This is a genomic window from Streptomyces sp. NPDC048623 (assembly GCF_040650755.1).
Classification (GTDB): domain Bacteria; phylum Actinomycetota; class Actinomycetes; order Streptomycetales; family Streptomycetaceae; genus Streptomyces.
This window is the reverse complement of sequence record NZ_JBEZHV010000008.1, coordinates 230120-287790: the sequence shown is the minus strand read 5'-3', so window position 1 is coordinate 287790 and position 57671 is coordinate 230120. Positions and strand designations below refer to the sequence as shown.

General features: G+C 73.2%; 40 protein-coding genes, 2 pseudogenes and 1 riboswitch (2 of these 43 running past the window's edge). Of the genes and pseudogenes, 25 read left to right on the top strand and 17 right to left on the bottom strand.

Annotated features, from left to right (window positions below; genetic code table 11):
• The 6 genes from AB0C73_RS15060 to AB0C73_RS15035 form a co-directional block, all read right to left on the bottom strand.
• Window positions 1–802, bottom strand: the 5' portion of a protein-coding gene (locus AB0C73_RS15060) for a HAMP domain-containing sensor histidine kinase (protein WP_362529274.1). It extends 569 nt beyond the left edge of the window; the window shows 802 of its 1371 coding nt (coding positions 1–802); it begins with the start codon at window positions 800–802; its stop codon lies off the left edge, out of view.
• Window positions 799–1578, bottom strand: a complete 780-nt coding sequence (locus tag AB0C73_RS15055; RefSeq protein ID WP_362529271.1) for a response regulator transcription factor — start codon at window positions 1576–1578, stop codon at window positions 799–801. The genes AB0C73_RS15060 and AB0C73_RS15055 overlap by 4 nt, the downstream gene beginning before the upstream one ends.
• A gap of 132 nt (window positions 1579–1710) precedes the next feature.
• The gene (locus AB0C73_RS15050) at window positions 1711–2598 is read right to left on the bottom strand and encodes a M24 family metallopeptidase (protein ID WP_362529269.1); all 888 of its coding nucleotides are present in this window, start codon (window positions 2596–2598) and stop codon (window positions 1711–1713) included.
• A gap of 80 nt (window positions 2599–2678) precedes the next feature.
• Window positions 2679–4244 carry a long-chain fatty acid--CoA ligase gene (locus AB0C73_RS15045; RefSeq protein WP_362529267.1) on the bottom strand — a complete coding sequence of 522 codons (1566 nt, stop codon included), beginning with the start codon at window positions 4242–4244 and terminating at the stop codon, window positions 2679–2681.
• Window positions 4245–4330: 86 nt separating this feature from the next.
• The gene (locus tag AB0C73_RS15040) at window positions 4331–5674 is read right to left on the bottom strand and encodes an MFS transporter (protein WP_362529264.1); all 1344 of its coding nucleotides are present in this window, start codon (window positions 5672–5674) and stop codon (window positions 4331–4333) included.
• 54 nt (window positions 5675–5728) lie between these two features.
• Window positions 5729–7084: a DUF1254 domain-containing protein gene (locus AB0C73_RS15035; RefSeq protein ID WP_362529261.1), complete on the bottom strand. Its 1356-nt coding sequence runs from the start codon at window positions 7082–7084 to the stop codon at window positions 5729–5731.
• 271 nt (window positions 7085–7355) lie between these two features.
• Between AB0C73_RS15035 and AB0C73_RS15030 the strand changes: the two genes are divergently transcribed.
• Window positions 7356–8351: an AraC family transcriptional regulator gene (locus AB0C73_RS15030; RefSeq protein WP_362529258.1), complete on the top strand. Its 996-nt coding sequence runs from the start codon at window positions 7356–7358 to the stop codon at window positions 8349–8351.
• 22 nt (window positions 8352–8373) lie between these two features.
• On the opposite strand, the gene AB0C73_RS15025 is transcribed toward AB0C73_RS15030, so the two are convergent.
• Entirely contained in the window at window positions 8374–9924 is a 1551-nt protein-coding gene (locus tag AB0C73_RS15025; RefSeq protein WP_362529256.1) for an alpha/beta hydrolase, read from the bottom strand.
• Between the two features lie 166 nt (window positions 9925–10090).
• On the opposite strand from AB0C73_RS15025, the gene AB0C73_RS15020 reads away from it, so the two are divergent.
• Entirely contained in the window at window positions 10091–11014 is a 924-nt protein-coding gene (locus tag AB0C73_RS15020) for a MerR family transcriptional regulator (RefSeq protein WP_362529253.1), read from the top strand.
• A gap of 35 nt (window positions 11015–11049) precedes the next feature.
• Here the strand turns inward: AB0C73_RS15020 and AB0C73_RS15015 are convergent, their stop codons facing one another.
• Complete coding sequence (locus tag AB0C73_RS15015; protein ID WP_362529251.1) at window positions 11050–14184, bottom strand: transcriptional regulator; 3135 nt, start codon at window positions 14182–14184, stop codon at window positions 11050–11052.
• A 149-nt stretch (window positions 14185–14333) separates the two neighbouring features.
• Complete coding sequence (locus AB0C73_RS15010; protein WP_362529248.1) at window positions 14334–15110, bottom strand: NPP1 family protein; 777 nt, start codon at window positions 15108–15110, stop codon at window positions 14334–14336.
• A 634-nt stretch (window positions 15111–15744) separates the two neighbouring features.
• On the opposite strand from AB0C73_RS15010, the gene AB0C73_RS15005 reads away from it, so the two are divergent.
• The 11 genes and pseudogenes from AB0C73_RS15005 to AB0C73_RS14955 all read left to right on the top strand — a co-directional run bounded on the left by AB0C73_RS15005 (window position 15745) and on the right by AB0C73_RS14955 (window position 33036).
• A complete protein-coding gene (locus tag AB0C73_RS15005; RefSeq protein ID WP_362529247.1) occupies window positions 15745–16401 on the top strand; it encodes a hypothetical protein in 657 nt (218 codons plus the stop codon).
• 200 nt (window positions 16402–16601) lie between these two features.
• The gene (locus AB0C73_RS15000) at window positions 16602–17819 is read left to right on the top strand and encodes an LCP family protein (RefSeq protein ID WP_362529244.1); all 1218 of its coding nucleotides are present in this window, start codon (window positions 16602–16604) and stop codon (window positions 17817–17819) included.
• Window positions 17820–17979: 160 nt separating this feature from the next.
• The gene (locus AB0C73_RS14995; RefSeq protein WP_362529241.1) at window positions 17980–19656 is read left to right on the top strand and encodes a carbohydrate binding domain-containing protein; all 1677 of its coding nucleotides are present in this window, start codon (window positions 17980–17982) and stop codon (window positions 19654–19656) included.
• A 182-nt stretch (window positions 19657–19838) separates the two neighbouring features.
• A complete protein-coding gene (locus AB0C73_RS14990) occupies window positions 19839–21197 on the top strand; it encodes an aldehyde dehydrogenase family protein (protein ID WP_362529239.1) in 1359 nt (452 codons plus the stop codon).
• Between the two features lie 132 nt (window positions 21198–21329).
• On the top strand, window positions 21330–22202 hold the full coding sequence (locus AB0C73_RS14985) for an SDR family oxidoreductase (RefSeq protein WP_362529236.1): 873 nt from the start codon (window positions 21330–21332) through the stop codon (window positions 22200–22202).
• A gap of 81 nt (window positions 22203–22283) precedes the next feature.
• Window positions 22284–23294 carry a LacI family DNA-binding transcriptional regulator gene (locus AB0C73_RS14980; RefSeq protein WP_362529234.1) on the top strand — a complete coding sequence of 337 codons (1011 nt, stop codon included), beginning with the start codon at window positions 22284–22286 and terminating at the stop codon, window positions 23292–23294.
• Between the two features lie 222 nt (window positions 23295–23516).
• A pseudogene (locus AB0C73_RS14975) lies at window positions 23517–27750 on the top strand (discoidin domain-containing protein).
• Between the two features lie 189 nt (window positions 27751–27939).
• The gene (locus AB0C73_RS14970; RefSeq protein ID WP_362529231.1) at window positions 27940–29352 is read left to right on the top strand and encodes an extracellular solute-binding protein; all 1413 of its coding nucleotides are present in this window, start codon (window positions 27940–27942) and stop codon (window positions 29350–29352) included.
• Between the two features lie 89 nt (window positions 29353–29441).
• Window positions 29442–30401 carry a sugar ABC transporter permease gene (locus AB0C73_RS14965; protein ID WP_362529228.1) on the top strand — a complete coding sequence of 320 codons (960 nt, stop codon included), beginning with the start codon at window positions 29442–29444 and terminating at the stop codon, window positions 30399–30401.
• An 18-nt stretch (window positions 30402–30419) separates the two neighbouring features.
• Window positions 30420–31295: a carbohydrate ABC transporter permease gene (locus AB0C73_RS14960; RefSeq protein ID WP_362529225.1), complete on the top strand. Its 876-nt coding sequence runs from the start codon at window positions 30420–30422 to the stop codon at window positions 31293–31295.
• 133 nt (window positions 31296–31428) lie between these two features.
• Complete coding sequence (locus AB0C73_RS14955; protein WP_362529222.1) at window positions 31429–33036, top strand: glycoside hydrolase family 13 protein; 1608 nt, start codon at window positions 31429–31431, stop codon at window positions 33034–33036.
• A 24-nt stretch (window positions 33037–33060) separates the two neighbouring features.
• On the opposite strand, the gene AB0C73_RS14950 is transcribed toward AB0C73_RS14955, so the two are convergent.
• The 5 genes from AB0C73_RS14950 to AB0C73_RS14930 form a co-directional block, all read right to left on the bottom strand.
• The gene (locus AB0C73_RS14950) at window positions 33061–36015 is read right to left on the bottom strand and encodes an NHLP bacteriocin export ABC transporter permease/ATPase subunit (RefSeq protein WP_362529219.1); all 2955 of its coding nucleotides are present in this window, start codon (window positions 36013–36015) and stop codon (window positions 33061–33063) included.
• 1 nt (window position 36016) lies between these two features.
• Window positions 36017–38185: an NHLP family bacteriocin export ABC transporter peptidase/permease/ATPase subunit gene (locus AB0C73_RS14945; RefSeq protein WP_362529379.1), complete on the bottom strand. Its 2169-nt coding sequence runs from the start codon at window positions 38183–38185 to the stop codon at window positions 36017–36019.
• 71 nt (window positions 38186–38256) lie between these two features.
• A complete protein-coding gene (locus AB0C73_RS14940) occupies window positions 38257–39027 on the bottom strand; it encodes an HlyD family efflux transporter periplasmic adaptor subunit (RefSeq protein WP_362529216.1) in 771 nt (256 codons plus the stop codon).
• A gap of 136 nt (window positions 39028–39163) precedes the next feature.
• Complete coding sequence (locus tag AB0C73_RS14935; RefSeq protein ID WP_362529215.1) at window positions 39164–39403, bottom strand: hypothetical protein; 240 nt, start codon at window positions 39401–39403, stop codon at window positions 39164–39166.
• Between the two features lie 379 nt (window positions 39404–39782).
• Window positions 39783–40775 (bottom strand): helix-turn-helix transcriptional regulator, encoded by a 993-nt coding sequence (locus tag AB0C73_RS14930; protein WP_362529212.1) that lies wholly within the window; start codon window positions 40773–40775, stop codon window positions 39783–39785.
• 150 nt (window positions 40776–40925) lie between these two features.
• Between AB0C73_RS14930 and AB0C73_RS14925 the strand changes: the two genes are divergently transcribed.
• The 4 genes from AB0C73_RS14925 to AB0C73_RS14910 all read left to right on the top strand — a co-directional run bounded on the left by AB0C73_RS14925 (window position 40926) and on the right by AB0C73_RS14910 (window position 45781).
• Window positions 40926–42335: an aminopeptidase P family protein gene (locus AB0C73_RS14925; protein WP_362529211.1), complete on the top strand. Its 1410-nt coding sequence runs from the start codon at window positions 40926–40928 to the stop codon at window positions 42333–42335.
• A gap of 195 nt (window positions 42336–42530) precedes the next feature.
• Window positions 42531–43634, top strand: a complete 1104-nt coding sequence (locus AB0C73_RS14920) for a substrate-binding domain-containing protein (protein ID WP_362529209.1) — start codon at window positions 42531–42533, stop codon at window positions 43632–43634.
• Between the two features lie 42 nt (window positions 43635–43676).
• Entirely contained in the window at window positions 43677–44480 is an 804-nt protein-coding gene (locus AB0C73_RS14915) for an ATP-binding cassette domain-containing protein (RefSeq protein ID WP_362529206.1), read from the top strand.
• Window positions 44477–45781 carry a sugar ABC transporter permease gene (locus tag AB0C73_RS14910; protein WP_362529203.1) on the top strand — a complete coding sequence of 435 codons (1305 nt, stop codon included), beginning with the start codon at window positions 44477–44479 and terminating at the stop codon, window positions 45779–45781. Before AB0C73_RS14915 ends, AB0C73_RS14910 begins: the two co-directional genes overlap by 4 nt.
• Before the next feature lie 37 nt (window positions 45782–45818).
• On the opposite strand, the gene AB0C73_RS14905 is transcribed toward AB0C73_RS14910, so the two are convergent.
• Window positions 45819–47039 (bottom strand): alpha/beta hydrolase, encoded by a 1221-nt coding sequence (locus AB0C73_RS14905; RefSeq protein WP_362529201.1) that lies wholly within the window; start codon window positions 47037–47039, stop codon window positions 45819–45821.
• 167 nt (window positions 47040–47206) lie between these two features.
• On the opposite strand from AB0C73_RS14905, the gene AB0C73_RS14900 reads away from it, so the two are divergent.
• From AB0C73_RS14900 to AB0C73_RS14890, 3 genes are all read left to right on the top strand, one after another.
• Window positions 47207–47401 (top strand): antitoxin, encoded by a 195-nt coding sequence (locus tag AB0C73_RS14900; RefSeq protein ID WP_362529198.1) that lies wholly within the window; start codon window positions 47207–47209, stop codon window positions 47399–47401.
• Between the two features lie 208 nt (window positions 47402–47609).
• A complete protein-coding gene (locus tag AB0C73_RS14895) occupies window positions 47610–48542 on the top strand; it encodes a SigB/SigF/SigG family RNA polymerase sigma factor (RefSeq protein WP_362529196.1) in 933 nt (310 codons plus the stop codon).
• 176 nt (window positions 48543–48718) lie between these two features.
• Window positions 48719–49003 (top strand): hypothetical protein, encoded by a 285-nt coding sequence (locus AB0C73_RS14890; RefSeq protein ID WP_362529193.1) that lies wholly within the window; start codon window positions 48719–48721, stop codon window positions 49001–49003.
• 37 nt (window positions 49004–49040) lie between these two features.
• Here the strand turns inward: AB0C73_RS14890 and AB0C73_RS14885 are convergent, their stop codons facing one another.
• Window positions 49041–51899: a hypothetical protein gene (locus AB0C73_RS14885; RefSeq protein ID WP_362529190.1), complete on the bottom strand. Its 2859-nt coding sequence runs from the start codon at window positions 51897–51899 to the stop codon at window positions 49041–49043.
• 486 nt (window positions 51900–52385) lie between these two features.
• Window positions 52386–52538, top strand: a riboswitch (cyclic di-AMP (ydaO/yuaA leader).
• Window positions 52539–52542: 4 nt separating this feature from the next.
• Between AB0C73_RS14885 and AB0C73_RS14880 the strand changes: the two genes are divergently transcribed.
• Window positions 52543–53418, top strand: coding sequence for a transglycosylase SLT domain-containing protein (locus AB0C73_RS14880; protein ID WP_362529187.1), 876 nt, complete (start codon window positions 52543–52545; stop codon window positions 53416–53418).
• Between the two features lie 160 nt (window positions 53419–53578).
• The gene (locus AB0C73_RS14875) at window positions 53579–54391 is read left to right on the top strand and encodes a polysaccharide deacetylase family protein (RefSeq protein ID WP_362529185.1); all 813 of its coding nucleotides are present in this window, start codon (window positions 53579–53581) and stop codon (window positions 54389–54391) included.
• A 103-nt stretch (window positions 54392–54494) separates the two neighbouring features.
• On the opposite strand, the gene modA is transcribed toward AB0C73_RS14875, so the two are convergent.
• On the bottom strand, window positions 54495–55313 hold the full coding sequence (gene modA / locus AB0C73_RS14870) for a molybdate ABC transporter substrate-binding protein (protein ID WP_362529377.1): 819 nt from the start codon (window positions 55311–55313) through the stop codon (window positions 54495–54497).
• 197 nt (window positions 55314–55510) lie between these two features.
• Between modA and AB0C73_RS14865 the strand changes: the two genes are divergently transcribed.
• From AB0C73_RS14865 to AB0C73_RS14855, 3 genes and pseudogenes are all read left to right on the top strand, one after another.
• Window positions 55511–55870, top strand: coding sequence for a zinc ribbon domain-containing protein YjdM (locus AB0C73_RS14865; protein WP_362529182.1), 360 nt, complete (start codon window positions 55511–55513; stop codon window positions 55868–55870).
• A gap of 162 nt (window positions 55871–56032) precedes the next feature.
• Window positions 56033–56356, top strand: a pseudogene (locus AB0C73_RS14860) (metalloregulator ArsR/SmtB family transcription factor); the annotation flags it as partial.
• Between the two features lie 194 nt (window positions 56357–56550).
• A protein-coding gene (locus AB0C73_RS14855; protein ID WP_362529374.1) for a SulP family inorganic anion transporter crosses the window boundary here: on the top strand, window positions 56551–57671 show its 5' portion. Its footprint extends 547 nt past the window's final position; 1121 of the gene's 1668 nt are visible here — the first part of the coding sequence; its start codon is at window positions 56551–56553; its stop codon lies off the right edge, out of view.

Below are 57671 nucleotides of genomic sequence, written 5' to 3'. Positions count from 1 at the left end.
CCGTGTCCGGCTCGGCGCCGGCGGCGAGGACATCGAGGCGCAGCCGCAGTGCGGCCAGCGGGGTGCGCAGCTGATGGGACACGTCCGCGATCACGGCACGGTGGCCGTGGACCAGGGCCTCGGTGCGGGCGGCCATGGTGTTGAAGGTGGCGGCGAGCCGGCGTACCTCCGGCGGACCGGCCCCGACCTCGGCCCGCTCGTCGAGGGTGCCCTCGCCCAGCCGGCGGGCGCTGGCGTCAAGCGTCGACAGCGGACGGCTGACCCAGCGGGCGAGCCGTACGGACAGCAGCGCGGCCGCGGCGAGACCCGCGACGCCGATCGCCCCGGACCAGCCCCAGATCGCCGCGATCCGGGCGTCCAGCGGACCGGCGGAGCGGGCCAGGACGACCGCACCGGCGGGCCGGCGCACCTCACCGGCCGGTTCCGCGGCGAGCAGTCGGCCCTCGTTCTCCGGCGGCTCCGGCTCGTGCCCGGCCAGCACGTCCTCCACCAGCTCCTCCGCCTCCTCGCCCCGGGCCGCCGTACACGGCGTACCGGCCACCAGGCGCCCGGAGGCGTCGTACACCGAGGCGCAGTCCCCGGCCCGGGCCGCGGCGTCGAGTTCCTGGTTCAGGACGGTCGGGGGCTTGTTGTCGGAGAGGTGCTCCTCGGCCGCCGCGGCGATCACCCGGGTGGCCGCCCGCTGGCTGTCGCGGTAGGCGATGCGCTCGCGCGCCGTCAGCGACACCGCGAGCGGGACGACCGCGAGGACGAGGAGCACGGCCGTCAGGACCAGCAGGGTCCAGGTGATCCGGCGGGTCACGACCGCTCCCGCGACCCCTCGACCGCCCCTGGGTCCTGTCCGGAGTCCCTCGGCGGCGTCGCGGCGTCCGCTCCTTCTCCCGCGCTGGAACTCCGGACAGGACCCAGCCGGAACCCCTGCCCGTAGACCGTCTCGACAAGCCCCGGCGCACGGAGCTTGCGGCGCAGCGCCGCCACATGCACGTCCAGCACCTTCGTCGGGCCGTACCAGTGGGCGTCCCAGGCCCGCTCCAGAATCTGCTGCCGGCTCACCACCCGGCCCGGGTCGGCGGCCAGGCACTCCAGGATCGCGAACTCCTTCGGCGTCAGCGCCACCGCCCGTCCCTCGACCGCGACCTGCCGGGTCCGCAGATCCAGCGTGAGCGGCCCGTGCCGCAGGAGCTCCGGCTCGGCCGGGCGCCGGCGGCGCAGCACGGCCCGGATCCGCGCGAGCAGCTCGGCGAGGCCGAAGGGCTTGACCAGGTAGTCGTCGGCGCCTTCGTCCAGGGCCACCACCCGGTCCGCCTCCTCGCCCCGCGCGGTCACGGCGATGATCGCGGTGTCCGACCGGGCCCGCAGGCGCCGGCACACCTCGACCCCGTCGATGTCCGGCAGCCCCAGGTCGAGGAGGACGACATCGGGTGTGGGCGCCGACAGGGCCGCCCGCCCGGTCCGGACCCCCTCGACCCCGTATCCGGCCTGCCGCAGACCGCGCACCAGGGACTCCGCGATGCCCCGGTCGTCCTCCACGACCAGCACCCGCGTCTCCTCGGCGTCGCTCCTGGCCCGCGCGTTCATGCCTGCCACCTGTCCGCCGTCTCCCGTCACCCGTCTCCCGGCCGGGGAGATCGACTACGTACCCCTCCCAGGCTGCGTCGATGCCCGGACAGGCGGTAGGGGCCGTTCGGGTCCCCGTTCCGTGTTTCGTGATCAGCCGCGGTGCCGGTCCCAGTAGCGCGTGTGCGGCAGGTCGTCGTCCAGCCAGTAGGCGTCGTCCTCGGTGACCACGAGCAGCTCCTCCCACTTCACCCCGATCTCGCCCTTGCCGATGTGCGGCTCGACGGCCCACAGACCGGGCTCGCAGGGCCGGTCGGAGCCCTCGTTCCACAGCGGCGTCCGGTTCAGGCGCGGACGGATCGCGGAGGAGAGGAGATGGCCGCTGAGGTACGCGAGGGCCTGCGGGCTGAAGCCGTTGATCCGGAAGGTGGGCAGACGGGTGCCGGGGACCTTGCCGACCCGGTGCGCGATGACCGAGCCGGGGTAGTAGCTGTGGATGTTCTCGAAGCCCTGGTCGGCGATCAGCTCATCCACCTCGCGGTAGATGCGGGCCTGGGTGGCACCGCTCCTGACCAGGTCCAGGATCAGGGCGCGGTGCGGTTCGAGCGCCATGCGCGCCTCGTGGAACTCCTCGCTGTCGTCGCCGCCGAGCGTGCACGAGTAGCCCATGTCGCAGGCGATGTCGCCGACCACCGGACCGACGTCGAGGATGACGGCCTCGCCGTGGCGCAGCGGGCGGTCGGTGGGCTGGAACTGCTTGCCGAAGTGGGCCATCTTCGGGTTGAGGAGGCTGGCGAGCGCGCCGCCCTTGGGCTTGGTGAAGTCCCGGAACCGGGTCCGCTCCCCGAACCACGCGAAGCCGTAGTGGAAGAAGCGGTTCACGCCGTGGTCCCGGAGCCAGTCCTCGACGGCCCGCGCGGCCTGCTTCTCGGTGATCCCCTCGTACAGCTGCGCCTCGACGGCCGCCACCGCGTCGTAGGCGAGGCGTTGGGCCGCCTTGAAGTCGGCGAGTTCCTGCGGGGTGAACTGTTCCTTGGCCATGCGAGGGGAGCCTCTCGGAGTGTGACGAGTGGGTGGGGTGGGTGAGGTGGGGTGGGGGTACGCGGGGAGTGCGGCGGTCGCTACGAAGCGGGGGCGTCCCGGAGCGCACGCTTGAGGATCTTGCCGGTGGCGTTGGTGGGCAGGGCGTCGCGGAACTCCACCAGGCGCGGGTACTTGTAGCTCGCCATGGTCTCCTTGCACCAGGCGACGAGTTCGTCCTCGGTGAGCGTCGCCCCGGGAGCCCGTACGACGCAGGCCTTGACCTCCTCACCGTGCCGGTCGTGAGGGACGCCGATGACCGCGGCCATGCTCACCGCGGGGTGGGTGTGCAGGACCTCCTCGATCTCCCGCGGGTAGACGTTGAACCCGCCACGGATGATCAGGTCCTTGGCGCGGTCGACGATGTAGTACCAGCCGTCGGCGTCCCGCCGGGCCAGGTCGCCGGTGCGGAACCAGCCGTCGCGCATCACCTCGGCGGTCGCGTCGGGCCGGCCGAGGTAGCCCTTCATGACGTTGTGGCCGCGGACGGCGATCTCACCGACCGCGTCGGGACCCTCGACGGGGGACCAGTCCTCGGCGATCAGGGCCACGTCGACACCCCAGACGGGCCGTCCGATGGAGCCGGGGCGGACGGCCTCGCCGCGGGGCGAGAAGGTGGCGACCGGGCTGGTCTCCGACAGGCCGTACCCCTCCCGGATGGTCACGCCGAACCGCTCGCCGAAGCGCCGGTGGATCTCCACCGGAAGGGCGGCGCCGCCGGAGATGGCCGTGCGCAGGTGCGCGGCGATCCGCTCGTCGGCGGTGGCGGTGGCGGTGGCGGTGGCGGTGCCGGAGTCCTCGCCGAGCAGGGCCCAGTACATCGTGGGCACGCCGGCGAAGAAGGTGACCGAGTGGCGCCGCATCAGGGCGAGGGCGTCGGAGGCCTGGAAGCGGGGCAGCAGGACCAGGGTGGCGCGGGCGGACAACCCGGCGTTCATCTGCACGGTCTGGCCGAAGGAGTGGAAGAGCGGCAGCGTGACGAGGTGGACGTCGTGCTCGGCCTCGCCGAAGAGCTTGTGGCAGGCCAGGGCGTTGAACGCCATGTTGGCGTGGCTGAGCTCGGCGCCCTTGGGGCGGCCGGTGGTGCCGGAGGTGTAGAGGATGACGGCGGTGTCGTCGGCCTCGGTGGGGACGGTGTCGAAGTCGCCGCTCCGGCCGGCGAGCGCTTCGGTGAGCGACTCGGCTCCCGGGACGGGGGACTCGGTGGTGGCGGCGTCGGCCGTCATCAGGAAGAAGTGCTCGCAGCCCGGGGTCTGCTCGAAGCCCGAGAACCCCTCCCGCCCGAGGGGCAGTTCGGCGGTGCCCTCGAAGCAGAAGTAGGCCCTGGCCCCGGAGTCGGCCAGGTGGTAGGCGATCTCGCGGCCCTTGAGCAGCACGTTGAGCGGGACGACCACGGCGCCGGCCTTGAGGATCCCGTAGTAGACGATCGGGAACCACGGCAGGTTGGGGCAGGACAGGGCGACCTTGTCGCCGGGCGCGATGCCACGGGCGCGCAGCAGGCCGGCCACCCGGCGGGCCTCGGTGTCCAGTTCGGCGTAACTGAGCCGCTGCTCGCCCAGGACGACGGCGGTACGGTCGGGGACGGCGCGGGCGCTGTCCTCCAGCATGACGGCGAGGTTGTACACAGGAACTCCGTACGGGTGCGAGAGGGTGAGGACAGAGGGGCCGGGAGCCCGGAGTCGGGAGCCGGGGGTCAGAGGGCGGCGGCGGCCTGCGGCGTGGTGGTGACGCTGTCGGTGTCCGTGCGCAGTTCGCTCTCGTAGCTGCGCGAGGCGGTCCACAGCGCGGCGGCGGCGCCGGCGCAGAACAGCGACATCAGGGCGAGCGCGGCGGCGATGCCCAGGGTGTCGGAGAGCCAGCCGGTGAGCAGCGGGCCCACGGCCAGGCCGAAGAGGTTCTGGATCAGCGTGACCATGCCGAGCGCCGTGGCACGGAGCTTCGGATGGACCACGTCCATCACGACCGCGGGGACCGGCCCCACCGCCGCCGTCACCGCGAAGGCACCGGCCACGATCAGGACCAGCTGCACGGGGCCCGCCGGCACCCAGGCGAAGGCGGAGGCCAGCAGGACGAGCGCGAGCAGAGCGAGACCCGCCGGCAGGGTCAGCTTGCGCCGGGCCCGGGCCGCTCCGGCCCGGTCGGCCGCGTAGCCGAGGACGACGGTGCCGGCCGCGCTGGCGACGACCGCCACCGCCGACACCGCACCGGCCTCGGCGCTGGTGTAGGCGTAGGTACGGGTGAGGTAGCTGGGCAGCCAGGCGTAGAGCGTGGAGAGCACCACCAGCTGCAGGGCGCCCCCCAGGTACGCGGCGACCGCGGTACGGCTGCGGAAGAGCTCGGCCAGGGCGCCCCGCGTACGGATCGGCGGTGCGTCGGCCGCGGCGGCCGGGCTCGCCCCCGGTGTGCGCCCCTCCCGTACCCGCAGAAACAGCAGGGCCAGGAGCAAGCCGGGCGCGGCGAACACCGCGAGCGTCGTGCGCCAGCCGAGCGTGGGCACCATCAGTCCGCCCAGGAGGACGCCCAGGACGACACCGAGCGGTCCGGCCGCCTGGAGTGCGCCCACCACGGTCGCCCGCAGCCGCTGCGGGAACAGGCCGGCCATCAGGGCGCCGCCGGCCGGCCCGTAACCGGCCTCGCCGAGCCCGATGGCCGCCCGCGCCGCGAGGAGCTGGGCGTAGTTGCCCACCGTGGCACAGGCCATGGCCGCCAGGCTCCAGACCGTGCCCATCACGGCGATGGACTTCGCCCGGCTCCAGCGGTCGGCGACCAGCGCGAAGGGCAGTGCGCCGAGCGCCACGGTCACGGAGACGACGGAGACCAGTGCCCCGAGCTGGGTGTCCGACAGTCCCCACTCCTCCTTGAGGAGGGGGAAGGTGGCGACGATGATCTGCCGGTCGACGAAGTCCGTGAGCATCAGCGCGAAGGCGAGCGCGAACACGGTCCAGGCGTAGCGCCTGGAGACCGGCGGCTCCGAGGGCGGAGAACCCGGCGCGTCGGGCGCCGGGAGCACCGCGGGAGTGGGCGAGGGGCTGTCCATGGGAGACCTCCGGGGCGGGGGCTGCGGGGGCGGGGGCGGTCTTTTGGGGGAGGGTCAGCCGACGCGGTGGACGGCCGGTGCGTGCCAGGTGCCGCCCAGGACCTCGGGCCGGGGCCAGAAGAGGCGCAGCATGAGGTTGAAGGAACCCTCGGGCGCGGGAAGCCAGTTGGACTCAAGACCCTCGGCCGGTGCCGTGTGCTGGATCAGCAGCGTCAGCGAGCCGTCGGCGTTGAACCGCAGGGCGTCGCGGTCGCCGATGGCGTACCGGTCGATGGGGTTGTCGACGAAGAACTGCCGGTCGTTGTACATCGTCAGCGACCAGAACGCGTTGACCGGCGGGAGGCCGTCGGCGGGGAAGTGCAGCTGGTAGCGGTTGTCGCCGTGCAGCGGCTCGCCGTCGGCGTCGACCCGGCACATCGGGTAGACCGCGTCCTGGGGGAGGTTGGCGCCCAGGCCGACCAGCGTGACCGCGGCCCGCTGCAGGTAGTCCGTCCCGTAGGCGCCGATCTCGAACGCGGTCATCCAGCCGTCGCGTACCCGCGCCCGCGGCTTGCGGCCGGCCGCCTGGATCTGGGCCAGGCCCTCGGCGGCACCCTCGGTGACGGCCTGCTGCGTCTCGGGGCTGAGGGAGTCCCAGTCGAACGGCATGCCGGGGACGACGCCGAGCCGCGCCAGCCCTTCGACCATGGGGGCGTCGTCGGCCTTCGCCGGGTTGGCCGCCATGAGGTGGGCGGTCATCGCGAAGAACGTGGCGGGGTCCAGTGCGGCCACCTGGTCGACCGGAGCGGTCACCAGGTCGACCGGGCCGGAGTCGGCGTTCGCGGCGGCGGTGGCGCCGTCCGTCAGCGGGGTCAGCCGGTAGCCGGCCTGGACGGCGTGCACCACCGGGTAGTCGGACGCGCCGTTGACCTGGGTACGGCCGATGATGGCGACCATGGAGGTGGGGGCGTCGATCCGCTCCACGCCGTCCGGCAGCTCGCCCCTCCAGCCCGGGCCGACCACGGCGAACTCACCGGCGGCGCTTCCTGTGGTACGGCTGCCGGGGCAGGCGAAGACATTGGTCCAGGCGTCGTACAGCGGGAGCAGGAAGTACCGCCCGCGGGTCTCGGGCACGGAGAGCCGCACCGGCCCTGCCGACAGGTCCAGCCAGGCCAGGGAGTACAGCGTGTCCGCGTTCGGGCTGACCACACCCTCGAACGAGGCGTCCGGGGTGACCGGCAGGTGGGCGAAGGTGTTGGGCGCGGCACTGCCGGGGACGGCCGCGCCCGGAGTGGTCATCTGACGTCTGGTCAGCTCCATGGTGACCAGCGGATAGGCGAAGACGTACGCCTCGGCGGCCGGCGCCGCCGGCGCGGGCGGCGTGGGCGGCGTGGCCGGTTCCCCGGTGGCCTGGGTCGCGGTCGTGGTCACGGGATCTCCTCGGGTCGGTGGCGGTGGCGGTGGCGGTGGCGGTGGCAGCGGCGCAGATGCCGGGCCGGGGACGGCGCGGCACGGCACGGCACGATCGGTGCGCCCGGGATCGAGTGCGGCTCGGACGCCGGAGCGCTTGGATCCGGACGCTACCCGGCCGAAAGGCGACGTGCTTTGCGCTGGACGACGAATCATTTAGCATTTCGCGACACACGTCGCCGCCCGGGAGACTCCTCGGGAGACCGCTCGGGAGACCACTGTGGAATTGCGGATGCGCACCACCGGACTGGCCAACTACGTCGACCTCGCCCGCTCCCTGGGGGCGGACCCGTCGGCTCTGATGCGCGGCGTGGGCCTGGACCCGGCCGTGCTCGCCGCCGCCGACCGCTGGCTCCCCGTGGCCGCGGTCGCCCGGCTCCTGGAGGACACCGCCGCCGCCACCGACTGCCCCGACTTCGGCCTTCGGCTCGCCGAGCTCGCCCGCTTCTCGAACCTCGGCCCCATCGGCCTCGTCGCCCGCGAGGAGCCCTCCGTACGCAGCGCCCTGGAGCTGCTGATCCAGCACCTCCACCTCTACAACGAGGCCCTGCGGGCAGAGATCACCCTCAGCAACGGTCTGGCCGGGATCTGGGTGAACCTGGCCCTCGACTCACCGCCCGACAGCCGCCCCCAGGCGACGGACATGCTGGTCGGGGTCTGCCACGGTCTCATCGGCCGACTGCTCGGCGCCGACTGGACGCCGGTCGGCGTCCCGCTCGAACGCACCGCCCCGGCCGACCCCGGTCCCCATCACCGGGTCCTGGGCCCTGACGTCACCTTCGGGCAGCCGCGCTCCGGCATCGTCCTCTACCCCTCGGACCTCGAAGCGCCCAACACCCTCGCCGATCCCCGGCTGCGGCCCTACGCCCGGCAGTTCCTGGAGAACATCGCGCCCTCGCCCGCCAGTGCCTTCACCGACCGCGTGCGGGAGATCGTCGAGGCACTGCTGCCCACCGGCCGCTGCTCCCTGGAACAGGTCGCCCGCACCTTCGACATCGACCCGAGGACCCTCCAGCGACGCCTCACGGAGAGCGGGGAGGGCTACTCGTCGATCGTCGACTCGGTCCGTACGGGCCTGGCGCGCCGCTACGTGGGCGGTTCCCACCGTCCTCTCACCGAGATCGCCGGCCTCCTCGGCTTCTCCTCCCTCGCCACCTTCTCGCGCTGGTTCCGCACCCGCTTCGACACGAGCCCCAGCACGTGGCGCACCCAGGCGATCAGGGGCTGAGCGGCTGGGGCGCCGGCCCGGGTCAGCGGGGCGCCGTCAGGCGGCGTACGACGGAGGCCGCCGCGCGGGCCGCGCCGGCGCGGTTCTCCGGGGTGTGGTCGGTCGCCATCGCCTCGAAGCCGTGGTGGGCGAGCGGCAGGTCGATCAGCTCGACCTCGGCGCCGGTGCGCTCCGCCGCCGCCAGGAACCCGTCGACCGTCTCCTGGAACGGCGGATGCTCCAGACCCGCACGGGTCAGTACGACCGGCGGGCTCGCCGCCGACAGCGCCTCCGCCGGGCGGAAGCGCTCGCCCACCTGGCGCCAGTCGGGCATCGGCGCGAGCACCGGATAGTTCAGGGCCACGCAGCGCAGCCACGGCGGCGGGGCCGCGAGCCAGTCCGCCGCGAGCAGACCGCCGGCGGAGAAGAACCACAGCGCGATCCGGTCGCCGTCGACCCGCGGGTGTGCCCGGAGCAGCTCCACCGCCTCCGCCACGTCCTCGGCGGCGAGCGGATAGTCCGCGAGGCCGTACAGCCGGTGGTCCAGGGTCGCGCCCACGACGCCGAGGCCCGCCGCGTACCGCCCGTACCCGAGGAAGTATGCGGAGTCCCGGGGCGTCGGCCGCTGGTCCGGCCGCACCGGCCCGCCGTGCACGAACAGCACCGCGGGCCGTGGCGCGTCCGCGTCTCCCTCCGGCAGGTGCAGATCGACCCGGCCGTGCCGCTCGCGCGGCCGCTCCTCGACATCGAGCAGGAACGGCGTGCCGCCGCCGGCGAGCGGCTCCGTGTCCGGTACGGAGAGACGCTCGCCCTCGTCGGCCGCCGCCCGCAGCAGCACCTCGGCGAGCGGGCCGGGCGCGGAGAGCATCGGCCAGTGGCCGGTGGCGAGCTCGAAGTACCCCACCGTCGGCGCGGCGAGCACCCGGAAGTGTGCCGGTCCCGCCGTCACCAGCATCTGCACGGTCGCGATGCTCGCGCCGTTCGCCGTGCACAGCACGCCCGTCGTCGGCCGGCCGAAGGGGTCGCCGGTCAGCCGCAGCGGCTGGGTCAGCGTCCGCACCGGCTGCGGCGCGGCCAGCCGGTCGAGCCGCGCCAGATCCGCCGCCGACAGGCCCTCCGTACTGCCCCAGCCCGCCCACTCGTCCCCCGCCGGCGCCGGTACGAGCCCGGTGCCGCCCCCGCTCGCGTCGGCCCGGCCGACGGCTGACGCCTCCGGGACGAACGCGCTTGCCGGGTCGCCGTCCCGCGGCAGCCCCGCGTCCAGGTAGACCACCCGCGCGACCCGTCCGGACCGCCGGTCGGCGGCCCCGAGTACCGGATGGATCCCGTAGTCGTGCCCGACGAGCACCACCTCGTCGGCGAGCGGGATCCGGTCGATCGTCGCCAGGACGTCGGCGATGTGCGTCTCCAGATCCGTGTGCCGGTCCGTCTCCTGGTCCGCGTCCGGGGACGACGCGCCCGTCCCGTCCTCGTCGGCCATCCCGGTGAGCGTCACCGGATACGGCGCGGCCCCGGCCTTCCGCAGCCGCGCCACCACCTCGTCCCAGACCCACCCTCCGGTGAAGGGCCCGGACACCAACACGAAAGCGGTCATCGCTCTCTCCTCGCCTCGTTCCGTCACGCGGAACATAGGAACTCCTCCAGGGGGAGATTCAAGGCGAGGACGTCCGGCCCGCCGCTTCGAGCGCGCGGCGGAGTGCTTCCCGGTCGGGCGCACCCGTGAGGCCGCCGCGGGCGCGCCCGCCCATTACGCTCGAAACGTGGGGACCGAGGACGAGATGTGGAGCATCGGGGAACTGGCCGAGCGGGCGGGCGTCTCGGTCAAGGCCGTGCGGTACTACTCCGAGCAGGGGCTGCTGCCCGAGGGCGGGCGGACCGGCGGTGGGCATCGGCGGTACGGGCCCGGGGCGTTGGAGCGGCTGCGGGCGATCCGGGCGCTGCGGGCCCTTGAGGTGCCGGTCACGGATGTGGGGCCGGTGCTCGACCAGGGCGCGGTGTGGGAGGACGTCGTCGCCCGCCGCCTCGACGAGGTGGAGCGGCGGATGACGGCGCTGCGCTGGCACGAGGCCTCGCTGCGGCTGCTCCAGAGCGCGCCGGCGGCCGAGCGGGCCGAACGGCTGCGGCTGCTCGGCGGGTTGGCCGCGCCGCCGGACACCACGGTGCTGGCCCGCTTCTGGCGGCGCACCCTGCCCGTACGGTTCCCGGCGCGGCTCGCGGCCGCCGTCGTGGACGCCGCGGTCCCGCAGCCGCCCGCCGACCCCACACCGGCCCAGGTCCTCGCCTACGCCCGGCTGCACGCCCTGATCGCCACGGCCCCCGCGCCCACCGTCCACCTCGCGGACGTGCCGCACCGGCCGAGCGCCCTCTACACGGGTCTCGCCGAGGCGTACGAACTGGCGGCGGCGGACCACGACGAGGCCCTGGACCGCTTCGTGGCCGCCTACGCGGACGCGCTCGACACGCGCGACACCCCGTCCTTCCGGCGCCGCCTCGCCGGCCTCCTCGTCCAGGGCGCGGACCCCCTCATCGGCCGCTACTGGCAACTCGTCGGAGAACTCCGCGCCCCGTCGGCCGGCCCGACCATGGGCGCCGTCCACGGCCGTATGTGCCTGGCCCTCAAACGGGACGTCGTACCGTCGGCCCAACTCGCGCCGGACGGGCCGGTCCGGGCCTGGGGCGAGTGAGGCGCCCGCCCCACCCCGCACGTGCCCGCGAGCCCTTATTCGCCCCCCGTCACCACCCGCAGCCGCCGCAGCTCCGCCTCCGCGCGCTGCACCGTTTCCTTGTAGCCGTGGGCCAGGCCCAGTTCGCGGGCGCGGGTCAGGGCCGGTTCGGCGGCGGAGGGGTCGCCCAGGTCGAGGAGGGCGGCGCCCATGGTGGCGGTGAGCATGCTGTGGCGGACGCCCAGGAGGCCGTTGACCGTGTCGCCGTCGAGGGCGAGGCCGCGGCGGGCGCAGGCCAGGGCGGCGGCGGGGTCGCCGGCGGCGAGGAGCTGCTGGGAGCGGTGTTCCAGGGCGAGGAGTTCGGTGATGACGTCGTCGCCGTCCCGTACGAGGGCGATCGCGCGGGCGGTGTGCGCGAGGGACTCGTCCGTGACGCCCGTGGTGTCGAGGGCGACCGCCAGGTTGACCAGGGCGGTCGCCTCGCTCGACGGCTCGCCGGCGCGCGCCGCGAGGCCGGGGGCGAGGCGGAGGTGGACCAGCGCCTCGGGGATCCGGTCGTCCTGGACGAGCAGCCAGCCGAGCAGCGCGCGGGCCCGGGACTCGGCGTCCGGGTCGTCCTCGCGGGCCGTCGAGTCGACCGCCGCCTCCAGGAGTGGCACCCAGCCGTCGTGGCTGTTCCACAGCATGTACGGCCACTGGAGCAGGGCGAGCCGCCAGGCCCGGTCGTGGTGGCCCGCGGCCCGGGCGGCGGCCACCGCGGCGGCGAGGTTGTCGCGTTCGGCCGCGTACCAGAGCAGCGCCGCGTCCCGCCCGGCGAAGTGCGGTGTGGCGGGCGGCCGGTGGGCGTCCGCGGGCAGCGTGCAGCACGGCAGGTCGTCGGGCTCGGCGGTCTTCGTCGCGGCCATCGCCGTGCACATGTAGTGGTCGAGCAGCCGCAGCAGGGTGCCGTCCTCGGCGCGCAGGCCCCGCGCGTAGAGCCGCACCAGGTCGTGCAGGGTGTGCCGGCCGGGCGCGTACTCGGTGAGCAGATGGGCGTCGCAGAGGCGGTCCAGGGCGGTCGCGGCGACCGCCGGCGGGCGGCCGAGCAGCGCCGCCGCCGCGTTGCGGTCCAGGTCCGGGCCCGGCAGCGCCCCGAGCTGCCGGAACAGCAGGGCCGCCTCCTCCGGCAGCCCCTGCACGGTGAGGTGCAGCGCCGCGGCCACGCCCTGTCCGTCGCCGCCCGCGCAGCCGTCCACGGACAGCAGCGCGAGGCGCCGCTGCTCGTCGGCGAGTTCGGCGGCCAGATCGGACAGGCGCCAGTGCGGACGGGCGGCCAGCTGGGCCGCCGTCACCCGCAGGGCGAGCGGCAGCCCGTCGCACAGCGCGGCGAGCCGCCGCGCGGCGGCCGGCTCCGCCGCCACCCGGTCCGCCCCGACCGCCGCCGCGAGCAGCGCCGCCGACTCGTCGAGGCCGAGCACGGCCAGCGGCACCGGTCGGGCCAGCTCGGTGACCACCAGGCCGCCGAGCCGCAGCCGCGAGGTCACCACGGCGGCGCAGCGCGCCCCGGCGGGCAGCAGCGGCCCGGCCCGGTCCGCGCCCCGTACGTTGTCCAGCACGACGAGCAGCGAACGGTCCTCGGTCAGCGACCGGTAGAGCGCGGCGGCGGCCGTCTGCGACTCCGGCACCTGACGGGGCGGCACGCCGAGCGCGAGCAGGAACTCCCGCAGGACGTCCACCACTTCCAGGCCCTCGTCGTGGCTGAAGCCGCGCAGATCGGCGTACAGCACCCCGTCGGGGAACCGGGGCGCCCGGCGGTGCGCCCACTGGAGGGCGAGCGCCGTCTTCCCGACCCCGGCGGGGCCGGTGACGATGGCGACCCGCGCGGCGTCGACGGCCGCGTCGAGCGCTTCGAGCTCCCGCTCCCGCCCGAGGAAGCCGCGCGGGGTACGGGGCAGCAGATCGGGCGCGGGCCAGGCGGCGGGCGCGGCCCCCGGCCCGGCCCCCGGCCCGGCGGCCGGCAGACCCGCGACCTGCCCAGTCGCCGGCCCGGCCCCTGGTCCGGCCGTCGGTCCGGCAGCCGGCCCGCCCGCGACCAGCGACATCGCGCCTTCCGCGGCGTCAGACATCCCGGCCTCACGCATTCCGGCGTCAGGTACCCCAGCACCGGACATCCCGGCGTCAGGCATCCACATCCCGGTCACCGGCCGCGTGAAGGCGCCGTGCCCGGCCGGCGCCTGCGAGACGGCCGCCCCGACCACCCCGGCGGCCTCCGCCCCCGGCACGGTGCCCGCCGCCGGCGCGCCGGCCCCGCCCCGTACCGACGCCACCGAGGGCGCGATTTCGCCGGTCGGGGCCGGATCGTGCTCGAGAAGTGCCGCACGGGGTGCCACCCCGCCCGCCGCCGCACCGCCCACGGCCGGCTCGCCCCGTACCGGCCCCTCCGCGATCGTCACCGCGACCGGGGCCGCCGTCGGCAGGCCGCGCAGGACGGCCTCGTAGGCGGCGCGCAGGGCCGGGCCAGGGTCGACGCCGAGCTCGTCGGCGAGCAGGCCGCGGGTGCGGTGGTAGCAGTCGAGCGCGTCGGACTGGTGGCCCGCGCGGTAGAGCGACAGCATCAGGGCCGCCGTCAGGGACTCCCGCAGCGGGTTGGCCGCGGCCTCGGCGCGCAGCACCGCCGCCGCCCTGGTGTGCTCGCCGAGCCGCCCGTACGCCGCGGCCAGTTGCTCGACCGTGACAAGGCGGGTCTCCTCCAGGGCCTGGGCGGCGACGAGCAGCGGCTCGCTGGCGACCGTGCCGGTCAGCGCCGGGCCGCGCCACAGGGCCAGCGCCTCGCGCAGCATCAGGACCGCGTCGCCCGGGTGCTTCTGGTGCCCGGCGAGCTGGACCAGCTCCTCGAAACGGTGCGTGTCGAGGAGTTCGTCGGGCATGCGCAGCTCGTAGGCCTGGGAACGGGTGGCCAGCTCCACCCCGTAGTCGTCCGCGCCGCCCTGCTCGAAGAGCGCGCGCAGCCGGGAGACATGCCCCTGGACCACGGTGCGGGCCCGGGCCGGAGGGTCTTCCGCCCACACCGTGTCGATCAGCCGGTCCACGGGCACGACGGAGTTGCCGCGCAGCAGCAGCGCCGCGAGCACGCTTCGCCGCTTGGCGGGGCCGAGCGGCAGCTCACCCGCCTCGGCCGTGATGGACACCGTCCCGAGCAGGCGGAACTCCACCCGGCCCTCCCTGTCGCCTCGATCCCGTGGGCCCTCCAGTATCCCCAACGCCGGGACCGGATCGTTCGGCAGGCGTCCGGTTCCGGCCCCGGGGGCCGAAACCGGCTGGGGTTCCGGAGGCCGTGCCGGGCGGCCGTGCCCGGGCCGCCCTAGGCGTACGGGTCGAACGGGATGCCCGCCGGCTTGGCGTTGTTCAGGGTGTACGAGAAGTCGGCATCGTCGATCTTGAGCGTGGCCGAACCGAAGTCCGCGCCCGTCAGCCGGTCCCGCAGACCGGCCGGGTAGCCGTTCCAGCCGACCAGGCGCGGGTAGAACCAGCCGCCGGTGGAGTTCTCGATCTGGTCGTCGGAGGAGTTGGCGAAGCGGTAGCAGTGGGTCGAGAGTCCGTCCTTGTGGTAGACGATCTTGGGGTGGGTGCCGTCGAAGCGGATCACCGAGCGGTCGGCCACCTGGTAGCCGCTGTGCTGCGACGCCGACACGTACTTCACCTCGTTGCCGCTGATCCACACGACCACGTGCTCCCAGTCGTGGGTGTGGCCGATCGCCAGCGGGCCCCACGTCGCCTGGTCCTTCTCGTAGTAGCCGGCGTAGACGACGGCGCACCAGCCGTTGTTGCACTTGGCGCGGGAGTAGCTGTTGGCGGCGGCCAGCTGGGCCGGGTCGTGGCAGTGCCCGTTGACCGTGCCGCCGAGCTTCAGACCGGGATTGAGCGTGCCGTCGGAGCCGATGGCGGCCGTCATGTAGCAGCCGTCGGTGTCGAAGTCGTACGCCGGGGCGAAGGTCTGGTCGAGACCGTCGGCGTTCTGGGGGAGGGGCGGGAGGACGGCGGCGTAGGCCGTGGCGGGGACGCCGAGGACGAGGGCGAGGGCGCACAGCAGGGCGGCGAGCGCCGTCCGGCGGCGCCCCGGCGCGGATGTCGGATGCACATGGGCTCCTTGGATGTGGGGGCTGGCAGACCTTCGCAGCCCTCCGCCTGGACCGTCAACCACCCTGAAGGGAACCGGGAGTTACGACTCCGGGCGGTGGGTGCGGGCGGGGCGCGGACGGCGGTACGGGCGGGGGCGCACCGGCCCCGTACGGCGGGCGCGCGCCGGAGCGCGCGGGCCGTCAAGAGGCGCCCCGCGTTTCGCCGGATCGTGTGGGACAGGGCCGTCGATCACGGAACCGGGCACGTGGACACGGCAGGATCGGAGGCGTCGGGGTCGCTTCCGAACGAGAGCCGTGGGGGCTCCCGGACCCCGTACCCGAGCGTCGTGCGCCGACATCGCCGCTCAACGCCGCCGCCCCCGGACGAGGCTCCGCCCGGGGGCGGCGTCGTGCGTGCGGGGGTGGGGGTGAGGTGCATCCTGCCGGGGTCAGGAGCCCAGCAGGTCAAGCGACCTGCTGAGTCAAGTGGTCCATCGGGCCAACCTTCCTGACAGTCTGTCAGTAGTGGCGGAAAACCCTGCTGTACACCTCTACCGGCCGGTTCTACTCTCAAGTCACTTCGCGTGGCCCCCACTCACCCCACGCGTATCCGCACCTCCTCGCTCCCCACACTCCGAAACCGAGGAGATCCCCATGTCCAAGCTGCTCGTCTCCGCGACCGGCCTCGCCGCGGCCGCCGCCCTCACCTTCGGCGGGGCCGGCACCCAGGCCGCCTCCACCACCCTGGGGCCGGCCGGTCACTCCTTCGCCGCCAAGCTGACCGGCAAGGCCACCTTCGTCGCCGGGTCCACCACCATGACCTGCACGGTCTCCGCGTCCGTGCCGACCACCGGCGCCAACAACCAGATCCCGGCAGCACCCGCCAACCACAACGCCGACGGACCCGTCACCGTCCCCGTCAACCCGCCCACCTTCAGCGGCTGCAGCACCAGCGTCTTCGGCGTCAGCGTGAGCGTCACCGCCAACTCCACCAACGGCGCCTGGACGCTGTCCGCGCAGAACGGTGCCCCGGCCGCCGGCGGCTTCACCATCCCCAAGGGCGGGGTGATCCTCAAGACCAGCGGCTTCGCCTCCTGCACCATCACCGCCTCACCCACGGGCCCCACGGCCGTCAACGGCACCTGGGCCAACGGCGCCCCGTCCACCCTCGCCATCAGCGGCGCGCCCGTCCCCGCCACCGTCACCGGCGGCTTCCTCTGCCCGACCGGCAACCAGTCGGCCGCCTTCAGCGCCACCTACCAGATCACCGACACCACCGACGCCGCCCAGCAGATCACCGTCACGAGCTGACCGGCGGATCGGCGGGACACCCGGACCGGGCCACCCAGGCCCGGCGCCCGGTTCCGCTCCCATCCGCTTCCCGGGACCCGTCGCGCGCCCGGCCGAACTTCGGCATCCTTGTGGCCTGAAGTACGCCCCCCGCGGGGTGCGTCGGGGCTGGGGTGGGGTCGATCCGGGGCGGGGAGGCCGCGGAGGGGGGAGGCGCGGCCATGAGCGCGCACGAGAAGCAGGAACACACGGCTCAAGAGAAGAGAGCCGAGGCGGCGGAAGCGGCCGAGACGGCTGGGACGGGAGGGGCGGCTGAGACGGCTGAGACGGGAGGGACTGCCGAGGGGCGCTCGATCGGGGACGCGCTCTTCGGCGAGCGGCCGGTAGAGCGGGAGGGGTCCGGCGGCGCGGAGGACGAGGGCACGGACGGCGGCGACGAGCCCGGGCCTCCCCGCAAGCGGCGGCGGCCGAAGGGCCGGACGGTGCTCCTGAGCGCCCTCGCGCTGTTCGTCGCCGCGCTGCTGTTCACGGCGGGGGCGGGCTACTGGGCGTACCAGCACTACACCGGCCGGGTGCAGCGCATCCCGCAGACCTTCCCGACCAATGTGCCGGTGCCCGCCGCGTCCAAGGGCGGGCAGAACTTCCTGCTCATGGGCCTGGACTCGCGCTCCGACGTGCCCACGACCGGCAGCGACGCCAAGGGCAGGCTGTGGAAGTACGGCGACCAGCGCAGCGACGCGATGATGCTGGTGCACATCCCGGACGACCACTCCGCCGCCTATGTGGTCTCGCTGCCGCGCGACTCCTGGGTGGACATCCCCGGCCACGGCCGGGCGAAGCTCAACGCGGCCTTCTCCTGGGGCGGTCCGCCGCTGCTCATCGACACCGTCCAGCGGCTCACCGACGTGCGTGTCGACCACTTCGCGGTGATCGACTGGAACGGCTTCCGCAAGCTCACCGACGCCGTCGGCGGCGTCGACATCATCATGTCGGACGGTGAGCGCCGGCACATGAACGGGCAGCAGGCCCTGGCGTACGTGGGAGAGCGCAAGAACCTGCCGAACGGCGACTTCGACCGCACCCACCGGCAGCAGAACTATCTGCGCACCGTCCTGGAGAAGGTGATGGACTCGGCGTCCCTGAAGGACCCGCTGAAGCTGAAGGAGACCCTCGACATCTTCACCGAGACGGTCTCGGTCGACGAGCGTTTCGGCGACGGCGAGATGCGCGACCTGGTGTGGAACATGCGGGAGGTCCGGTCCGGGGACATGACCTTCATGAACGCGCCGGTGAAGGGCACCGGCATGGAGAAGGGCCAGTCGGTGGTCTACCTCGACCGGGCGCGCTGCACCACGCTGTGGCAGGCGTACAAGGACGACAAGCTCGGGCCGTACGTCGAGAGCCACCCGATCGACCGGCTGCGCCCCGCTCCCAACTAGGCGGGGAGAGCCTGGAGTCGTGGCACCGGGCAGGGGCCGGAAGCGGCCAGGGGGTGAGACGGGGGCTTGACGGACGGATTGGTCCAGTCCAATCTGTGACGCGCTTGTCCTCCCGCTCTCCCCTCCTGCTCCAACCCCCACAACTCCCCCTGGAGGTACGGTGCTTGTCCGCAACCGCGTGGTGGCGTCGCTCGGCGCGTCGCTCCTCGGCGCGGCGGCCCTGGTCGCCCTGCCCGCCCCCGCTCAGGCCGCCGAACTGCTGAGCAACCCGGGCTTCGAGTCCGGCACCCTGTCCGGCTGGAGCTGCTCCGGCGGCGCCGGCTCCGTCGTCACCACCCCCGTGCACAGCGGGACCAAGGCGCTGGCCGGCGCGGTGAGCGCGTCCGACATCGCCAAGTGCTCCCAGACCGTAGCCGTGCAGCCCAACACCACCTACACGCTGTCCGGCTGGGTGCGCGGCAACTACGTGTACCTCGGCGTCGACGGCGGCACCTCGACCTGGACCCCGTCCGCCTCCGCGTACCAGCGCCTCTCGCTGAGCTTCACCACCGGCGCGAGCCAGACCAGCGCCACCGTCTACACCCACGGCTGGTACGCGCAGGGCACCTACTACGCCGACGACATCAGCCTCGACGGCCCCGGCGGCGGGGGCGGCGGCACCGACACCCAGGCGCCGAGCGTGCCCACCGGCCTCCAGGTGTCCGCCAAGACCGCCTCCTCGGTGTCCCTCGCCTGGACCGCCGCCACCGACAACGTCGGCGTCACCGGCTACGACGTCTACCAGGGCGCCACCAAGGTCAGCACGGTCACCGGCACCTCCGCCACCGTCGGCGGGCTCGCCGCCGGCACCTCGTACACCTTCACCGTGAAGGCCCGCGACGCCGCGGGCAACGTCTCGGCGGCCTCCAACCAGGCCACCGTCACCACCGAGGCCGGCGGCGGGGGCGGCGGCACCGGCTTCAAGCAGGCCGCGCCCTACCTCTACCTCGGCTGGGGCAACCCGCCGGCGCCCGCGACCGTCATGAACGCCACCGGCATCAAGACCTTCACCATGGCCTTCATCCTCTCCTCCGGCGGCTGCAACCCGGCCTGGGACGGCCAGCGCCCGCTCACCGGCGGCGTCGACCAGTCCACCATCAACGCCGTCAAGGCGGCCGGCGGCGACATCGTGCCCTCCATCGGCGGCTGGTCCGGCAACAAGCTCGGCCCCAACTGCTCGACCCCCGAGGCCCTGGCCGGCGCGTACCAGAAGGTCATCGACGCGTACGGGCTGAAGTCCATCGACATCGACATCGAGAACACCGACGAGTTCGAGAACACGGCCGTCCAGGACCGCATCCTCGGCGCGCTGAAGATCGTCAAGGCCAACAACCCCGGCCTGCGCACCATCCTCACCTTCGGCACCGCGACCACCGGCCCCACCTACTACGGGAACCGGCTCATCGAGCAGTCCAAGGCGCTGAACGCCGGCATCGACGTCTTCACGATCATGCCCTTCGACTTCGGCGGCGGCGCCGACATGTACGGCAACACCGTCAACGCCGCCAACGGCCTGAAGGACAAGCTGAAGTCGGTCTACGGCTGGGACGACGCCACCGCCTACGCCCACGTCGGCATCTCCGGCATGAACGGCCTCTCCGACCAGCAGGAGGTCACCACGCAGCAGATCTGGACGCAGATCCGTGACTGGGCGAACGCCCACCACATCGCCCGGCTCGCCTTCTGGTCCGTCAACCGCGACCGCGGCTGCGCGGGCGGCGGCGTGACCGAGACCTGCTCCGGAATCGCCCAGAGCGACTGGGAGTTCACCCGGATCACCGCCGGCTTCACCGGCTGACCTGGTCGAGACACCGCGTCAGGCCACCGCGTCAGGCCACCGCGCCGGGCCGCTCTCCCCTCAGGGGGAGGGCGGCCCTTGTCGTACGGAGAAGATGGCCCAGCAACTGCGATGTGACCCGTGAAATAGTAATGTGAAATTGCACTGCGCCTCACTCGGACACCGCAGAGAAGGTTCGCCGTATGACCGTCATCTCCCGCAACCCCGCCGACCCGGCCGACATCCTCGTCGAACTCACGGCCCCGGGCGCCTTCGCCGCCGCCGACGCCGTCGAACGGGTCCGCGCCGCACAGCCCGGCTGGGTCCTCGGCGGAGCCGCCGCCCGCTCCGCCGCCCTCGGCGCGGTCGCCGCCGCCGTCGAGGCCGCGAGCGCGGAACTCGCCGCGCTCGCCGTACGGGAGGTGGGCAAGCCGGTCGCCGAGGCCCGCGCCGAACTCGCCCGCACCGTCGCTCTCTGGCGCTACTACGCGCAGGCGCCGTACGAGCCCACCGGCGCCGTCCACGAGACCGCGGCCGGCCCCGGACTGCTGCTCACCCGGCGCCGCCCGCACGGCGTGGCCGGGCTGATCACCCCCTGGAACTTCCCCTTCGCCATCCCGAGCTGGAAGGCCGCCCCGGCGCTCGCCGCGGGCAACACGGTGGTCCTCAAGCCCGCCCCGGAGGCCACCGCCTGCGCCCTGCGTCTCGCCGAGCTGATCCGACAGGCCGTGCCCGAGGGGGTGTTCACGGTCGTTCCCGGCGGGGCCACCGAGGGCGCGGCGCTCGTCTCCGCCGCCGACGTGGTCTCCTTCACCGGATCCGGCGGTGTCGGCCGCGAGGTCGTCCGCACCGCCTCCGCCCGAGGCGTCCCCGTGCAGGCCGAGACCGGCGGCCTCAACGCGGCGATCGTGCTGCCCGACGCCGACATCGAGCGGGCTGCCGCGCACATCGCCGGTGCCGTCGCCGGATACGCCGGCCAGAAGTGCACCGCCACCAGCCGTGTGATCGGCGTCGGCGCCGCACTCGACCCGCTGCGCGAGGCCCTCGCCGAGGCTCTGCGGGCCGTCCCGGTCGGCGAGCCGGCCGACGAGGCCACCGTGTGCGGCCCGCTGATCGGCGAGAACGCCCGCGAGGCCGTCACCGGCGCCTGGCACGGCCTCTCCGTACTCGCCGGCGGCACCGTCCCCGACCGGCCGGGCTGGTACGCGGCGCCCACCCTCGTCGAGAAGGCCGCGCCCGGCCACCGGCTGCTCACCGAGGAGGTCTTCGGCCCGGTCGCCGCCCTGCTGCCCGCCCGCGACCTCGACCACGCCGTACGGATCGTCAACGCCGCCCGGTACGGCCTGGTCACCTCCGTGCACACCGCCGGGCTCGCCGCCGCCCTCGACGGTCTCGACCGGCTCGACACCGGCATGATCCGGATCAACGCGCCCACCACCGGCGTCGACTTCCACCTGCCCTTCGGCGGCACCAAGGACTCCGGCTCCGGCCCGCGCGAACAGGGCAGGGCCGCCCTCGACTTCTACACCTCCTCCCGGACCTACACCCTCACCCCCGGCTGACCGCAGAGTCCGAGGTCCCGGGGGCGCCCGAGGGGGCGCACGGGCGTGCGGCGGACGGCCGCGCGGGGTCGAATGGGGTACGGGCCCCGGTGCGGGGCGCAGGGTGCGGGGCGTACGGCGGAAGGGCAGGACATGAGCGAGCTCATCGCGGTCACCGGGGCCACCGGGCGGATCGGGCGGCGCGTGGTGCGGGGCCTGGCCGAGGCGGGCGCGACGGTGCGGGCCCTGGGGCGCGACCCGGAGAAGCTGGCCGCCCTGGCCACCGGCGACACCCGGGCCGCGTCCTATGCCGACGCCGGGGCGATGCGGGCCGCGCTCGACGGCGCGGCCACCCTGTTCCTGGTCTCCGCCCACGAGGCACCCGGCCGGGTCCGCGTCCACGCCACCGCCGTGGACGCCGCCCTCGCCGCCGGGGTGCGGCGGATCGTCTACCTCTCGTACCTGAACGCGGCGCCCCACGCCACCTTCACCTACGCCCGCGACCACTGGCACACCGAGCAGCACATCCGCTCCACCGGCCTGGCCTTCACCTTCCTGCGCGACAGCACCTACCAGGCCGACCTGGCCGCGATGACCTCGCCCGAGGGCGTGCTGCGCGGACCGGCCGGGGACGGCCGGGTCGGCGCCGTCACCCACGACGACATCGCCGACTCCGCGTGCGCGGTGCTGCTCGGCACCGGAGGCGCGCACGACGGCGCCACCTACGACATGACCGGACCCGAGGCCCTGAGCTTCGCCGAGATCGCCGCCGCGCTCACCCGGGCGAGCGGGCGGCCGGTCGCGTACGTCCCCGAGACCAGGGAGGAGGCGTACGCCTCGCGGGCGGTGTACGAGGCACCCGACTGGGAGGTCGAGGGCTGGGTCACCTCGTACGAGGCGGTGGCGGCGGGGGAGATGGCCGATGTCTCGGACGACGTACGCACCCTGACCGGGCACCCGCCACAGTCCTTCGCGGACTTCCTCGCGACCCATCCGGAGTGCTACCGCCATCTGCTCCCGCACTGAACCGGCAGGCGGGTGCGCCCCCCGCGCATCCGACATCCGCGACGCAATTCTCTTGCGGGACTTGCGCTAGCCTTGCGTGCCATGACGCGACGACTTGCACAGGTTGCCAAGAAGGTGGGGGTCAGCGAGGCCACCGTCAGCCGGGTCCTCAACGGCAAGCCCGGGGTCTCCGAGGCGACGCGGCAGTCCGTCCTCACCGCCCTCGACGTGCTCGGCTACGAGCGGCCCACCCAGCTGCGCGGCGAACGGGCCCGGCTCGTCGGCCTGGTGCTTCCCGAGCTGCAGAACCCGATCTTCCCGGCGTTCGCGGAGGTCATCGGCGGCGCCCTGGCCCAGCAGGGGCTGACCCCGGTGCTGTGCACCCAGACCAAGGGCGGCGTCTCGGAGGCCGACTACGTGGACCTGCTGCTCCAGCAGCAGGTCTCCGGCGTCGTGTTCGCCGGCGGTCTGTTCGCCCAGGCGGACGCCCCGCACGAGCACTACCGGCGGCTCGCCGAGCGCAGGATCCCGGTGGTCCTGGTCAACGCCTCCATCGAAGGGCTCGACTTCCCCTGCGTGTCCTGCGACGACGCGGTGGCCGTCGAGCAGGCCTGGCGTCATCTCGCCTCGCTCGGGCACGAGCGGATCGGCCTCGTGCTCGGCCCGGCCGACCATGTGCCCTCCCGGCGCAAGCTCGAAGCGGCGTACGGCGCGTCGCGGGCGGCGGGCCGTGAGCTGGCCGAGGAGTTCGTGGAGCGCTCCATGTTCTCCCTGGAGGGCGGACAGGCCGCCGCAGGACGCCTGTGGGAGCGCGGGGTGACCGGGATCGTGTGCGCGAGCGACCCGCTCGCGCTCGGCGCCATCCGGGCCGCGCGCCGGCGCGGGCTCGGCGTCCCCGGCGACGTCTCCGTCGTCGGCTTCGACGACTCGGCCTTCATGAACTGCACCGAGCCGCCGCTCTCCACCGTCCGCCAGCCCATCGAGGCCATGGGCCGGGCCGCGGTCGAGCTGCTCTGCGCCCAGATCCAGGGCAGCCAGACCCACTCCGGCGAGCTGCTCTTCGAGCCGGAGCTGGTGGTGCGCGGCTCGACCGCCCCGCCGCCGCTCGGCTGATCCGCTCCGCCCGGCGCCCCGCTCCGACCTGGAGCGGGGCGCTTTTCTTGTCCCGGTCTTGTCCCGGGGCGTAGACGACTCGACAGTCCTCTGGAACTCTCTGAGCGTTCATTGCAAGGAATGAACAGCATTGTGTTTCCCGTAGACGAGATCGAGGAACTGATGAGAATACGCACACTATGGGCCCGGACCACGGGCGCGCTCGTCGCCACCTGCCTCCTGATGCTCGGGGGTTCGCCGACGCCCGCCGGGGCCGCCGGAGGCCCGAACCTCGCCCTCGGCGACCCGGCCGCCGCGAGCGGCTCCCACTCCGGTTACGGCGCCGCGAACATCACCGACGGCGACCAGGGCACGTACTGGGAGAGCGCCCCCGGCAGCTCCCTCCCGCAGTGGGTGCAGACCGACCTCGGCACCACCCAGCGCATCGACGAGGTGGTCCTGAAGCTCCCGGCCGGCTGGGAGAGCCGCAGCCAGACCCTCTCCGTGCAGGGCAGTGCCGACGGCACCGCCTTCACCACCCTCAAGAGCTCCGCCGCCCACACCTTCGGCCCCGGCACCGGGAACACCGTCACCATCGGCTTCCCCGCCGCCCTCACCCGCTTCGTACGGATCGACGTCACCGCCAACACCGGCTGGCAGGCCGCCCAGCTCTCCGAGCTGGAAGTGCACGCCGCCGAGGGCTCCTCCGGCAACCTCGCCGCCGGACGCACCCTCACGGCCAGCAGCCACACCCAGACGTACACCGCCCCCCGGCGCCAACGACGGCAACCGCGCCACCTACTGGGAGAGCGCGGGCGGCGCCTTCCCGCAGTGGCTGAACGCCGACCTCGGCTCCGCCGTCCGCGTCGACCGCGTGGTGCTCGCCCTGCCGGGCGGCTGGGAGTCCCGCAGCCAGACCCTGAAGATCCAGGGCAGCACCGACGGCGGCACCTTCACCGACCTCACTGCCGCACGGGCGTACGGCTTCGACCCGGCCACCGGCAACACGGCCACGATCACCTTCGACGCCGTCACCACCCGCCATGTGCGCGTCCTGGTCACCGCCAACAGCGTCCAGAACGCCGCCCAGATCTCCGAGCTGGAGATCTACGGCCCGGCCGGCGGTGACACCCGGGCTCCCACCGCCCCCACCGGCCTCGCCTACACCGAGCCCGCCGCCGGACAGATCCGGCTCACCTGGAACGCCGCGACCGACGACACCGCCGTGACCGGCTACGACGTCTACGCCAACGGCGCGCTGCTCACCACCGTGGCGGGCGACACCACCACGTACACGGACAACCGGCCCGCCGGGCAGACCGTGTCCTACACCGTCCGCGCCCGCGACGCCGCCGGCAACCAGTCCGGCGACAGCAACACCGTCACCCGGATCGGCGACGCCGGCGACACCCAGGCGCCCACCGCGCCCGCGAACCTCGCCCTGACCGAGCCCGCCTCCGGTCAGATCAAGCTGACCTGGACCGCCGCCACCGACGACACCGGCGTCACCGGCTACGAGGTCTACGCGAACAACACCCTGCGGGCCACCGTCGGCGGCAGCGTCACCACCTACACCGACACCCAGCCCACGACCGCCACTGTCACCTACACCGTCCGCGCCAAGGACGCCGCCGGGAACCGGTCCGCGCCCAGCAACGCCGTGACCCGCGACGGCACCGGCGGCACCGGCTCCGACCTCGCCGTCGGCAAGCCGATCGCCGCCAGCTCCACCGTGCACATCTACGCGGCGGAGAACGCGAACGACAACAACCCCGCCACCTACTGGGAGGGCGCGGGCGGCAGCTACCCGCAGACCCTCACCGTGAAGCTCGGCGCCAACGCCGACCTCTCCCGGCTCGTCCTCCGGCTCAACCCGGACGCCGCCTGGTCCGCCCGTACCCAGACCATCGAGGTCCTCGGCCGCGAGCAGAACGCCACCGGCCACACCAGCCTCGTCGCCGCCAGGAGCTACTCCTTCGACCCGGCGAACGGCGGCAACTCCGTCACCGTCCCGCTGACCGCCCGCGTCGCCGACGTGCAGCTGAAGTTCACCGCCAACTCCGGTGCTCCGGCTGGCCAGTTGGCCGAGTTCCAGGTGATCGGCACCCCCGCCCCCAACCCCGACCTGGAGGTCACCGGACTCACCGTCAGCCCCGCCGCGCCCGTCGAGTCCGACACCCTCACCGTGACCGCGACGGTGCGCAACAGCGGCCCGGTCGCCGCCCCGGCCAGCACGCTCGCCGTCCGCCTCGGCGGCACCAGGGTCGCCACCGCGCAGGTCGGCGCCCTCGCGGCCGGCGCCCAGACCACGGTCGCCGCCGCCATCGGGACCCGCGAGGCCGGCACGTACGCGCTCAGTGCCGTCGCCGACGAGCCCGGCGCCGTCATCGAGCAGAACGAGACCAACAACACCTACAGCAGCCCCACCGGCCTCGTGGTCAAGCCGGTCGCCGGCTCCGACCTGCTCCCCGCCGCCGTCACCACCACCCCGTCCAGCCCCGCCGCCGGCGACACCGTGACCTTCAGGGTCACCGTCCGGAACCAGGGCACCGACGCGAGCGCCTCCGGCAGCCAGGGTGTCACCCTCATCCTCACCGACGACCGCGGCACCGTGGTCAAGACCCTGACCGGCGCCCACTCCGGCACCCTCGCCCCCGGCGCCTCCGCCGACGTCACCCTCGGCCCGTGGACCGCCGTCAACGGCTCGTACACGGTGAAGACCGTGCTGGCCGACGACGCGAACGAACCCGCGGTCAAGCGCGCCAACAACACCGCCGTGCAAGGCCTGTTCGTCGGACGCGGCGCCCACATGCCGTACGACATGTACGAGGCCGAGGACGGCACCACGGGCGGCGGCGCCACCGTCGTCGGCCCCAACCGGACCGTCGGCGACATCGCGGGCGAGGCCTCCGGCCGCAAGGCCGTCAGCCTCGACGCGACCGGCGAGTACGTCGAGTTCACCACCCGCGCCGCGACCAACACCCTCGTCGCGCGCGTCTCCCTGCCCGACGCGCCGGGCGGCGGCGGGCTCGACTCCACGATCGACGTCTACGTGAACGGCACCCTCAAGAAGGCGCTGCCCGTCACCTCGAAGTACGCCTGGCTGTACGGGGCGGAGACCGCGCCCGGCAACTCCCCGGGCTCCGGGGCGCCGCGCCACATCTACGACGAGGCGCACCTGATGTTCGGCGAGACCATCCCCGCCGGCAGCAGGATCCGGCTCCAGAAGGACGCCGCCAACCCGCACCCGTACGCGATCGACTTCGTCAACCTGGAGCAGGTCGCCCCGGTCGCCAACCCCGACCCGGCCACGTACACCGTGCCCGCCGGATTCACCCACCAGGACGTGCAGAACGCGCTCGACAAGGTGCGCATGGACACCACGGGCACGCTCACGGGCGTCTACCTGCCGCCCGGCGACTACCAGACGTCGAGCAAGTTCCAGGTGTACGGCAAGGCCGTCCAGGTCGTGGGCGCAGGCCCCTGGTACACCGTCTTCCACGCCCCGGCCGGCCAGGAGAACACCGACGTCGGCTTCCGGGCCGAGGCGACGGCGAAGGGCTCGCTCTTCAAGGGCTTCGCCTACTTCGGCAACTACACCTCGCGCATCGACGGACCCGGAAAGGTCTTCGACTTCGCCAACGTCTCGGACATCGTCATCGACGACATCTGGAACGAGCACATGGTGTGCCTCTACTGGGGCGCCAACACCGACCGGATGACGATCAGGAACTCCCGGATCCGCGACCTGTTCGCCGACGGCGTCAACATGACCAACGGGTCCACGGACAACCTGGTGACCAACAACGACGCCCGGGCCACCGGCGACGACAGCTTCGCGCTGTTCTCGGCGATCGACGCGGGCGGCGCCGACGAGAAGAACAACGTCTACGAGAACCTGACCACCACCCTGACCTGGCGGGCCGCGGGCGTCGCCGTCTACGGCGGCTACGACAACACCTTCCGCAACATCCACATCGCGGACACCCTGGTCTACTCCGGGATCACCATCTCCTCGCTGGACTTCGGCTATCCCATGAACGGCTTCGGGACCGGGCCGACGACCTTCGAGAACATCTCGGTGGTCCGGGCCGGAGGCCACTTCTGGGGCAGTCAGACCTTCCCCGGGATCTGGCTGTTCTCCGCCTCGAAGGTCTTCCAGGGCATCCGGGTCAACCATGTCGACATCGTCGACCCGACGTACAGCGGAGTGATGTTCCAGACCAACTACGTCGGCGGACAGCCGCAGTTCCCCATCAAGGACACGGTCTTCACCGACGTCTCGGTCACGGGCGCCCGCAAGAGCGGCGACGCCTTCGACGCCAAGTCCGGGTTCGGAGTGTGGGCCAACGAGCAGCCCGAGGCGGGGCAGGGCCCGGCGGTCGGCGAAGTGACCTTCAACGGCCTCGATCTGAGCGGGAACGCCGTCGACATCCGCAACACCACCTCCACCTTCACCATCCACCGCAATGCGTAGCCGAGAGCCCGTCGGGCAAGGCCGGTGCACGCCGCTCGCGCGGCGGGCACCGGCCTTGCCCGCATGGGGAGTTGCGTGGCTCTGTCGAGCATTTACGAAATCAGCGCGATATCTTGCGTTCATCTGTCGGCGGTGGTTGAGTGTGCCGCACCCCGCACGCCACGCTCAGACAGCCCGAAGGGGACCCCCATGAGAGTTGCCCGGTTCCGCCGTACCCGCCGCTCCGGCGCGGCCGTCCTCGTCTCCGCCCTCGCCCTCACCGCGCTCGCCGCCTGCGGCACCAGCAGCAGCGACGACGGCGGCGACTCGGAAGGCAGCGGATCGACCGACCCGTCCGCCCCGCTGGACCCCAAGACGAAGGTGACCCTCACCATCGACTGCATGCCCCCGGCGGCGAAGGCGGCCGAGCTGAAGGAGTGGAAGGAGGACGTCGCCGCGTTCAACAAGATCTACCCGAACGTCACCATCGAGGGCCGCTCCACCCCCGGCCAGTGCCTGGAGCCCCCGCGCTTCACCGCCATGCTCAAGGCCAAGTCCCAGCCGGACGTCTTCTACACCTACTTCACCGACCTGCCGCAGGTCCTCGCCGAGGACGGCGCCGCCGACATCGGTGCCTACGTCAACGACAAGACCGTCCCGGCCCTCGCCGACATCGACACCGACGTCCTCGGCTCGCTCAAGCAGGACGGCAAGCTCTACGGCCTGCCCACCAGCAACTACACGATGGGCCTGCTGATCAACCGCAAGCTCTTCCAGCAGGCCGGCCTCGACCCCGACAACCCGCCGCGCACCTGGGACGAGGTCCGCGCCGCCGCCAAGAAGATCGCCGGCCTCGGGGGCGGCGTCGCCGGCTACGGCGAGTACAGCGCCGGGAACACCGGCGGCTGGCACTTCACCGCCGCGATGTACAGCCTCGGCGGCGACGTCGTCGACGCGAGCGGCAAGAAGGCCGCCTTCGACGACGAGCTCGGCAGGCAGGTCGCGAAGAACCTCCACGCCATGCGCTGGGAGGACGACAGCATGGGCAAGACCCAGCTGCTCAAGTGGGGCGACCTGCAGAAGCAGATCGCCACCGACAAGCTCGGCATGTTCCTCGCCGCACCCGACGACATCGCGTACATGGTCCAGCAACTCGGCGCGAAGTACGAGAACTTCGGCATGGGCCCGATCCCCGGCGGCAGGAGCACCCTGGCCGGCGGCAACAACTACATGATCAAGCAGGGCATCTCCGGCGACAAGATCAAGGCCGCCGTCGCCTGGCTGAACTTCAAGTACCTCACCGTCGGCCAGGGCCAGTTCGACTGGGCCCGCTGGAAGGCCGACGGCCTCCCGGTCGGCGTGCCGCAGCCCAACTTCTGGCGCGGTGAGTCCAAGACGAAGGACGACGCCTCCCGTACCCAGAACGCCACCATGCCGGTCGCCAACTTCAAGACCTTCATGGACAACCCGGTCTCCGCCAAGGCCGAGCCGCCGAAGGCCCAGGAGATCTACAAGGTCCTCGACAACGTGATGTCCGGGATCCTCACCAACAAGGACGCCGACATCGACAAGCTCCTCTCCACCGCCGCGACCCAGGTCGACCAGGTCCTCGCGCACGGGTGACCCGCCCGGGCGGTCCGGCAGCGGCCGGACCGCCCGCCCGCCCCCGTATGACGCCCCGCCCGACCCGTACCCAGGAACAAGGAGCGCCGATGTCGGTCACCGGCCTGACCCCGCGCACCACGGGATCCCCCCGACCCGCCCCGTCGCCCCGCACCGAGGCCGCGCCCGCCGGCCGGTTCGCCCGGAGCCTGCGGCGCAACCTCACCGCCCACGGCTTCCTCATCGGCGCCGTCGTCTGCTTCGCGCTCTTCTCCTGGTACCCGATGGTCCGCGAGGTCCTGCTCGCCTTCCAGAAGACCGAGCACGGCCGCAGCACCTGGAACGGCCTCGACAACCTCTCCACCGTCGCCGCCGACCCCGCCTTCTGGCAGGCCTGGCGCAACACCCTCCTCTTCACCCTCCTCGCCCTGGTCCTCGGCTTCGCCGTCCCCTTCGTCACCGCCCTCGTCATCAACGAGTTCCGGCACGGCCAGGGCTACCTCCGGCTCCTCGTCTACCTGCCCGTGATGCTCCCGCCGGTCGCCTCCGTCCTGCTCTTCAAATACCTCTACGACCCCGGCTACGGACTCCTCAACGAACTCTTCCGCCTGCTCCACCTGCCCGAACAGCAGTGGCTCCAGGACCCCGCCCTCTCCATGCTCTCCGTCGTCATCGCCGCCACGTGGATGAACATGGGCGGCGCCACCCTCGTCTACCTCGCCGCCCTCCAGGGCATCCCCGGCGAGCTGTACGAGGCCGCCGAGCTCGACGGCGCCGGACTGCTCCGCAAGATCTGGCATGTGACGATCCCGCAGACCCGGCTCGTACTCTCCCTGATGCTGCTCATGCAGGTCATCGCCACCATGCAGGTCTTCGTCGAACCCTTCCTGCTCACCGGCGGCGCCGGCCCCGAGGGCTCCACCACGACCGTCGTCTACCTGATCTACCAGTACGCCTTCAACTTCAACGACTACGGCGCGGCGGCCGCCCTCGGCCTGCTCCTGCTCGTACTCCTCGCCGGGTTCTCGGCGGCGTACGTCAAGCTCAGCGCCCGCACCGAGGCCGACTAGCCACCGGGGGAGACCGGCATGTCCACACGCACCCTGATCGCACCGGCCAGGATCGCCCGGCCCCGCGGCAAGGCCCTCTACCGCACCGCCCTCGCCCTCGTCCTCGCCGGCTTCACCCTCGTCTTCCTCGGCCCCCTCTACTGGATGGCGTCCAGCGGCCTCAAGGACACCCAGGAAGCCGTCGCCACCCCGCCCACCCTCGTCCCCGGCAGCTTCGCGCCGGAGAACTACAGCCGCGCCTGGGAGGTCATGGACCTCTCCTCGCTGCTCCTCAACACCCTCTACTACGCGTTCGGCGCGCTGCTCTTCCAGCTCGTCCTGGACGTCGCCGCGGCCTACTCGCTCTCCCGGCTCCGGCCCGTCCTCGGCAAGGCCATCCTCGGCATGATGCTGGCCACCCTGATGATCCCGGCCACCGTCCTCGTCGTCCCGCAGTACCTCACCGTGCTCGACGTGCCGATCGTCGAACGCAACCTGCTCAACACACCCTGGGCGATCTGGCTGCCGTCCGTCACCAACGCCTTCAACATCTTCCTGCTGAAGCGCTTCTTCGACTCGATTCCGAAGGAACTCCTGGACGCCGCGTCCATGGACGGCGCCAGCCCGGTGCGGATCCTGTGGTCGATCGTGCTGCCGATCTCCCGGCCGATCCTCGGCGTCGTGTCGATCTTCGCCGTCGTCGGGGTCTGGAAGGACTTCCTCTGGCCGATGCTCACCCTGCCCGACCCGGCGAAGCAGACCCTCAACGTCGGCATCTACTCGCTGTCCAACGGGGTCCCGGTCAACGTCCTGATCGCCGCGCTCACCATCGCGTCCGTGCCGACGCTGATCCTCTTCCTGATCTTCCAGCGCAACATCATGAGCGGCCTGACCGCGGGCGGCCTCAAGGGCTGACCCCGCCCGCTTCCGGCAGCCGCCCCGCCTCCGATGGCCGCTCCACCACCCGAAGCCTCGCCGCCGGCTCCGTCCGACGCCCCGCAGCATCCGGACCGGCGGCGAGATCCGCCCTGCCCGAAAGGACCGCCCCGTGGCAGCCCCGTACCCGCCCCGCACCGACGACTGGTGGCGCGACGCCGTCATCTACCAGGTGTACCCCCGCAGCTTCGCCGACGGCGACGGCGACGGCACCGGCGACCTCGCGGGCGTCCGGGCGAGACTGCCCTACCTCGCCGAACTCGGCGTCGACGCCGTCTGGTTCACCCCCTGGTACGTCTCACCCCTGGTCGACGGCGGCTACGACGTCGCCGACTACCGCACCGTCGACCCCGCCTTCGGCACCCTCGACGAGGCCGAGAAACTCATCACCGAGGCCGCCGCCCTCGGCCTGGGCGTCATCGTCGACATCGTCCCCAACCACGTCTCCGACCAGCACGCCTGGTTCCGGGCCGCCCTCGCCGCCGGACCCGGCAGCCCCGAACGCGCCCTCTTCCACTTCCGGCCCGGACGCGGCGCCCACGGCGAACTCCCGCCCAACAACTGGCCCTCCCAGTTCGCCGGACCCACCTGGACCAGGGTCCCCGACGGCGAGTGGTACCTCCACCTTTTCACCCCCGAACAGCCCGACCTCAACTGGGCCCACCCCGCCGTCCGCCGCGAACACGAGGACGTGCTGCGCTTCTGGTTCGACCGGGGCGTCGCCGGCGTCCGCATCGACTCCGCCGCCCTGCTCGCCAAGGACCCCGCGCTCGCCGACTTCGAGGAGGGCGTCGACCCCCACCCGTACATCGACCAGGACGAACTCCACGACATCTACCGCTCCTGGCGGGCGCTCGCCGACACCTACGGCGCCGTCTTCGTCGGAGAGGTCTGGCTCCCCGACGCCGAACGCTTCGCCCGCTACCTGCGCCCCGACGAACTCCACACCGCCTTCAACTTCTCCTTCCTCGCCTGCCCCTGGGAACCCGAGCGGCTGCGCGCCACCATCGACGCCACCCTCGCCGAACACGCCCCCGTCGGCGCCCCCGCCACCTGGGTGCTGTGCAACCACGACGTCACCCGCACCGTCACCCGCTACGGCCGCGCCGACACCGCCTTCGACTTCGCCACCAAGACCTACGGCACCCCCACCGACCTCGCCCTCGGCACCCGCCGTGCCCGCGCCGCCGCCCTGCTCACCCTCGCCCTGCCCGGCTCCGTGTACGTGTACCAGGGCGAGGAACTCGGCCTGCCCGAGGCCGACATCCCGGCCGACCGCGTCCAGGACCCCATGCACTTCCGCTCCGGCGGCACCGACCCCGGCCGCGACGGCTGCCGCGTCCCGCTGCCCTGGACCGCCGACGCCCCCTGGGCCGGCTTCGGCTCCACCACCGAACCCTGGCTGCCGCAGCCCGCCGACTGGCCCCGCTACGCCGTCGACCGCCAGTCCGCGGACCCCGGCTCCCTCCTCACCCTCTACCGCACCGCCCTGCACCTGCGCCGCACCGAGCCCGGCTTCGGCGACGGCCCCCTGGACTGGCTGCCGGCCGCCCCCGGCGTACTCGCCTTCCGGCGCCCGTACGGCCTGCTCCATCTGACCAATCTGTCGGCCGAGCCGGTCCCGCTGCCCCCGCACGCGCTCCTGCTCCTGACCAGCGGCCCGCTCACCCCGGACGGGGCACTCCCGCCGGACACCTCGGTCTGGCTCAGGGAGGACTGAGAACGGGGTCTCCCGGGGCCGCGATCAGGTCAGCTGACGTCGGACCAGTTCGTGGAACAGACCCGCCGGGTCCGCGAGCAGCTCGGCGGGCGGGCCGTCCTGGACCACACGGCCGTCCGCCATCGCGATCACCCGGTCCGCGCCCATCACCGTGGAGAGGCGGTGGGCGATCACCACCCGCGTGGCGCGCAGGGCGCGGGTGGACTCGATGACGACGTGCTGGGCCTCGTTGTCGAGGGCGCTGGTGGCCTCGTCGAGGAAGAGGATGCGGGGCTTGCGGATGAGGGCCTGGGCGATCATCAGCCGCTGGCGCTGGCCGCCCGAGATGGTCCCGCCGCCGTCGGAGAGCATCGTGTGCAGGCCCATCGGCATGGCCTGGACGTCCTCGGCGAGCCCGGCCAGGGTGACGGCCTCTGAGACCTCCTCCAGGGTGTACGCCTCCGCGCCGCGCACGCAGTCCAGGATCGAGCCGGTCAGCGGGCGGGCGTGCTGGAGGACCACGCCGCACTGGCGTCGCACGGCCGCCCGGTCGAGCGCCGCCAGGTCCTGGCCGTCGTACAGGACGCTGCCCCCGGTGGGCCGGTCCAAGCCGATGAGGAGACGGAGCAGGGTCGACTTGCCGCTGCCGCTCGCGCCGACGACCGCCACGAACTCCCCGGGCCGTACGCACAGATCGACGCCGTCCAGGACCAGCGGGCCGTCCTCGGTGTACCGGTACGACAGCCCGCGGGCCTCGATCGCCCCGCTCAGCACACCCGGGCGGACCGTGCCGGCCCGCACCTCGGGCTCCGCCGCCAGGATCGGCTCGACCTGCTCGTACACGGGCACCACGGCCGCCACGGAGAGCACCGCACCTGTCAGCTGGGTCACCGAGGACAGCAGCAGCGTGAGCGCGGTGGAGAAGGTGAGGAAGCCGGCGGCCGACATCGCGCCCCGGGCGGGGCCCGCGAGCAGCATGAACATCACCAGGGTGCACAGCGGCAGGCACACCGCGCCGAGCACCGTGACCGTGTTCTGGATGCGGCCCACCCGCTGCTGGAGCACCCGGGTACGGGCGAACTCCCGCGCCCACGCCGCGTACGCGAAGCTCTCCGCCGCCGCGACCCGCAGCTTGGGCAGCCCGCGCAGGGTCTGGAAGGCCTGGTTGTCGAGCCGGTTGCCGAGCTCGACGAGCCGTCGCTGGTGGCGCAGCTGCCACAGACCGAGGCCGAGCAGCACCGCCCCCACGACAAGCAGCATCGCCAGCGCGAGCAGCCCGAGCGGCACACTGTGCACGAGCAGCAGGACGAGGTTCACGGCCGCGACCGCGGTCGACTGGAGACACACCGGCGCGATCCCCGACAGCGTCCGCCGGATCACACCGATGCCGAGCGCCGCGTTGGCGAGCTCGCCGGTGGACCGGCCGCCGAAGAAGGGCGCCGGAAGCCGCAGCAGCCGGTCCCACACGGCCGGTTGCAGGGTGGCCTCGATCCGGCCCTCCATCCGCAGCAGCGCCACGTTCTGCAGCAGCATGAACGCCGCCTGGAGCACCGCCGCCGCGCCGAGCGCCACGGCGGTCTGCACGATCAGACCGCTCTCGCCCGCCGGTACGTACGCGCCGAGGACGCGGCCGGTCGCCAGCGGCACCGTGGCCCCGAGGACGACCGAGACCAGCCCGCCCAGGAACAGGGCGCGCAGCTCGCGCCGGGTGCCGCCGGCGCTGAAGCGCAGCAGCCGCGGCAGGCTCGGCCGGCCCTCCGGCAGCGGCCGGTAGAACATCACCGCCGCCGGCTCGAAGTCCCGCGCGCTGTCCGCGTCGATCCGCTCCGGGCGCCCGCCCGCCGGGTCCACCGCCACATAGCCGCCGCGCCGCCAGAGCAGTGCGACCGGCTCGCCGTCCGCCTCCCACCGCCCCACCAGCGGCCCGCAGTCCTCCCGCCACCAGCGGCCGCGCAGCCCGACCTCCCGGGTGCGGATCCGCGCGGCGAGCGCGATCCGCTCGACCGGGTCGAGCCGCTCGCCGTCCGCGCCCGCGCCCGCCTCGACCGTGGCCACCGACTCCGCGAGCACCACCCCGGCGTCGGCCGCGACGAGCCGGCACACCGCGAGCGTCGCGTCGACCCCGTTCGAGCCGCCGGTGGCCCCGCGCCGGCCGCCGCCCCGCCCGCCGGACCGGCCGAGTGCGGCGAGCAGCGTACGGTCCGCCTCGCTGCCGGCCGCCCGGCCCGCCGCGAGACCGGCGGCCGTACGGTCCTCCTGCGCGCGCTCGCGCTCCTCGATCCAGTCGTCCAGGGCGTGGCGCAGCCGGTACTGCTGCTCCACCATGCCGTGCCACAGGGCCGCGTCGACGAGCAGACCGCCGGCCGCGCCCGCCTCGTACACGGCGCCGTACGCCACGCTGCCCGGCGCGACGTGCATCCACATGACCTCGTCGTCGCCGGCCGCCCGCCCGCCGCCGGGCCGGGCGCCGAGCGGCGCCTCGTACAGGACCCGCAGACCCCGGCCGACGCCGAGCGCGAAGGCGTCCTCCAGGGGGCTCGCGACCGGGGACGCCGGGGTTCCGTACGCCTCCCAGCCGCCCGCGTAGCCGTACCCGTCGCCGTGACCCTCGTACCCCTGCCCCTGGTACCCCTGCCCGTACGTCTCCGGCTCCGGGCGGTGCAGCTCGCTCAGCTCGATCCGGCGCAGCAGGCACTCGCGCGACGGGCGGCCGACCAGGGTGTGCCGGGGGCCCTCGGCAGGGCCCAGGGCAGGCCCCTGCAGCAGCGCGCCCGCGTCCACCCGGCCGAGGAAGTGCCAGGACCCGGTCTGCCCGGTGTCCACCGCGAACAGGTCGAGGCCGCCGTGCACGACCAGCCACAGCACCGAGGGCCCCTCCAGGGACAGGCCGCGCAGGCCCGAGCAGTCCAGCGGCGCGCCGAGGCCGCCCAGCGCGGAGAGCACCGGGTCGGCGGCGCCGGCCGCGGGTGCGGAGGACAGGGACGTGAAGGGGGTGGTCATGTCAGTGCTCCTCGACCAGCCGGGCGTACGGGCCGCCCGCCGCCACCAGTTCGGTGTGCCGTCCGCGTTCCACGACCGTGCCCCGGTCGAGCACGAGGATCTCGTCGCTGTCGCGCACGGTGCTCAGCCGGTGGGCGATCACCACGCACGCGCAGCCGCGGCGCCGCAGATGGTCGATGACCTCCCGCTCGGTGACCGCGTCCAGCGCGCTGGTCACCTCGTCGAGGACGAGGACGCTGGGGTCGCGCACCAGGGCCCGGGCGAGTTCGAGCCGCTGGCGCTGCCCGCCGGAGAAGTTCCGGCCGTCCTGCTCGACCCGGCTGTGGATGCCGCCGGGGCGGCGCGAGACCACGTCGAGGACCGCGGCGTCCGCGAGCGCGGCGACGACCGCCTCGTCCGGCACCGACGGGTCCCACAGCGCCACGTTGTCGCGGACGGTGCCCTCGAAGAGGAAGACGTCCTGGTCGACGAAGGCGACCGAGGCGGCGAGCGCGCCGCGCGGGATGTCCGCGAGCCGCATCCCGTCGATCCGGACCGCGCCCTCCCACGGGGCGTACAGGCCGGCGATCAGGCGCGACACGGTGGACTTGCCGCTGCCCGAGCCGCCGACGAGCGCGACCTGTCGGCCCGGACCGACCGCGAGCGAGAAGTCCGCGAGCAGCGGTGCGTCCAGCGGGTTGTAGCCGAACGTGACGCCGTCGAGCTCGACATGGCCGGTGAGCCGGCGCGCGCCGGTCGCCGGCTCACGCCGGCGATGCACGGGGTCGACGGGGAAGTTCTCCACGTCCTTGAGCCGGGCCACGTCGGCGGTGAGGTCCTGGATCCGGCCCGCGACCCCGCCGAGCCGTGCGACGGGCGCGGTGAACCCGGTCACCAGCGACTGGAAGGCGACGAGCAGACCTACCGTCAGATGCCCTTCCACCGCCCGCAGTCCGCCCACGAGCAGGATCAGCGCGCTGTTCAGGGCGGCCAGGGTCGGGGCCACGATCGCCAGCCACGCGCCCGGCACGCCGAGCCGCTGCTGGACGTCGAGGGTGACCGCGTGCTGCCCCGACCAGCGCCGGAAGAAGCCGTCCTCGCCGCCGGTGGCCTTGATCGTCTCGATCGACTGGAGCCCGCCGTACGAGGTGTTGGTCAGCCGCGCGCTCTCGGCGCGCAGCTTGTGCGCGCCGGTGGCCCGCACCCGTACCGTGATCCGCAGCGCCACCACGTTGAGCAGCGCCACGCCGACACCGACCACGGTCAGCTGCGGGTCGTAGCTCCACAGCAGCACCGCGTAGAGCAGCACCACGATCGCGTCCACGCCCGCCGCCGACAGGTCGCGGGCGAGGGTCTCGGCGACCTGGTCGTTGGAGCGCAGGCGCTGCACCAGGTCGGCCGGGCTGCGCTGGGAGTAGAAGGCCACCGGCAGGCGCAGCAGATGCCGCAGGAACCGGGCCCCGCCCAGGGTCGAGGAGACCACCCGCCCGCGCAGCAGATTGCCCTGCTGGAGCGCGGTCAGCACGGCGGTGAGGACCAGCGCGCACCCCATCGCCGCGAACAGCACGCCGAGCGGCGAGGACTGTCCGCCGATCAGGAAGGTGTCGATGTACGTACGGCTGAGCGCCGGCACCCACGCGCCGACGGCCACGAGCAGCACGCTCGCCAGGATCGCCGCGCCCATCGTGCCCGAGGTGCCGCGCAGCCGGCCCGACACCCCGCCGAGCACGCCCGGGCGCTGCCCGCCGCGCCGGAACCCGGGGCCCGGCTCCATCACCAGGACGATCCCGGTGAAGGCGCCGTCGAACTCCTCCATCGGCACGAACCGGCGCCCCTTCGCCGGGTCGTTGACATACACGCCCGGGCGGCCGAGGCGCCGGCCCATGCCCTCGTACACGACGTAGTGGTTGAACTCCCAGAACAGCACGGCGGGACCCCGCACCTCGGCGAGCGCCGCCAGGTCCATCTGCATGCCCTTGGCCGTGAGCCCGTGACTCCGCGCCGCCTTCAGGAGGTTGCTGGCGCGCGAGCCGTCGCGGGACACACCGCACGCGATGCGCAGCTCCTCCAGGGGCACGAACCGCCCGTGGTGCCCGAGGACCGTGGCGAGCGCCGCCGCGCCGCACTCCACCGCCTCCATCTGGAGGACGGTGGGGGTACGGACCGGGCGCGGGCGGCGGCCCTTCGGCAGCGACAGGGGGCGGGCCGAGCGGCGCCGGGTCCCGGAGGAACGGGCGGAACGGGTGTTCTTCTTGCGCGGGTTCACGGGAGCAGCCAGTCGATCGGGCGTTGCGAGGCGAGGTGGACGGCGGCCGTCACCGGCGTGCCGGAGTCGGCGGCCTCGGGGCCCGCCGGGGGCCGTGGCAGCCGGACCAGGACCGCGACCGGACTGCCCTGCCGGGTGAACTCGGCCGCGAGGCCGTCGTCGCCCAGGAAACCGCCGATCTGGGCCCGCGACTGGGGCACCCGGCCCACCGCGGCGACCTTGCCGCGCAGCGCCCCGTCGCCGCTCCGGCCCGGGCCGCGCACGGTCACCTCGACGGCGGCGCCCGTGCGGATCCCGGCGGCGTCGCCGGCCGGCACGTACAGCACGGCCACCAGCGGCTCGGCGGGGTCCGTGCCCCGCTCGACGGCCGCCACACCGGCGCCGGCCGTCAGGACGGCGCCGGTCCGTGCGTACAGCACGGCAAGCCGCCCCGCGGCCACCGCGCGCACCTGCCGGTCGCCGTCGGCGGTGCGGACGACGACCAGCGGATCACCCGCGGCGACCGTCCGGCCCTCGGCGGCGAGCACCTCGGTCACCTGGCCCGCGACCGGACTCTGCAGCAGATAGCGGCCCTCGGGGCGGGTGAGGATTCCGGCGGCGGGGAGTTTCGACGTCACCGTCCCGGTGAAAGCCCAGAATGCGGCGGTGGCCGTCACGAGCACCGTGACGGCGAGCACGAGCCGCCCCTGCGGGCGCGCGAAACGCACCGGCAGATCGAGTTCTTCGGGTGATTGCAGCTTGGAAAGAGCCTTTTGGCGAAACTGCATGGACGTGTTCCTTCGACCGCATTCGACCCGACCGTCTTTATCCGCCCGTCGTGCAAAGGGTGCGACGGGCGTCCGGTGGGCCGGGCGTCCTGGGGCGTTCATCGCTCCGAAGCGCCCGGCCCACCGTTCAGTCCGCTCAGAGACCGGCGACGCCGGTGTTCACCGAGACGCCGGTGATGCCGGTGACCAGGCTCGGGACGCCCTGCACGAGGCCCTCGACGTTCTGCACGGTCCGCAGGTCGCCGACGACGCCGAGCAGGTTGGTGACGTCGCCGCCCACGGCGCCGACGAGACCGCCCTGGACGCTGACGAGGCCGCCGGAGACGGCGTCGAGCTCGGTGTCGGCGATCTCACGGGTCTCGAGGTTGTTACGCATGAAAGCGCACCTTTCATCTGATGGGGGGAATCCACTGCCGCGGCGGGCCAGATCAAAGCACGCGAACGCCTTTGTGAGCCAATTCCGTTGACGCCCCGTCGGCGCCGGAACGCCGTCCCGGGCGGCCCGTCGTGCAGCTTGTTTCACGGAACACCGACACCTTCTCCCCAGGAACGGGTAACGCATTCGTGAGGCCCTTGGGCCCGGCAGGACGAACCGGGGTGAATTCCGACAGCGGCGCCGGGAGGGTGTGCCGGACCGGGGAACGGCGGGGGAGGGGCGGTTCAGGTCACGTACACAATGTGCAGGTTGTCGAAAGGCGCGGACGAGGGCACCGACGAGGTGCCCCGGGGCCCTCGTCCCACCTCCCCGCGACCCCCTACAACCACCCCGCCCGCTGCGCCTGCAGCGCCAGCTGGAAGCGGTTGGCCGCGCCCAGGCGGGCCATCAGGATCTGCAGACGGCGGAAGAGCGTGCGGCGGCTGACGCCGAGTTCGCGGGCGATGACCTCGTCGCTCGCGCCGCCCGCGAGCAGACGGAGCAGGCGCCGGTCGGCCGGCGGCAGGCCCGCCGGGCGGGCCGTGCGGCCGTGGAAGGGCAGGGCGCTCGTCCAGGACTGCTCGAAGAGGGCCACGAGGGCGGAGAGGAGGCCGCACGGCTGGACCACGAGCAGCGAGTTGACGACGTCCGCCTCGCGGATCGACAGCGACACCAGCGCATAGGCCTCGTCGATGATCAGAAGCTTCACCGGCACCGAGGGCAGGACCCGGGCCTGCTCGCCGGCCGCGATGGCCGGTTCGACGGCGTCGCGCAGATGGCCCGGGTGTTCCAGGGACTCGCGCGAGTAGACGACCCGCTGGCGCACACCGCGCGCGAGGGTGGCGAGGGCGTCGTCCGTGGCTCCGGGCAGCGGCACGTACGGCGGCGACTCGAACTGGCGGATCTGCTCCCGCGCGCTCGCCCAGGCGTGCCGCATCCGCGGCCCGATCGCGTCGCCGGTGACGACCTCGACCAGATCGTCGGTGTACGCGGCGAGCCGGTGGCGCCGGAACGACTCGAAAGCTCCGCCCACCGCGATCCGCGACTCCTCCAGCTCCGCGGCCCGGTGCCGGGCGAGCGCCTCCAGACCCGCCGCCGGCGGCACCGGCGCGACCACGTCCTCCGCGTCCCCGTCGCCCCCCGCCGCGCTGGCCAGGCCCGCGTCCACCAACTCCCCGTACGCCGCGGCCAGCTCCGCCCCGTCCAGACCCGCCGCCCGCCCGATGGCGCCGAGCGGCGCGGGCGCCGCGTCGAGCAGCGCCGCGTACACCCGCCCGGCGGCCGTCCCCAGGCCCAGCAGTCGCAGGGCCTCACCCAGTCTCGCGTTCGTCATGCCCCCCATTCTCGGCGCCACCCACCCCCTCCGTGTCCGATCCGTGCCACTGGCACTCCCGTGCACCCACGGGCCGCCGCGCGCACTACCGTCCGGGACGGACCGCACACCCACCGAAGCGGTCCCTCCACCCGGACGAAGGGGTACGACGTGGCCAAGGCCCGCAAGAACGGTCTCTACACGGGCATCTCCGAGGAGCTGTCCGCCCTGATGCGCACCGGCTGGGCGGACACCGAGCGGCACGACCTGACACCCGACCCGCAGGCCCCGTACGCCGCCCGCCGCCGGGCCGCGCTCTCCGCCCGGTTCCCCGGCGAGCGCCTGGTGATCCCCTCGGGCAACCTCAAGGCCCGCTCCAACGACGACACCTACCCCTTCCGCCCGTACTCCGGCTATGTGCACATGACCGGCGACCAGGCCCGCGACGGCGCCCTCGTCCTCGAACCCCGCGCGGACGGCGGCCACGACGCGTACTGCTACCAGCTCCCGCGCGACGCCCGCGACAACGACGAGTTCTGGATCGGCTACACCGCCGAGCTGTGGATGGGCCGCCGCCGCTCCCTCGCCGAGTCCGAGACCGTCCTCGGCCTGCCCTGCCGCGACGTCCGCACCGCCGCCGAGGACCTCGCCGCCTCCACCGCCCCCACCCGGATCGTCCGCGGCGTCGACCCGGTCCTGGAGGCCGCGGTCCGCAGCGACGAGACGCGCGACGACGAGCTGGAGGAGGCGCTGAGCGAGCTCCGCCTGATCAAGGACGAGTGGGAGACCGGCGAGATGCGCCGGGCCGTCGACTCCACCGTCCGCGGCTTCACCGACGCCGTCGCCGAACTCTCCCGCGCCGTCGAGACCTCCGAGCGCTGGATCGAGGGCACCTTCTACCGCCGCGCGCGCCTGGAGGGCAACTCCGTGGGCTACAGCTCCATCTGCGCCGCCGGCGAGCACGCCACGATCATGCACTGGACCACCAACGACGGCCCCGTCCGCCCCGGCGAGCTGCTGCTCCTCGACGCCGGCGTCGAGACCACCTCCCTCTACACCGCCGACGTCACCCGCACCCTCCCCATCAGCGGCACCTTCACCGCCGTGCAGCGGAAGGTCTACGACGCGGTGTACGAGGCCCAGTCGGCGGGCATGGCCGCCGTCAAGCCCGGCGCCGCCTACCGCGACTTCCACGAGGCCGCCCAGCGCCACCTCGCCGCCCGGCTCGTGGAGTGGGGCTTCATCGAGGGCCCCGCCGACCGCGCCTACGAACTCGGCCTCCAGCGCCGCTTCACCATGGCCGGCACCGGCCACATGCTCGGCCTCGACGTCCACGACTGCGCCCACGCCCGCACCGAGGAGTACGTCGGCGGCGTCCTGGAGCCCGGCATGGTGCTCACCGTCGAACCCGGGCTCTACTTCCAGGCCGACGACCTGACCGTCCCCGAGGAGTGGCGCGGCATCGGCGTCCGCATCGAGGACGACCTGCTCGTCACCGAGGACGGACACGAGAACCTGTCCGCCGCGCTGCCCCGTTCGGCCGACGAGGTCGAGGCCTGGATGGCCCGCGTCGCCGGCTGACCCGCACCGCCCGTTCCTCCACGCCCCGCCGCCCGTGCCCCGCACGGGTGGCGGCGCGCGAATGGTCGCCTTCACCGGTTGGAGCTAGGGTCGATACGTAGGCCATAGGTGCGCCGACGCTCCCGCGGTCGGGCGGATTTCGCAGCCCCACAGTCCCGCGGTGAAGGGACGGAGGGCGCGCGGAAGGAGCCGGCCATGACCCGAACACTGCGAGCGGCGATCACCGTCGCGGCAACCGCGGCGCTGTCGCTGAGTCTGGGCGCCTGCAGTTCCGACGCCGACCAGGCGACGAACACGGAGACGAGCGCGGCGCAGGCAGGCCAGGTGAAGATCGGCCTGCTGCTCCCGGAGAGCAAGACCACGCGGTACGAGAAGTTCGACCGCCCCTACATCGAGGCCAAGATCAAGGAACTGGCGCCCGGCGCCCAGATCGACTACTACAACGCGGCCGAGAGCCCCACCACCCAGCAGCAGCAGGTCAACACCGCGCTCGCCAAGGGTGACAAGGTGCTCATCCTGGACGCCGTGGACTCCAAGTCGATCCAGTCCTCGGTCCAGAAGGCCAACGCCGCGGGCGTGAAGGTCGTCGCCTACGACCGGCTCGCGCAGGGCCCGGTCGACTCCTATGTCTCGTACGACAACAAGAAGGTCGGCCAACTCCAGGGCCAGGCGCTCCTCGACGCCCTCGGCGACAAGGCCAAGAGCGGCGTGATCGTGATGCACAACGGGTCGCCCACCGACCCCAACGCCGCCGAGTTCAAGGCCGGCGCGCACTCCGTCCTCGACGGCAAGGTGAAGATCGGCAAGGAGTACGACACTCCCAACTGGGACCCGAACAACGCCAACCAGCAGATGTCCGGCGCCATCGCGGCCCTCGGCAAGGACAACATCGTCGGTGTCTACTCGGCCAACGACGGACTGGCCGCGGGCATCTCCACCGCCCTCCAGGCGGCCGGCCTGAGCGTGCCGCTCACCGGGCAGGACGCCCAGCTCGACGCGATCCAGCGGATCCTGATCGGCACGCAGACCATCACGGTGATGAAGCCGTACAAGCCCGAGGCCGACATCGCCGCCACGATGGCCGTCGACTTCGCCCAGGGCAAGCCGCTCACCAAGGACCTGATCCCGACCACCGTCACCAGCGGCAGCGGCAACAAGGTCCCGGCCAACCTGCTGACTCCGATCGTGGTCGACAAGACCAACATCGGCGACACCGTCGTGAAGCAGGGCCTCTACACGGTCGACGAGATCTGCACGCCGACGTACGAGGCCGCGTGCCAGCAGGCCGGTCTGAAGTAATCGCCCGGGAAACGGGCCTGGCAGGGGTCGGAGGCGGTCGCCGTGCCGGAAGCTGCTGTGCTGTCACTACGAGGGATCTCCAAGCGCTTCGGCGCGGTCCAGGCCCTGTCGGACTTCGACCTGGAGGTGCACGCCGGAGAAGTCGTCGCCCTCGTCGGCGACAACGGCGCCGGCAAGTCCACGGCCATCAAGGCGATCGCCGGGGTGAACCCGCCCGACGACGGCGTCATCGAATGGCAGGGCCGGCGGGTCTCGATCAACCGGCCCCACGACGCCCAGAACCTCGGCATCGCCACCGTCTACCAGGACCTCGCCCTGTGCGACAACCTCGACGTCGTCGGCAACCTGTTCCTCGGGCGGGAACTGCGCCGCTTCGGCGTGCTCGACGAGGTCCGCATGGAGAAGCGCTCCCGCGAACTGCTCGACACCCTCTCCATCCGCATCCCGTCGGTCCGCATCCCCGTCGCGTCCCTCTCCGGCGGCCAGCGCCAGACCGTGGCCATCGCCCGCTCGCTCATCGGCGACCCCCGTGTCGTCCTCCTCGACGAGCCCACCGCGGCGCTCGGCGTCGAACAGACCGCCGAGGTCCTCGACCTCGTCGAACGCCTCCGCGAGCACGGCCTCGGCACCATCCTCATCAGCCACAACATGGTCGACGTGATGGCCGTCGCCGACCGCATCGCGGTGCTCCGCCTCGGGCGCAACAACGGCTTCTTCGACCGGCGGTCCACCACCACCGAGGAGATCATCTCCGCCATCACCGGGGCCACCGAGAGCGCCGTGACCCGGCGTCAGGCCCGTATCCGCGAGGAGCGCGAGACGCGCGGGGAGGAGGACCTGCCATGAGCGGTGACCGCAAGCCCGGCGGGCCGGCCGGGCCCGAGCTGCCCGAGGACGCCGGTACCCCGGCACCCGCGCCCGAGGCCATGCCCGCCGTCGACACCCGCCTCATCGTCCGCGAGGAGGGACTGCGCGGCTACGTCGGCGAGTTCAAGCGCAAGATGCGCAGCGGCGAACTGGGCTCGCTGCCCGTCATCGTCGCCGTGATCATCATCTGGACGGTCTTCGGCAGCCTCGACAGCACCTTCCTGTCCGCGCAGAACCTCTCCGACCTCAGCCAGCAGATCGTCGGCACCGGCATGATCGCCGTCGGCATCGTCTTCGTCCTGCTGCTCGGCGAGATCGATCTGTCCGTCGGCTCCGTCAGCGGTCTGTGCGCCGCCATCTTCGCCGTGCTCAACGTCAACAACGGCATGAACGAATGGCTGGCGCTGCTCGTCGCGCTCGGCGGCGGCGCGGCCGTCGGCCTCATCCAGGGCTTCTTCTTCGCCAAGGTCGGCGTGCCGGCCTTCGTCGTCACCCTCGCCGGCAACCTCTTCTGGAACGGACTGATGCTCCAGGTGCTCGGCGCCACCGGCACCGTCAACATCCCCAGCGAGAGCATCGTCTCCAAGCTCTACTCGACCATCTTCCACAGCCCAGCCACCGCCTACATCACGGCAGCCGTGGGCGTCGGACTCTTCCTGCTCGCCTCGCTCCAGGACGCCCGGCGTCGGCAGGCCGCCCGGGTGCCGTTCCGGCCGATCGCCGAGATCGTGCTGCGTACGGTGGTCATCGCGGCCATCGCCTTCGCCACCGCGTACATCCTCAACCAGTACCAGGGCCTGCCGCTCGCCCTGCTGATCTTCCTGATCCTGCTCGTGCTGCTCGACTTCGTGCTGCGCCGCACCCGCTACGGACGCCAGATCTTCGCGGTCGGCGGCAACATCGAGGGCGCACGGCGGGCCGGCATCAGCGTGCCGTTCGTCCGGATGAGCGTCTTCACCATCGCCGGCACCATGGCCGCGGTCGGCGGCATCTTCCTCGCCGGGCAGATCCAGTCCGCGAGCCAGACCTCCGGCGGCGGCAACCTGCTGATGAACGTCATCGCCGCCGCCGTCATCGGCGGCACCAGCCTGTTCGGCGGACGCGGCTCGGTGTGGTCCGCGCTGCTCGGCGCGCTGGTCATCGGCTCGATCCAGTCCGGCATGAACATCATGGGCGTCAGCAACGCCGTCCAGTTCATGATCACCGGATCCGTGCTGCTCGCCGCCGTGGTCGTCGACTCCCTGTCCCGGCGCAGCCAGAAGGCCGCGGGACGCGCCTGAGCGGCGCCGCCCCGCGACCCGGTGGGACCCTGGTGGCTCAGGGCTGCTGGAAGCGCACCTCCGGGTGCAGCGGGCTCGGCCCGGTGAGCAGCGGCTGCGGCCGGTCGCGCAAGCGCTCGTCGAAGAACGCGCCGACATAGGCGCGGGTCACGGCGAGCGCCCGGTCGGCCGGGATGGTGGCGCCCTCGTCCGGCACGTCGAGGCCACGCAACAGCACGGGGGCGTCGGTGAAGGTGAAGTGGTTGGCGCCGGACACCGTCAGCCAGCGTTTGAAGCCGCCGAGCGCCTTCCAGGTGGTGTCCCAGCTGGTGTCGACACCGCCCGGCCGGTGCATCTCGTCGTCGGTGCCCAGGAACATGAACGCCCGCCCGCCGAGCCCGTCGGCCGGAAGGGTGTCCCAGAACGCGCCGTCCATGTTCACCCCGGCGTCGATCCGCCGGTCCGCGACCATCGCGGTGGCGGCGGCCGCGCCGCCGATCGAGTGCCCGGCCATCCCGATCCGGGCCGGGTCGATGGTCCGCGCGTACGGCCAGGTGGCGACGGCCCGCGGTCCGGTCAGCCGGTCCAGGAGGAAGCGCACGTCCGCCGCCCGCACGGCCGTGACGTCGGCGCCCTTGATCTTCCCTTCATGCATCTGCGTACAGGCCACGCAGGTCAGAGCCGGCCCGCCCGGCACGGACATGCCCGAGTTCTCGTAGGCGTGATCGACCGACGCGACGACATAGCCGTGCGAGGCGAGGTCGGTGGCGAGGCTCGTGAGCAGGAACCGGGGCACCCCGAAGCCCGGCGAGAGGACCACGAGCGGATGCTTCCCGGGCGCGAGCCGCACGTCCCTCCCGCTGTACGTGTCGATCCCGGCCAGCGCGCGGATGTCGGCCGGGTCGGTCTTCTCCAGGCCCACCAGGACGAGCCGGGCCTCCTCCTCGGTCGCGTACGGAGCGGGCGCGCCGCCCCGGGCCGTGCGGGCCGCCGGATAGTGGACAGTCACCATCAGCTCCCGCGCGCCCGCCGAGGGCACGTACGGGTCGGTGCGGGACCGGTCGACGAGATGAAGGACGGAGGCGCCCACGCCGAACGCGCCGGTCGGTGCCGGGAGCCGGATCGCCGTGGCCGGGGCGGCCGGGGCGACTGGGGCGACTGGGGCGGAGAGGGAGACGGACGGCGCGGGGCTCGCCGCGGCGGCGGGCAGCGCGGTCGCGGGTAAGGCGACCGCGCAGGCGAGGAGGGCGGCCGTGGCCGCCCGGGTGAAGGTGATCATGCCGAGGACGCTACGGCGTCCCGCGCCCGCCCCGCGTCCGACCACGGTCGGAGTCCGGCGGCCCGGCGTAGACCCCCGGTCGGACCGTTTCCTCCGCCTGCGGATGCGGGCGGTGAGCGGGTCCGGGATGCTGGACGGACCAGGGGGGCCGTCCGAGGAGGGCCGCGATGTCCGTGATGGACAAGCTCAAGCAGATGCTCAAGGGGCACGAGGACCAGGCCGGGAAGGCCGTCGACAAGGCCGGCGACATGGTCGATGACAAGACCCAGGGCAAGTACAGCAGCCAGGTCGACACGGCCCAGGAGAAGCTCAAGGAACAGCTCGGCGGTACCGACGACCCGAAGCAGCCGCCCCAGCAGTAGCGAGCCGCGGCGCACCACCCCCACCGCCCCGGCCGGGCCTCGGCGCCCGGCCGGGGCGGTGGCCTGTCCGCCCGTACCCCTCCCGTACTCCGCCCTTCGTGTCAAAGCCGCACAGAACGGGAATCCTTCTCTCAGGACGCTCGACCGACGGACCCCGCCGCCCGCTCCGGCCGACGGCGCAGGCCCACCGCCCCGTCGAAGGAGCCCCATGTCCGCGCGCCACACCCATGCGACCACCCGAGCCCCGGATCTCGCCCCCGCCCCCGGCCCCGCTCCCGGCTCCGGCGCCGCGACCCGCCGCGCCGCCCTGGACGGACTGCCCGAGATCGACCGGCCCACCCGGGTGTCCACCGACGCGGCCCAGGCGCTGTCCGGCGCCCTGCTCGCCCGGCTGCGGCAGCTGGAGCCGGGCACGCCCGCCCACGCCTACGTCCGCAACACCCTCGTCGAGCTCAACCTCAGCCTCGTACGGTTCGCCGCCCGACGCTTCCGCAACCGGCCCGAGCAGCGCGAGGACATCGTCCAGGTCGGCACCATCGGACTGATCAAGGCCATCGACCGCTTCGACCCGGAGCGCGGCATCGAGTTCTCGGCCTTCGCGCTGCCCACCGTCGTCGGCGAGATGAAGCGCTTCTTCCGGGACACCAGCTGGGCCGTACGGGTGCCCCGCCGCCTCCAGGAACTCCGGATCGACCTGGCGAGGGCCGGCGACCTGCTCGAACAGCGCGACGGTCACCGGCCCAGCCGCGCCGAGGTCGCCGCCCATCTGCACCTCACCGTCGAACGGGTCGCCGAGGGCGAGCTCGCCGCCCACGGCTACACCGCCCGCTCCCTGGACGTCTCGCTCTCCGAGGACGACGACACCCCGCCGCTCGTCTCGCGGCGCCTGGCCGCCCCGGAACCCTCGTACGAGCTCGTCGAGGACCTCGCCGCGCTCAAGCCGCTCATCGCCCGACTGGGCGAACGCGACCGGCGCATTCTGTCCCTGCGCTTCGGCCAGGAGCTCACCCAGGCCCAGATAGGCGAACGCCTGGGCCTCTCCCAGATGCACATCTCCCGGCTGCTCAACCGGATCCTGGACGAGCTGAGGGCCGGTCTGCTCGCCGACGACGGCCCGCTCGCCCCGCCCCACCGGGCCTGAGGGCCTGCCGGGGCCCGCGACGGCGCCGCGCGCCGGACGTCTTCCGACACGCCGCACGAAAGGGTGCATCCGGCATGCTTCTCCGCATACTGGGTGAGCCGCCGTCTGCCCCGCACATGCCGTCCGGGCATGCCGCGAGGCGGGGGCGGGCCACCGGGCGGCGGAAGGAGAACGTCATGCTCATCAGCCACGCCTTCGAGGACGGCGTCCTGCACGTTTCGCTCCTGCGCGACCTCGACGTCACCAGCAGGGCCGCGGCCTTCCTGCAGACCGAGGCGCTGCTCCTCGCGCACCGGCCCCGGCTCGTCCGGGTCCAGCTCCCCACCGCCGACCCGTCCCCGGCCTCGCTCAGCGCGCTGTCCCGGGCCCGCCGCCTCTGCGAGACCCTCGGCATCCCGCTCACCGTCGTCGGCCCGGTCCGCCCGGCCCACACGCCGCCACCGCACCCGACGGCGGCGTAGGGGCCGGGTCCTGCCACGCCGGGCCGTTCACACCACGCTACGAGGCATCCCGTACGGTCCCGGTGAACTCCGCGCCCGGCACCTGCCGCCAGTCGCCGTCGTACGTGAAGGACACCGCCCGCAGCGACTCGGCCGGCTCCGCGGTCCCGTCCTTCACGGTCGGCATCCGCACCTCCGCCGTCGTCTCCCCGGCCGGCACGGCGAACGCCGCGTACGCGTCCGGGTACTCAGGCCGTGACAGCGGCCGCGCCGGATCGGGCACCGAGCCGTACGTGTCGCGCACCCACTCCGGATCGAAGTCCGCCGTGGACAGCTCCGGGGCGCCGCCGGCCGGCGGCAGGAAGGTGAAGCCGCCCATGACGTCGGCGTCGGCGGGCGCCGACAGGGTCACCCGCCACACCAGCGGCTGCCCCTCGGCCACCCGGTCCGCGACGGGCGTCACCCGCACGGCGGGCATGGGATCGTCGTCGCGCACCGTCACGCCGCCCTTGTGGGAGCCGACCACGGCACCGCGCACCGCCTTCACGAACGCGTCGTGCGTCACGTCCCAGCCGTACCGCGTGTTGCCCTCCACCGGCACCCGGACATCGATGTCCCGGTGCCCCGGCCGGACCGTCACCACACGGGAGGTGAAGCCCTCGGCGCCGGGCTTCGGCGTGAACAGCCGCACCTGGCCGCTGCCCGTGCCGGAGACCCGTACCGGCACACGGTAGGTCCGTACGCCCGAGTCGCCCTCGTCGACCGTGAGCCGGCCGATGTCGACACGCGGCAGCGCGGCCGGGCGCACCGCCGGCAGACCGGGGTGCCAGGCCCAGGAGTCCACGAGCCACGCGCGGCCGGCGGCGGTGCGCGGGGTGAGGACGAGCGCGGCGGTCTTGCCCAGGTCGAGGTGCGCCCGCGCGGCCGGGGCCAGCGGTACGCGGACCTCGCGCGCCCAGTACGAGGAGGTGCGCCCACTGCCCGGCAGCCCGTCCACCCGCACCCGGCCGAGGCTCGCGCGGCGGCCCGCGGCGTCGGTCACGGCCACGTCGAGATCGGTGCCCCGGCTGTTCGGCGGCACGATCACCCGCAGGGCCAGGGACTCGGCGCCCGCGAGGGACACCGGCCGCGCAGAACGCACCGTGACCGGCGTGCCGTTACGGCTCCACCGCAGGGCCACGGCGTCGCGCCCCGGCTCGGGCGAGGTCTCCCAGAACGCGAAGTGCGGGGACCTGCCGCCCGCGTCGGGGGACCCCTCGTCGGGGGACAGACAGGACCGGGCCGCGTCGGTGTCGATCTGCGCGCACAGCCGGCCCGCGCCCGACACGGCGAGTGCCGCCCCCGCGTCCGGCGAGCCGGGCACGAAGGCCGGGGTGCGGCCCGCACCGACGGCATGGGTGAGGACCCGGGCCGGACCGGCCGACGGCGCCCGCCTGCCGCTGCCGTCGAGCAGCGGCCGCACCCGGTCGTCGCCCGCCACGAACAGGCGTGCCGCCGCCGCGATGTAGGCGGCGCCCGCGGTCTGCTGCTGCGGGGCGGTCAGTCGCGTACGGGTACCGGGGGAGCAGACCGGGTCGGGCTCGTCCTCGCCCGGCCCCGATCCCCACCCCGACCCGAAGTCGTCCACGGCCGGCGCCTGCGCCTGGCCAGGCGTCCACTCGCTGTTGAAGAAGTTGTGGTTGGCGCCGACCACGTACACCGCGCTGTGCAGCGCCGTGCCCCGGCCGACCCCGCGCGTGCCGTCCAGGTACATCTGCCCCTGGAGGTCGGACACATCGCCGTCGCAGCCGGGCAGGATCGTCATCGACGGCACGTCGGGCACCGGGTTCTGGCCGAAGATCGTCGGCCCGATGAGGACGTCGCCGCGGATCTTCCAGCGCACCGGACCCCGGTAGCCGTCCTGGTCGGCGGGCGGCGCGGACAGGCTGTCGAGCGCCGCCCGGTTCACTCCCTCGCCGCCCCGCGAGTGGCCGACGAGCAGGACGCGGGAGAGATCGGCGGCGGCAGCCGCCTTCCGCACCTCCGCCGGCGCCTTGTCGGTGTGCGCACCCCACTCCGCCCAGCGGGCGAGGTGCAGCCGCACCAGCGAGGAACGGGCCTGCGCGCCGCCGTCGTCGGCCTGGTGGTCCTGCCCGTTGACGCCGTTCGCGGACACGGACAGCGTCACGTACCCCTGCGAGGCGAGCAGCCGCTGCGCCGCCCCGTACCCCTGATGGCTGGGAACGGGCCGCATGCCCGCCGGGCAGGGCCACGCGCCCGACTCCTGGTCGCTGCCGGGCTTGTAGCAGGTGCCGTGCCGCCCGTGCAGGAACAGCGCCACCGGGCGCTTCCCCGGCGCGCCGGCCGGCGCCACCACCGCGGCCCGCATCTCGACCGGCTCGGGGAAGCCGGGCAGCCGTACGGGCTTCAGCGCGTACTCGCCGGCGACGGTGCGGTACGGGCCGGGCGCGCCCGGGTCCACGGGGTTGGCGGGCAGCGGGGCCTCGGGCCGTGCCGCCGGGGCCTGGGGCCGCAGACGCGGGGCGGCGGCGGAGGGTCCGGCGTGGTCGGCGGCGTCGGCGGAGGCGTCGAGCCTTCGTCCGCCCGCCGTCACGCTCAGCCTCGCATCCCCCAACTGCGCGTCTTCCAGCGGGAGTCGGAACGTCCGCCCGTCCGGCCCGGCCACCGGATGGCCGAGGAGCCGCCCGCCGTCCCGGAACTCGACCCGGGCGTTGCCCATCGGCACGGCCTCCCCGGCCGTCCACACCAACTGCCGTTCCGCACCGGCCCCGACGATCCGCCATCCCTCGGGCAGTCGCGGCGCCGCGGCGACCGCCGTCCCGTCCGGTGCCGGCTGTCCGTACGCGAGCCCCGGCGACACACCCGCCAGGGCCAGAAGCGTCACGGCGGTGGTCACGCCGCGTGTGACACGTATCAAAGTGCTCTTCCTCACGATCGTTCTCGTCGACACGGGCCACCGGCACCCCCGGTACGCCGGGCCCTTCCTGCCCCGGGAGGACGGGGGAGGGAGAGACGGGGTTGCCCGGCGGGGGAGGTGTGGCCGGTTCTGGTGCTCAGGGCGTGGGGCAAAACGGACTATGTCCGACTATGAGTACCGAATACCGGAATGCCGAGGTGATTCCTGAAGGGGGTAATTATCGCCAGAATGGCGGTCAGCTGGAGCGGGTGATGTGGGTCACGGCATTTCGGCCGCGGCAAGGCTTCCGGAATGCTGTCGAAGCGTCAGGAACGGGTGGCCGGAAAAGGGTTGAAGGGGTCGCGGGAAACGTCCGGAATGATCCTTTCGTGTTTATCGGTAGATCGATTCCGTGTGATGAATTCCTGCCTTGTTTTCGATATTTGTCTTCGCATACGGTCGCCCCGAAACCGGACGGAAACGCCGAATCCTGCCGCCGCCCGGTCGACCGCACTCACACCCTTCCGGCAGGAGCGGGGGACCCAGGTTTGCCGCCGGTCCCGGTCTCCGGGCACGGCTCGGGGTGAAGCCGCGCTGCGCGCGGCCGGGCATCTCCTGCCCGAACCCGACAGCTCACCTCGCAGGCGAAGGAGAGGAACTCGCCATGCGTGGACCCGGCAAGCACCGTCGCCCCAAGAACACCCCGCTCGCCCGCGGCATCGCCCTCGTCGGCCTCACCGGCAGCGCCGCGCTCGCGCTGCCCCTGGCCGGTGCCACCACGGCCGGTGCGGCGACGCCGCAGGCCGAAACCTCCGTCGCAGTGGCAAAGCAGACGGCTCGGATCACCGTGCAGTCGGCCCCGGCGGCCGTGAAGGCGGCACCGCTGACGTATTCCGTCGTCGCCGGTGACTCGCTTTACAAGATCGCGCAGAAGCACGGGGTCCGGGGCGGCTGGAAGAAGCTCTACAAGGACAACCGGAGCGTCGTCGGCGCCGACCCGCGCCTCATCCACCCGGGCCAGAAGCTCTCCGTCTCCGGAAAGGCCGTCGCCGCCAAGACCGGTGCCGTCAAGGCCGGTGCCCGCAAGAGCGGCGCCGCCACCGGTGCCGCCGCCTCCGCCCCGGTGAAGACGGTCCGGTCGAAGACGGTCCAGGCCGTCGCGACCTCGGCCGGTTCCGCCACCTCCGCCGCTTCCGCGACGTCCGCCGGGTACACGTACGCCGACAACCTCGAGGGCTGGATCCGCGAGTCGCTCGACATCATGGCCCGCGAGGGCATTCCCGGCACCTTCGACGGCATCTACCGCAACGTCATGCGCGAGTCCTCCGGCAACCCGCAGGCCATCAACAACTGGGACTCCAACGCCCTCGCCGGCACCCCCTCCAAGGGCCTGCTCCAGGTGATCGACCCCACCTTCCGCGCCTACCACGTCGCCGGCACCTCCTTCGACCCCTTCGACCCGGTCGCCAACATCACCGCGGCCTGCAACTACGCCGCCGACCGCTACGGCTCCATCGACAACGTCTTCGGCGCCTACTGACGGGACCCGCCGCCCGCGGGTGCCGGACCCACCGGCACCCGCGGGCGGCGTCCGCCCGAAACCCCGCCCGAAACCCCGCCCGAAACCCGTGAAACCGTCCGGGCGTCTTCTCCGTCCTCTCCTGCGGGAGTCGTCAGGAGAATCGGGGAGTGGGCACCACATGGGGCTGAAGGGCAAGTACACGGCGCACATAGCCGCCGTCGCGTCGGCGGTCGCACTGAGTCTGGCGGCCTGGGGGACCGCCGTACTGACGGACAGTGAGGCCGAGGCGTCGTCAGGGGCGGGGGCCGGGGCCGGGCAGGAGCGGCAGGTGCCGCCCACCGAGGAGGGCAAGGGCCCGGCGAAGGTGACGCCGGTGAAGGTGCCCGAGAGCATCGTGCACGCCGCCGAGGCGGGCGGGAAGGCGGTGAACATCACCATCGACGACGGTCCCGACCCGCGGTGGACGCCCCAGATACTCGACGTCCTCAGGGAGAACGACGTCAAGGCCGTGTTCTGCATCGTCGGGCAGCGGGCCAAGGAGTACCCCCAGCTGGTGAAGCGGGTCGTCGCCGAGGGGCACAAGCTCTGCGACCACACCATGGACCACGACACGACCATGGACCGCAAGCCGTTCGCGTACCAGAAGCAGCAGATCCTCGACGCCAAGCGCCTGATCGAGGAGGCCGCCGGGGGCGCGAAGATCGAGTACTACCGGGCGCCGGGCGGTGCGTTCACCCCGGACAGCCGGAAGCTCGCCGCGGGCGAGGGCATGCGCCCGCTCGGCTGGAACGTGGACACCAAGGACTTCGAGCGGCCGGGAGCCGGCGTCATCGTCAACACGGTGAAGAGCGAGCTGTCCAACGGCCCGACGATCCTCTTCCACGACGGCGGCGGCGAACGCAGCCAGACGGTCGCGGCCCTGCGCGAGGTGCTGCCCTGGCTCAAGTCCCAGGGCCACCCCACGAGTTTCCCCGTGCGCACCGCGCCCTGACATCCGTTCGACCCCGTACGCCCCGAGGGCCCGCACCGGCATCCGGTGCGGGCCCTCGCGCGTCGGTACGGCAACGCCCGACGGCGCGCCTCCCCGATGACGGTCACGGCTTCTGGAAGCCGGCGTCCTGGAGGATCTTCTGGCCCTCGGGCGAGGACAGCCAAGCGACGAACGCGGTGGCGGCCTCGGCGTTCTTCGAGTCCTTCAGCGTGGCGGCCGGGTACTGGGCGATCGCGTTCTGGTCGTCGGGGATCTCGACGGCGTCGACCTTGTCCGCGGCGCTCTCGGCGTCGGTCTTGTAGACGAGGCCGGCGTCGGCCTCGCCCAGCTCGACCTTGCTCAGCACGGCCCGCACGTTGGGCTCCTGCGAGACCGGCTTCACCGTGAGCTTCTGCTTGTCGAGGATCTGCTTGCTGTACTTGCCGGCCGGCACCTCGGGCGCCGCCAGGACCACCTTCAGCCTGCTGTCGGCGAGGTCCTTCAGCTCGTCGACCTTCAGCGGGTTGCCCTCGCCGGTGGCGATCACCAGCCGGTTCTTCGCGATGACCGCCGGGGCGCCGGTGTCGCCCTTCACCTTGTCCATGCTCCTGGTGTCGGCGGTGACCAGGACGTCCGCGGGCGAGCCCTGCGAGACCTGCGCGACGAGCTCCTGCGAGCCGGCGAAGGAGAAGGTGATCTTCGTGCCCGGGTGGGCCTTCTCGTACGCGGCGCCCGCCGTCCTGAAGACATCGGTGAGGGAGGCCGCGGCCAGGACCGTCAGATCGGCCTTCGGGGCGGTCGAGCCGCCCGCGTCCTTCTTCGCGCCGTCTCCGTCGCCGCCGCTGCCACAGGCGGTCAGCGGCAGCAGCAGGGCCGCGCCGAGGACGGCAGCGGCGGCCCGGTGCCGCGTGACGGCGCGGGCGAGGGCGGGGACGCGGGGCATCGGCCGGTGCGATCTGTAGGGCTGCATGCGCGACACCGTAGAGGCGTACGGCTCGCATCTGCAAGAAACATGTACGACCACCCATGGCGGATGAGAGTTCGCTCGGAGGAACCCACAAGAGGGCGCTGCCGCCGCCCTCACGCCGCCGACGAGTTGCCGATTTTCGCAATTAACGCGGCTGCTCATAGAATCGAGGGGTGAACGAGAACCTTCCCCCGTGCCCCGAGTGCTCCGGCGTCTACACCTACGAGATGGGCAGCCTGCTCGTCTGCCCCGAATGCGGCCACGAGTGGTCGGCGTCCGCCGAGGCCGCCGGTGAGGCCGGTGACGGCGGCGAGAAGGTGATCCGCGACTCCGTGGGCAACGTCCTCGCCGACGGCGACACGGTGACCGTGGTCAAGACCCTCAAGGTCAAGGGCAGCCCCACCGGCATCAAGGCCGGCACCAAGGTCCGCAACATCCGCCTCGTCGACGGTGTCGACGGACACGACATCGACTGCAAGGTGGACGGCTTCGGCCCCATGCAGCTCAAGTCCAGCGTGGTCAAGAAGGCCTGACCACCCCGGCCGTGCCGCTGCGTCGGCACGGCCTCTTGATTTTCCGTGAATTGCAAAATTTGGCAATTCACTACATCATGAGTTGGCTGTGCCCGCAGGTAGCCGCGGGCACAGCACCGACCGAGGCCCCGCCCGCGCGGGGCGTGAGGAGAAGGCGAGACGGTGCCGGTTCCGCTCTACCAGGCCAAGGCCGAGTTCTTCCGCATGCTGGGTCATCCGGTGCGTATCCGGGTCCTCGAACTCCTGCAGAACGGACCCATGGCCGTACGCGAGCTGCTCGCCGCGATCGAGGTCGAGCCGCCGTCGCTGTCCCAGCAGCTGTCGGTGCTGCGGCGGTCCGGGATCGTGACCTCCAGCCGCGAGGGCTCCACCGTGGTCTACACCCTCGCCGGCGGCGACGTCGCCGAGCTCATGCACGCCGCCCGCCGCATCCTCACCGAGATGCTCGCCGGCCGGAACGAACTGCTCGAAGAGCTCCGCGAGGCCGGTTTCGACCGCCGGGACCTCCGGGCCGCCCGTGACGTGCGGGACGCCGACGTCCCGGACAGCCGTGACGGCCGTGACGGCCGCGATGTCCAAGAGATCCGTGTCGAGCGTCAGGAAGCCGGGGTCGCGGCCAAGTGAACACCGTTCTCCGCAGGCTGCGCGGCCTGCTGCCCGTCCGCGCCGACTTCACCGCCATGGCCCGCAACCCGCGCCGTGACCTGCTCGCCGGCCTCACCGTCGCCGTCGTCGCCCTGCCGCTCGCGCTCGGCTTCGGCGTCTCCTCCGGACTCGGCGCCGAGGCCGGTCTCGCCACCGCCGTGGTCGCCGGCGCGCTCGCCGCGCTGTTCGGCGGCTCGAACCTCCAGGTCTCCGGCCCCACCGGCGCCATGACCGTGGTCCTCGTCCCGATCGTCGCGCAGTACGGCCCCGGCGGCGTCCTCACCGTCGGACTCATCGCCGGCATCTTCGTCATCGCCCTCGCCGTCCTCAGGGCCGGCCGCTACATGGCGTACATCCCCGCCTCCGTCGTCGAGGGCTTCACCCTCGGCATCGCCCTCGTCATCGGCCTCCAGCAGGTGCCGAACGCCCTCGGTGTCCCCAAGCCCGAGGGCGACCGGGTCCTGGTGGTGACCTGGCGGGCCGTCGAGGAGTTCCTGCGGAACCCCAACTGGACCGCCGTCGCACTCGCCCTCGGCGTCGCCGTCGTCATGCTCGTCGGCGCCCGCTGGCGCCCCACCATCCCGTTCTCGCTCGTCGCCGTCGTCGGCGCGACGCTCGTCGCCCAGGCCTTCCACCTCGACGCCGCCGCGCCCATCGGCGACCTGCCGGCCGGACTGCCCGCGCCCTCCCTCGGCTTCCTCGACCTCTCCGCGCTCGGCTCGCTGCTCGCGCCCGCCCTGGCCGTCGCCGCGCTCGCCGCCCTGGAATCGCTACTCTCGGCCCAGGTCGCCGACGGCATGACCGTGGGCCAGAAGCACGACCCGGACCGGGAGCTGTTCGGACAGGGCCTCGCGAACCTGGTCGCCCCGCTGTTCGGCGGCGTCCCGGCGACCGGCGCCATAGCCCGTACCGCCGTCAACGTGCGTACGGGAGCGTCGTCCCGGCTCGCGGCCCTCACCCACGCCGCCGTGCTCGCCGTGATCGTCTTCGCCGCCGCCCCGCTCGTGTCGCGGATCCCGCTCGCGGCCCTCGCCGGCGTCCTGATCGCCACCGCGATCCGCATGGTCGAGGTCGGCTCGCTGCGCGCCATGGCCAAGGCCACCCGCTCCGACGCCGTCGTCCTCGTCCTCACCGCCGTCGCCACGCTCGCCCTCGA

Excerpts from the sequence above, each read along its gene's own strand:
- AB0C73_RS15055 (WP_362529271.1), bottom strand. The coding sequence starts at position 1,578 with ATGAACGCGCGGGCCAGGAGCGACGCCGAGGAGACGCGGGTGCTGGTC.
- AB0C73_RS15050 (WP_362529269.1), bottom strand. The coding sequence starts at position 2,598 with ATGGCCAAGGAACAGTTCACCCCGCAGGAACTCGCCGACTTCAAGGCG.
- AB0C73_RS15045 (WP_362529267.1), bottom strand. The coding sequence starts at position 4,244 with ATGCTGGAGGACAGCGCCCGCGCCGTCCCCGACCGTACCGCCGTCGTC.
- AB0C73_RS15040 (WP_362529264.1), bottom strand. The coding sequence starts at position 5,674 with ATGGACAGCCCCTCGCCCACTCCCGCGGTGCTCCCGGCGCCCGACGCG.
- AB0C73_RS15030 (WP_362529258.1), top strand. The coding sequence starts at position 7,356 with ATGCGCACCACCGGACTGGCCAACTACGTCGACCTCGCCCGCTCCCTG.
- AB0C73_RS15025 (WP_362529256.1), bottom strand. The coding sequence starts at position 9,924 with ATGACCGCTTTCGTGTTGGTGTCCGGGCCCTTCACCGGAGGGTGGGTC.
- AB0C73_RS15005 (WP_362529247.1), top strand. The coding sequence starts at position 15,745 with ATGTCCAAGCTGCTCGTCTCCGCGACCGGCCTCGCCGCGGCCGCCGCC.
- AB0C73_RS15000 (WP_362529244.1), top strand. The coding sequence starts at position 16,602 with ATGAGCGCGCACGAGAAGCAGGAACACACGGCTCAAGAGAAGAGAGCC.
- AB0C73_RS14990 (WP_362529239.1), top strand. The coding sequence starts at position 19,839 with ATGACCGTCATCTCCCGCAACCCCGCCGACCCGGCCGACATCCTCGTC.
- AB0C73_RS14985 (WP_362529236.1), top strand. The coding sequence starts at position 21,330 with ATGAGCGAGCTCATCGCGGTCACCGGGGCCACCGGGCGGATCGGGCGG.
- AB0C73_RS14980 (WP_362529234.1), top strand. The coding sequence starts at position 22,284 with ATGACGCGACGACTTGCACAGGTTGCCAAGAAGGTGGGGGTCAGCGAG.
- AB0C73_RS14970 (WP_362529231.1), top strand. The coding sequence starts at position 27,940 with ATGAGAGTTGCCCGGTTCCGCCGTACCCGCCGCTCCGGCGCGGCCGTC.
- AB0C73_RS14965 (WP_362529228.1), top strand. The coding sequence starts at position 29,442 with ATGTCGGTCACCGGCCTGACCCCGCGCACCACGGGATCCCCCCGACCC.
- AB0C73_RS14960 (WP_362529225.1), top strand. The coding sequence starts at position 30,420 with ATGTCCACACGCACCCTGATCGCACCGGCCAGGATCGCCCGGCCCCGC.
- AB0C73_RS14950 (WP_362529219.1), bottom strand. The coding sequence starts at position 36,015 with ATGACCACCCCCTTCACGTCCCTGTCCTCCGCACCCGCGGCCGGCGCC.
- AB0C73_RS14940 (WP_362529216.1), bottom strand. The coding sequence starts at position 39,027 with ATGCAGTTTCGCCAAAAGGCTCTTTCCAAGCTGCAATCACCCGAAGAA.
- AB0C73_RS14935 (WP_362529215.1), bottom strand. The coding sequence starts at position 39,403 with ATGCGTAACAACCTCGAGACCCGTGAGATCGCCGACACCGAGCTCGAC.
- AB0C73_RS14930 (WP_362529212.1), bottom strand. The coding sequence starts at position 40,775 with ATGACGAACGCGAGACTGGGTGAGGCCCTGCGACTGCTGGGCCTGGGG.
- AB0C73_RS14920 (WP_362529209.1), top strand. The coding sequence starts at position 42,531 with ATGACCCGAACACTGCGAGCGGCGATCACCGTCGCGGCAACCGCGGCG.
- AB0C73_RS14910 (WP_362529203.1), top strand. The coding sequence starts at position 44,477 with ATGAGCGGTGACCGCAAGCCCGGCGGGCCGGCCGGGCCCGAGCTGCCC.
- AB0C73_RS14905 (WP_362529201.1), bottom strand. The coding sequence starts at position 47,039 with ATGATCACCTTCACCCGGGCGGCCACGGCCGCCCTCCTCGCCTGCGCG.
- AB0C73_RS14900 (WP_362529198.1), top strand. The coding sequence starts at position 47,207 with ATGTCCGTGATGGACAAGCTCAAGCAGATGCTCAAGGGGCACGAGGAC.
- AB0C73_RS14895 (WP_362529196.1), top strand. The coding sequence starts at position 47,610 with ATGTCCGCGCGCCACACCCATGCGACCACCCGAGCCCCGGATCTCGCC.
- AB0C73_RS14890 (WP_362529193.1), top strand. The coding sequence starts at position 48,719 with ATGCTCATCAGCCACGCCTTCGAGGACGGCGTCCTGCACGTTTCGCTC.
- AB0C73_RS14880 (WP_362529187.1), top strand. The coding sequence starts at position 52,543 with ATGCGTGGACCCGGCAAGCACCGTCGCCCCAAGAACACCCCGCTCGCC.
- AB0C73_RS14875 (WP_362529185.1), top strand. The coding sequence starts at position 53,579 with ATGGGGCTGAAGGGCAAGTACACGGCGCACATAGCCGCCGTCGCGTCG.
- modA (WP_362529377.1), bottom strand. The coding sequence starts at position 55,313 with ATGCCCCGCGTCCCCGCCCTCGCCCGCGCCGTCACGCGGCACCGGGCC.